At 61.0% G+C, this 57,671-nt stretch carries 49 protein-coding genes and 1 riboswitch (1 of these 50 running past the window's edge); of the genes, 31 read left to right on the plus strand and 18 right to left on the minus strand.

Annotated features, from left to right (window positions below; genetic code table 11):
- A partial coding sequence (locus PAF17_RS06115; protein WP_271888208.1) for a calcium-binding protein occupies positions 1–1,262 on the plus strand: 1,262 nt, incomplete at its 5' end.
- Positions 1,263–1,335: 73 nt separating this feature from the next.
- On the opposite strand, the gene carB is transcribed toward PAF17_RS06115, so the two are convergent.
- From carB to PAF17_RS06135, 4 genes are all read right to left on the minus strand, one after another.
- Positions 1,336–4,674, minus strand: a complete 3,339-nt coding sequence (gene carB, locus PAF17_RS06120; protein ID WP_271888209.1) for a carbamoyl-phosphate synthase large subunit — start codon at positions 4,672–4,674, stop codon at positions 1,336–1,338.
- A gap of 204 nt (positions 4,675–4,878) precedes the next feature.
- Complete coding sequence (locus PAF17_RS06125; protein WP_408636382.1) at positions 4,879–5,574, minus strand: thiamine ABC transporter ATP-binding protein; 696 nt, start codon at positions 5,572–5,574, stop codon at positions 4,879–4,881.
- Entirely contained in the window at positions 5,567–7,111 is a 1,545-nt protein-coding gene (locus tag PAF17_RS06130) for an ABC transporter permease family protein (protein ID WP_271888210.1), read from the minus strand. The genes PAF17_RS06125 and PAF17_RS06130 overlap by 8 nt, the downstream gene beginning before the upstream one ends.
- Entirely contained in the window at positions 7,087–8,073 is a 987-nt protein-coding gene (locus PAF17_RS06135; RefSeq protein WP_408636383.1) for a thiamine ABC transporter substrate-binding protein, read from the minus strand. The genes PAF17_RS06130 and PAF17_RS06135 overlap by 25 nt, the downstream gene beginning before the upstream one ends.
- A 34-nt stretch (positions 8,074–8,107) precedes the next feature.
- A riboswitch (TPP riboswitch) is annotated at positions 8,108–8,209 on the minus strand.
- A gap of 100 nt (positions 8,210–8,309) precedes the next feature.
- Here PAF17_RS06135 and mutS point away from each other — a divergent pair.
- The 8 genes from mutS (at position 8,310) to phoB (ending at position 18,363) form a co-directional block, all read left to right on the plus strand.
- A complete protein-coding gene (mutS, locus tag PAF17_RS06140; RefSeq protein WP_271888212.1) occupies positions 8,310–10,952 on the plus strand; it encodes a DNA mismatch repair protein MutS in 2,643 nt (880 codons plus the stop codon).
- Entirely contained in the window at positions 10,949–12,055 is a 1,107-nt protein-coding gene (gene aroC / locus PAF17_RS06145; RefSeq protein ID WP_271888213.1) for a chorismate synthase, read from the plus strand. The genes mutS and aroC overlap by 4 nt, the downstream gene beginning before the upstream one ends.
- Before the next feature lie 135 nt (positions 12,056–12,190).
- Entirely contained in the window at positions 12,191–13,231 is a 1,041-nt protein-coding gene (locus PAF17_RS06150; protein WP_271888214.1) for a PstS family phosphate ABC transporter substrate-binding protein, read from the plus strand.
- Positions 13,232–13,298: 67 nt separating this feature from the next.
- Complete coding sequence (gene pstC / locus PAF17_RS06155) at positions 13,299–14,756, plus strand: phosphate ABC transporter permease subunit PstC (protein WP_271888215.1); 1,458 nt, start codon at positions 13,299–13,301, stop codon at positions 14,754–14,756.
- Entirely contained in the window at positions 14,753–16,105 is a 1,353-nt protein-coding gene (gene pstA / locus PAF17_RS06160) for a phosphate ABC transporter permease PstA (RefSeq protein WP_271888216.1), read from the plus strand. The genes pstC and pstA overlap by 4 nt, the downstream gene beginning before the upstream one ends.
- 21 nt (positions 16,106–16,126) lie before the next feature.
- Entirely contained in the window at positions 16,127–16,924 is a 798-nt protein-coding gene (gene pstB / locus PAF17_RS06165; protein ID WP_271888217.1) for a phosphate ABC transporter ATP-binding protein PstB, read from the plus strand.
- 19 nt (positions 16,925–16,943) lie between these two features.
- A complete protein-coding gene (gene phoU / locus PAF17_RS06170) occupies positions 16,944–17,669 on the plus strand; it encodes a phosphate signaling complex protein PhoU (RefSeq protein ID WP_271888218.1) in 726 nt (241 codons plus the stop codon).
- 4 nt (positions 17,670–17,673) lie between these two features.
- On the plus strand, positions 17,674–18,363 hold the full coding sequence (gene phoB / locus PAF17_RS06175; RefSeq protein WP_271888219.1) for a phosphate regulon transcriptional regulator PhoB: 690 nt from the start codon (positions 17,674–17,676) through the stop codon (positions 18,361–18,363).
- 4 nt (positions 18,364–18,367) lie between these two features.
- Here the strand turns inward: phoB and PAF17_RS06180 are convergent, their stop codons facing one another.
- The 8 genes from PAF17_RS06180 to PAF17_RS06215 all read right to left on the minus strand — a co-directional run bounded on the left by PAF17_RS06180 (position 18,368) and on the right by PAF17_RS06215 (position 27,696).
- Complete coding sequence (locus tag PAF17_RS06180) at positions 18,368–19,246, minus strand: ribokinase (protein ID WP_271888220.1); 879 nt, start codon at positions 19,244–19,246, stop codon at positions 18,368–18,370.
- A gap of 112 nt (positions 19,247–19,358) precedes the next feature.
- A complete protein-coding gene (locus PAF17_RS20225) occupies positions 19,359–20,531 on the minus strand; it encodes a cytochrome c1 (protein ID WP_271888221.1) in 1,173 nt (390 codons plus the stop codon).
- A gap of 13 nt (positions 20,532–20,544) precedes the next feature.
- Positions 20,545–21,867: a cytochrome b gene (petB, locus tag PAF17_RS06190; protein ID WP_271888222.1), complete on the minus strand. Its 1,323-nt coding sequence runs from the start codon at positions 21,865–21,867 to the stop codon at positions 20,545–20,547.
- Between the two features lie 14 nt (positions 21,868–21,881).
- Positions 21,882–22,442, minus strand: coding sequence for a ubiquinol-cytochrome c reductase iron-sulfur subunit (gene petA, locus PAF17_RS06195; RefSeq protein ID WP_271888223.1), 561 nt, complete (start codon positions 22,440–22,442; stop codon positions 21,882–21,884).
- 224 nt (positions 22,443–22,666) lie between these two features.
- Complete coding sequence (gene radC, locus PAF17_RS06200) at positions 22,667–23,449, minus strand: RadC family protein (protein WP_271888224.1); 783 nt, start codon at positions 23,447–23,449, stop codon at positions 22,667–22,669.
- 54 nt (positions 23,450–23,503) lie between these two features.
- Positions 23,504–24,664: a molecular chaperone DnaJ gene (gene dnaJ, locus PAF17_RS06205; RefSeq protein ID WP_271888225.1), complete on the minus strand. Its 1,161-nt coding sequence runs from the start codon at positions 24,662–24,664 to the stop codon at positions 23,504–23,506.
- Between the two features lie 81 nt (positions 24,665–24,745).
- Entirely contained in the window at positions 24,746–26,665 is a 1,920-nt protein-coding gene (dnaK, locus tag PAF17_RS06210; protein ID WP_271888226.1) for a molecular chaperone DnaK, read from the minus strand.
- Positions 26,666–26,874: 209 nt separating this feature from the next.
- Entirely contained in the window at positions 26,875–27,696 is an 822-nt protein-coding gene (locus PAF17_RS06215; RefSeq protein WP_271888227.1) for an ABC transporter permease, read from the minus strand.
- Positions 27,697–27,868: 172 nt separating this feature from the next.
- On the opposite strand from PAF17_RS06215, the gene cysQ reads away from it, so the two are divergent.
- The 8 genes from cysQ (at position 27,869) to PAF17_RS06255 (ending at position 36,820) form a co-directional block, all read left to right on the plus strand.
- The gene (gene cysQ / locus PAF17_RS06220) at positions 27,869–28,666 is read left to right on the plus strand and encodes a 3'(2'),5'-bisphosphate nucleotidase CysQ (RefSeq protein ID WP_271888228.1); all 798 of its coding nucleotides are present in this window, start codon (positions 27,869–27,871) and stop codon (positions 28,664–28,666) included.
- Position 28,667: 1 nt separating this feature from the next.
- Positions 28,668–29,468, plus strand: a complete 801-nt coding sequence (gene kdsB / locus PAF17_RS06225) for a 3-deoxy-manno-octulosonate cytidylyltransferase (protein WP_271888229.1) — start codon at positions 28,668–28,670, stop codon at positions 29,466–29,468.
- Positions 29,469–29,667: 199 nt separating this feature from the next.
- Positions 29,668–30,564, plus strand: coding sequence for a UTP--glucose-1-phosphate uridylyltransferase (locus tag PAF17_RS06230; protein WP_271888230.1), 897 nt, complete (start codon positions 29,668–29,670; stop codon positions 30,562–30,564).
- Positions 30,564–31,550: a UDP-glucose 4-epimerase GalE gene (galE, locus tag PAF17_RS06235; RefSeq protein ID WP_271888231.1), complete on the plus strand. Its 987-nt coding sequence runs from the start codon at positions 30,564–30,566 to the stop codon at positions 31,548–31,550. The genes PAF17_RS06230 and galE overlap by 1 nt, the downstream gene beginning before the upstream one ends.
- Positions 31,547–32,611 (plus strand): glycosyltransferase family 2 protein, encoded by a 1,065-nt coding sequence (locus PAF17_RS06240; protein WP_271888232.1) that lies wholly within the window; start codon positions 31,547–31,549, stop codon positions 32,609–32,611. Before galE ends, PAF17_RS06240 begins: the two co-directional genes overlap by 4 nt.
- 101 nt (positions 32,612–32,712) lie before the next feature.
- Positions 32,713–33,729 carry a glycosyltransferase family 2 protein gene (locus tag PAF17_RS06245; RefSeq protein ID WP_271888233.1) on the plus strand — a complete coding sequence of 339 codons (1,017 nt, stop codon included), beginning with the start codon at positions 32,713–32,715 and terminating at the stop codon, positions 33,727–33,729.
- The gene (locus PAF17_RS06250) at positions 33,726–35,414 is read left to right on the plus strand and encodes a DUF5927 domain-containing protein (RefSeq protein ID WP_271888234.1); all 1,689 of its coding nucleotides are present in this window, start codon (positions 33,726–33,728) and stop codon (positions 35,412–35,414) included. Before PAF17_RS06245 ends, PAF17_RS06250 begins: the two co-directional genes overlap by 4 nt.
- Positions 35,411–36,820 carry a hypothetical protein gene (locus PAF17_RS06255; RefSeq protein WP_271888235.1) on the plus strand — a complete coding sequence of 470 codons (1,410 nt, stop codon included), beginning with the start codon at positions 35,411–35,413 and terminating at the stop codon, positions 36,818–36,820. The genes PAF17_RS06250 and PAF17_RS06255 overlap by 4 nt, the downstream gene beginning before the upstream one ends.
- A 22-nt stretch (positions 36,821–36,842) precedes the next feature.
- Here the strand turns inward: PAF17_RS06255 and PAF17_RS06260 are convergent, their stop codons facing one another.
- The gene (locus PAF17_RS06260) at positions 36,843–38,231 is read right to left on the minus strand and encodes a phosphohexomutase domain-containing protein (RefSeq protein WP_408636384.1); all 1,389 of its coding nucleotides are present in this window, start codon (positions 38,229–38,231) and stop codon (positions 36,843–36,845) included.
- A gap of 140 nt (positions 38,232–38,371) precedes the next feature.
- Here PAF17_RS06260 and PAF17_RS06265 point away from each other — a divergent pair, with 140 nt between their 5' ends.
- The 6 genes from PAF17_RS06265 (at position 38,372) to PAF17_RS06290 (ending at position 42,688) form a co-directional block, all read left to right on the plus strand.
- On the plus strand, positions 38,372–38,773 hold the full coding sequence (locus tag PAF17_RS06265; protein WP_271888236.1) for a ketosteroid isomerase-related protein: 402 nt from the start codon (positions 38,372–38,374) through the stop codon (positions 38,771–38,773).
- Positions 38,770–39,354 (plus strand): GNAT family N-acetyltransferase, encoded by a 585-nt coding sequence (locus PAF17_RS06270; protein WP_271888237.1) that lies wholly within the window; start codon positions 38,770–38,772, stop codon positions 39,352–39,354. Before PAF17_RS06265 ends, PAF17_RS06270 begins: the two co-directional genes overlap by 4 nt.
- Positions 39,351–40,229 carry a carbon-nitrogen hydrolase family protein gene (locus PAF17_RS06275; protein ID WP_271888238.1) on the plus strand — a complete coding sequence of 293 codons (879 nt, stop codon included), beginning with the start codon at positions 39,351–39,353 and terminating at the stop codon, positions 40,227–40,229. The genes PAF17_RS06270 and PAF17_RS06275 overlap by 4 nt, the downstream gene beginning before the upstream one ends.
- A 69-nt stretch (positions 40,230–40,298) precedes the next feature.
- Entirely contained in the window at positions 40,299–40,721 is a 423-nt protein-coding gene (gene arfB, locus PAF17_RS06280) for an alternative ribosome rescue aminoacyl-tRNA hydrolase ArfB (protein ID WP_271888239.1), read from the plus strand.
- A gap of 50 nt (positions 40,722–40,771) precedes the next feature.
- A complete protein-coding gene (locus PAF17_RS06285) occupies positions 40,772–41,218 on the plus strand; it encodes an NUDIX hydrolase (protein ID WP_271888240.1) in 447 nt (148 codons plus the stop codon).
- A 30-nt stretch (positions 41,219–41,248) separates the two neighbouring features.
- Positions 41,249–42,688: an inorganic phosphate transporter gene (locus PAF17_RS06290; RefSeq protein ID WP_271888241.1), complete on the plus strand. Its 1,440-nt coding sequence runs from the start codon at positions 41,249–41,251 to the stop codon at positions 42,686–42,688.
- Between the two features lie 2 nt (positions 42,689–42,690).
- Here PAF17_RS06290 and pncB read toward each other — a convergent pair whose 3' ends face one another.
- Positions 42,691–43,983, minus strand: coding sequence for a nicotinate phosphoribosyltransferase (gene pncB, locus PAF17_RS06295; RefSeq protein ID WP_271888242.1), 1,293 nt, complete (start codon positions 43,981–43,983; stop codon positions 42,691–42,693).
- 86 nt (positions 43,984–44,069) lie between these two features.
- Complete coding sequence (gene pncA / locus PAF17_RS06300) at positions 44,070–44,666, minus strand: bifunctional nicotinamidase/pyrazinamidase (protein WP_271888243.1); 597 nt, start codon at positions 44,664–44,666, stop codon at positions 44,070–44,072.
- Positions 44,667–44,787: 121 nt separating this feature from the next.
- Here pncA and trhO point away from each other — a divergent pair, with 121 nt between their 5' ends.
- The 8 genes from trhO (at position 44,788) to PAF17_RS06340 (ending at position 52,544) form a co-directional block, all read left to right on the plus strand.
- Positions 44,788–45,678, plus strand: a complete 891-nt coding sequence (gene trhO / locus PAF17_RS06305; RefSeq protein ID WP_271888244.1) for an oxygen-dependent tRNA uridine(34) hydroxylase TrhO — start codon at positions 44,788–44,790, stop codon at positions 45,676–45,678.
- Positions 45,679–45,697: 19 nt separating this feature from the next.
- Entirely contained in the window at positions 45,698–46,582 is an 885-nt protein-coding gene (locus PAF17_RS06310) for a VOC family protein (RefSeq protein ID WP_271888245.1), read from the plus strand.
- A gap of 2 nt (positions 46,583–46,584) precedes the next feature.
- The gene (locus tag PAF17_RS06315; RefSeq protein ID WP_271888246.1) at positions 46,585–47,721 is read left to right on the plus strand and encodes a M20 aminoacylase family protein; all 1,137 of its coding nucleotides are present in this window, start codon (positions 46,585–46,587) and stop codon (positions 47,719–47,721) included.
- Entirely contained in the window at positions 47,721–48,665 is a 945-nt protein-coding gene (locus PAF17_RS06320; RefSeq protein ID WP_271888247.1) for a LysR family transcriptional regulator, read from the plus strand. Before PAF17_RS06315 ends, PAF17_RS06320 begins: the two co-directional genes overlap by 1 nt.
- 64 nt (positions 48,666–48,729) lie before the next feature.
- Positions 48,730–49,614 (plus strand): NAD(P)-dependent oxidoreductase, encoded by an 885-nt coding sequence (locus PAF17_RS06325; protein ID WP_271888248.1) that lies wholly within the window; start codon positions 48,730–48,732, stop codon positions 49,612–49,614.
- A complete protein-coding gene (locus tag PAF17_RS06330; RefSeq protein ID WP_271888249.1) occupies positions 49,607–51,151 on the plus strand; it encodes an aldehyde dehydrogenase family protein in 1,545 nt (514 codons plus the stop codon). The genes PAF17_RS06325 and PAF17_RS06330 overlap by 8 nt, the downstream gene beginning before the upstream one ends.
- An 89-nt stretch (positions 51,152–51,240) precedes the next feature.
- A complete protein-coding gene (locus PAF17_RS06335) occupies positions 51,241–52,065 on the plus strand; it encodes a DUF3100 domain-containing protein (protein ID WP_271888250.1) in 825 nt (274 codons plus the stop codon).
- Positions 52,066–52,067: 2 nt separating this feature from the next.
- Entirely contained in the window at positions 52,068–52,544 is a 477-nt protein-coding gene (locus tag PAF17_RS06340) for a hypothetical protein (protein WP_271888251.1), read from the plus strand.
- Positions 52,545–52,568: 24 nt separating this feature from the next.
- On the opposite strand, the gene PAF17_RS06345 is transcribed toward PAF17_RS06340, so the two are convergent.
- The 3 genes in view from PAF17_RS06345 to PAF17_RS06355 are tightly spaced (at most 31 nt apart) and all read right to left on the minus strand, a layout consistent with a single transcriptional unit that may run on beyond the window.
- Positions 52,569–53,267, minus strand: coding sequence for a Crp/Fnr family transcriptional regulator (locus PAF17_RS06345; protein ID WP_271888252.1), 699 nt, complete (start codon positions 53,265–53,267; stop codon positions 52,569–52,571).
- 6 nt (positions 53,268–53,273) lie between these two features.
- Positions 53,274–56,297, minus strand: coding sequence for an ATP-binding protein (locus tag PAF17_RS06350; protein ID WP_271888253.1), 3,024 nt, complete (start codon positions 56,295–56,297; stop codon positions 53,274–53,276).
- 31 nt (positions 56,298–56,328) lie between these two features.
- Positions 56,329–57,671, minus strand: partial view of an NAD(P)-binding protein gene (locus PAF17_RS06355; protein ID WP_271888254.1) — the final stretch only. 1,603 nt of this gene lie beyond the right edge of the window; the window shows 1,343 of its 2,946 coding nt (coding positions 1,604–2,946); the start codon falls outside the window, past its right edge; its stop codon occupies positions 56,329–56,331.

Below are 57,671 nucleotides of genomic sequence, written 5' to 3' on the forward strand. Positions count from 1 at the left end.
ACGACACGATCCGGTCCAGCGGGACGGGTGTTTATGACGGCCAGAGCGGCAACGATTATGTCTATGCGGGTCTTGGCTCGGCGGAAACGCTGCGGGGTGGTTCCGGCACGGACTGGCTGAATACGACGTCGTTCAGCGGCAATTACAACGTCAACATGACGACCGGGGTGACGAATTACGCCGGGGAAAGCTTTACCCAGTTCGAGAACCTTCTTTCCGGTTCCGGCAATGACACGCTTACGGGGACATCCGGGGCGAACCGGATCTATGGCGGCGGCGGCAATGACCGGATCGACGGGCTTGGCGGCAACGACTATATCAATGGCGGCGCGGGCAATGATCACCTGACCGGCGGCGGAGGTCGCGATACGGTCTATGGTGGCTCTGGCCATGACACGATCCGGTCCAGCGGGACGGGTGTTTATGACGGCCAGAGCGGCAACGATTATGTCTATGCGGGTCTTGGCTCGGCGGAAACGCTGCGGGGTGGTTCCGGCACGGACTGGCTGAACACGACCACCTTCAATGGCGATTACGAAATCGACATGGAGACAGGCACGACCAACTATTCCGGTGAAAGCTTTACCCAGTTCGAGCATTTGCGCTCGGGGAATGGTGACGACAAGCTGATGGGAACTTCGTTCGGCAACGCCATCTATGGCGGCGATGGCGAAGATAGCATCTATGGTCGTACCGGGAATGATTTCCTGTATGGTCAGAATGACGATGACCGCGTTTACGGGCAGTCAGGGAACGACCGCGCCTACGGCAATTCAGGTGATGACCGCGTGTTCGGTGGCAGCGGGCATGACTTTGTGCATGGTGGAGCGGGCGATGATATCGTCAAGGGTAACTCGGGGAATGACACGCTGGTGGGCGGTCAGGGCGCCGATACGCTGACGGGTGGCGGCGGCGAGGACACGTTCCGCTTTTACAGCACGTCGGAATCTCCCTTTGGCAGTTCCGGGAACTATGATCGGATTACCGATTTCCAGGGGGCGGGTATCAATCTTGTTTCTGCAACCGAGGACCGGATTGATTTGTCTTCTATCGATGCGGACACCACTGCTGCAGGCAATCAGGCCTTTAGTTTTAGCGGTACCACCAATGGCGGTGCCGGTACGATCTGGATGCAGGATGTCGGCAGTGAAACATGGTTGCGTGTCAATACCGATGATGATTCCGCACCGGAGATGACGGTCCGAATATCGGATGGTTCAGATAGTGCCAATGATTACTGGGCCGGGGATTTCATTCTCTGATCATTCACGCAACAAGACGCAGGGCGCGGCCATGATCGGCCGCGCCCTGTTCCTGTGCTTGCGATGTTGGTGATCAGGCCTGCAATGAGCGGACGCCGACCTCGCCTTCTTCGCGGGATTTGATCGCGGCGACGGCTGCAATGCTGCCTGCGGCCGTGGTGAAATAGGGGATCTTGCCATACAGAGCGACAGCCCGGATTTCACGCGAATCCGCGATGGCCTGTGCGCCTTCGGTCGTGTTCAGAACCATGGCGATATCCTGGTTCTTGAGACGATCAACGATATTGGGGCGCCCTTCATAAACCTTGTTCACACGGCTGGCTTCAACGCCCTGGGCCGCCAGAAAATCTGCGGTGCCCGAGGTTGCGATTACCTTGAAGCCCATTTGGGTCAGATCTCGGGCGGCCTGGGCCAAGGCATCGGTCTTGTCCGCGTCCTTGACCGACAGGAACACCTGGCCTTCATGCGGCAGCACGCTTCCAGCGCCCATCTGCGCCTTCAGGAAGGCCCGCGGGAAATTGCGATCCCAACCCATGACTTCGCCGGTCGAGCGCATCTCGGGGCCAAGCAGCGTATCGACGCCGGGGAAGCGTGCGAAAGGCAGCACCGCCTCTTTGACCGAGAACCAGGGCGTGATCGGATCTGCCAGCGTCAGAGGATCGGCGAAAGGCAGGTCATCTTCGGGGCCAACGCCTTCGGGATAGGGATCGCGTGCCGGGAAGTTCGACATCGGCTCACCCGCCATCAGACGCGCGGCGATCGAGGCAATGGCGCTGTCGGTCGCCTTGGCCACGAAAGGCACGGTGCGCGACGCACGCGGGTTCACCTCAAGCACGAAGATCTCGCCGTCCTTCAGCGCGAACTGCACGTTCATCAGGCCGACGACGCGCAAACCGCGTGCCATCAACTCGGTCTGGCGCTTCAATTCGGTGATCGTTGCCTGATCCAGCGTATGGGGGGGCAGCGAACAGGCGCTGTCGCCGGAATGAACGCCGGCTTCTTCGATATGCTCCATGATGCCCGCGACATGGACATTCTCGCCATCGCAAAGTGCGTCAACGTCAACTTCGATCGCACCGGCCAGATAGCTGTCCAGAAGAACCGGGTTCTTGCCCGAAACCACCACGGCCTGCGTGATATAGCGCTTGAGATGGTCCATATCCCGCACGATTTCCATCGCGCGACCGCCCAGAACATAGGATGGGCGGATGACCAGTGGGAAGCCGATCCGTTCCGCAATGGCAATGGCTTCTTCGTCGCTATGGGCGATCCCGTTGATGGGCTGTTTCAGCTCCAACCGGTTCAGCAGATCCTGAAAACGTTCGCGGTCCTCGGCCAGATCGATGGCATCGGGCGTGGTGCCCAGGATCGGGATTCCCTCGGCTTCCAGATCATTCGCCAGTTTCAGCGGCGTCTGGCCACCGAATTGCACGATGACGCCATGCAGCGTGCCATTGTCGCGTTCGGTCCGCAGGATTTCCAGCACATGTTCAAGTGTCAGGGGTTCGAAATACAGCCGGTCCGAGGTGTCGTAATCGGTCGACACGGTTTCGGGGTTGCAGTTGACCATGATCGTTTCATAGCCCGCATCGGTCAGCGCGAAACAGGCGTGGCAGCAGCAGTAATCGAATTCGATCCCCTGACCGATCCGATTCGGGCCGCCACCAAGGATGACAACTTTCTTGGCATCCGTCGGGCGCGATTCGCATTCCACGTCGCCCATCGCTGCGGCTTCATAGGTGGAATACATATATGGGGTTTGCGCCTCGAACTCGGCGGCGCAGGTGTCGATGCGCTTGAAGACGGGACGCACATCGGCGGCCAGACGGTCGCGACGGATCTCGGATTCTTCGCGACCGGTCAGTTGCGCAAGCCGCGCATCCGTGAAGCCCATCATTTTCAGGCCGCGCAGCTGATCGGCATCCGTGGGCAGGCCGTTGTCGCGCACGCCGTTTTCAGCATCTACGATTTCGCGCAGGCGGGCAAGGAACCACGGATCAAAGCTTGTGACCCGCTGGATTTCATCATCGGTCATGCCAAAGCGCATTGCCTGGGCGATGATGCGCAGGCGGTCCGGTGTTTGCTGGGACAGCGCGGCAATCACGGCGGGCTTTCCCTGTTCAGCCGCCCCCTCGATGACGATTTCATCCAGACCCGACAGCCCGTTTTCCATCGAGCTCAGCGCCTTTTGCAGCGATTCGTGGAAGCTGCGGCCAATCGCCATGACTTCGCCCACCGATTTCATGGCCGTGGTCAGTTCGGGCTTGCTGCCGGGGAACTTCTCGAAGGCAAAGCGCGGGATCTTGGTGACGACATAGTCGATCGAAGGCTCGAAGCTGGCCGGCGTCACCTTGGTGATGTCATTGTCCAGCTCGTCCAGCGTATAGCCGACGGCCAGTTTCGCGGCGATCTTGGCAATCGGGAAGCCCGTGGCCTTCGACGCCAGTGCGGAACTACGCGAGACGCGCGGATTCATCTCGATCACGACCATCCGGCCGTCGGCGGGGTTGATCGCCCATTGCACGTTCGAGCCGCCGGTTTCGACGCCGATCTCGCGCAGCACGGCGATGCTGCCATTGCGCATGATCTGATATTCGCGGTCGGTCAGGGTCAGCGCCGGGGCAACAGTGATCGAATCGCCCGTATGCACCCCCATCGGATCCACGTTCTCGATCGAGCAGACGATGATGGCGTTGTCGGCGCGGTCGCGCACAACCTCCATCTCGTATTCCTTCCAGCCCAGCAGGCTTTCATCGATCAGCACCTGCGCAACGGGCGAGGCATCCAGCCCCGAACGCACGATACGTTCGTAATCGTCGCGATTATAGGCAACCCCGCCGCCGGTTCCGCCAAGGGTAAAGGCGGGGCGGATGATGGCCGGAAGGCCAATATCTTCCAGCGCATCCATCGCCTGCGCAACGCCTGCCGAAATGTCGTATTTGCCATTGGCCAGCTTTGGTGCGGCGACGATGGTCGCGCGCGGGTTTTCCAAACCGATGCGGTCCATCGCTTCGCGGAACAGCTTGCGGTCTTCTGCCATTTCGATGGCGGTGCGCTGTGCGCCGATCAGTTCAACCCCATAGCGGTTCAGCGCACCTGAATCCGCCAGCGCCAGCGCCGTGTTCAGGCCGGTCTGCCCGCCCATCGTCGGCAACAGCGCGTCGGGACGTTCCTTGGCGATGATCTTTTCGACGACTTCGGGGGTGATCGGCTCGATATAGGTGGCGTCTGCCATTTCCGGATCGGTCATGATCGTTGCCGGATTCGAGTTGACCAGAATGACCCGATAACCCTCTTCGCGAAGCGCCTTGCAGGCCTGTGCCCCCGAGTAATCGAACTCGCAAGCCTGCCCGATCACGATGGGCCCAGCCCCGATGATCAGGATAGATTTGATATCGGTACGCTTTGGCATGGAGGACTCCGGGGCTTTTTGGGGGCGGCGCAAAATCGATCGGGTTTATAATCATGACACGCGGCTGTGCAAGGGTCAGCGACCATCAAGGCGACAGAATGTCGGTTGCCGACCCGTTTCGCCGATGCGGATAGCGCGCCGGCATCCGGAAAATCGGCCGAAATGTCACGCGGTCGGGCGGCCCCAAGATCCGTCGCGCATCCATCATTGCCCAAGATAGGCCCGCAGGCCGGGTGGCGGCGATTCCAGCAGCTCGTTGGTCGGGGCAGGGGGATGCACCTTGCCGTCATCCACCAGGATGGTCCGATCGGCGAAGCTGCGCGCATCCGCCGGATCATGCGTGACCATAAGAACGGTGGCGTCGGTTCGGGTCGCGATATCACCCAGCAGTTTCAGCATCTCGGCCTTCAGCGCCGGACCAAGTGCGGCGAACGGTTCGTCAAGCAACAGGATGGGCCGTGCCCGCAACAGCACGCGTGCCAATGCGACACGGCTTTGTTGCCCACCCGACAATTCAGCCGGGCGGCGTGTGGACATGCCTTGCAGGCCCACTTGCGCGATCACATGTTCGACATCTTCGCGCTGCCGGCGGTTCAGTCGCAGATCCGGACGCAGACCCAGACCGATATTCTGGCCGATGGTCAGATGAGGAAACAGGTTCTGGTCCTGAAACAGGAAAGAAACCGGTCTCTGGCCGGGTGAAACGGCGGAAAGATCAGCGCCCTGCCAAGCCACGGATCCCGCATCGGGTGCAAGAAATCCGCCTATCACCGACAGCAATGTTGATTTTCCCGACCCCGAAGGACCGATCACGGCGATCCGGGCGCCGGGTTCGATCGACAGGTCGGCAGCAAATTGAAAGCCGTTGCGCATCAGGCGCAGTCCGCGCAGATCAAGCAAGGCGTCCTCCTCGGTCAAACAGCCAGAACAGGGCAAAGCTGATGGACATCAACAACACCGCGCAGGCAGACGCATCGGTCATGCGATAGGAATTCATCAGCTGATACAATTTCAGCGGCAAAGTCGGCTGGTCGGTGGCGAAAAGGGCAATCACCCCCAGATCGCCCATGGCCAATGCCGCGGCCAATCCGGTGGAAAACCCCAATGGCGCGGCAAGTCGGGGCAGGGTCAGCAGGCGCAAGCGCGCCAGCCCCGTCATGTTCAGCGAATCGGCCAGGCGTCCGTAATCGGCGCGAAGTGATCGGGCGGCGGGAATCAGCGCGCGCAGGCCAAAGGGCAGCGCCATGACAGCATTGATCAGGGCGGTGACCGGCAGGGCCAGATCATCGATCGCGACATGGGCCCGCAGCATGATGAAAAGCCCCGTTCCCAGAACCAGCGGCGACGCCACAAGGGGCAACATGCCCGCGGCCTCGAGCCAGCCATTGCTTGTTTTCGCGATTGTCAGCGCCAGCGCCAGGCATAGCGCCGCTGCAATCGACGCCGAGATCAACGCCATGCAGATCGAACGCAGTGTCGCGGCCCAGACCTCTGTTGGCAGGTCGGGAATGCGCGGCAAACCTTGAAGGATGACCGCGCCAATCGGGCACAACAGGAACAGCGCGGCCGCCAGAATGGCGACGGCATCCATTGCCCGCCGCCAGCCGCGCGGACCGACCGGACCATGCGCAAGATCCAGCCCGGTGCCAAAGGCGACCGCGGTCGCCATGCGCCGCGACAATACCAGCGCGCCAAGGCTGAGGGCGATTTGCACCAACCCCAGCGCCGCGGCCCGCCCAAGATCGAAATCAAAGCGAAACGCCTGGTATATTGCCAGTTCGACCGTGGTTGCCGCTGGTCCGCCGCCCAATGCCAAGGCGACCGTAAACGAGGTCAGGCAGACCAGAAATACCGCCAGCCAGATTCCGGGCAGGACGCCACGCAGCATCGGCCATTCCAGATGCCGGGCCGTATCGGCCGGGCCAAAACCAAGGCTGTCTGCCAGACGGAAACGTTCGACCGGAATCGATTGCCAGCCTTGCAGGATCAGTCGGATCGACAGGGGCAGGTTGAAAAAGACATGGGCCAGAACCACCCCTTGCCACCCATAGACCGAGAACTCGCCGATGCCGACGGCCCGCAATGCCTCGTTGATGGCACCGGTTCTGCCAAACACGGCAATCAGGCCCATGATCGCCACGATCACGGGCAGGATAAAGGGCGCCCCCAGCAATGTGACAAGCAGGGCGCGTCCGGGAAATCTGCGCCGCGCAAAGGCGCGCGCAACCGGAACCGCGAGGCCCGCCGATAGCGCGGCGGACAATGCGGCCTGCCAGATCGTAAACCAGACGGCGCGCCAATCCCAGGATTGCAGGGCCGAAAGGCCGCGCGCCTGCCAAGCCACGGCCGCCAATGTGCCAAGGATCAACGCCGCCAGCGCTGCCGCGACCGCGATCCCCGCGGCGTCGCGTCTTAGCGCGAGAACGCCCGAAGCCATTCATCCAACGCGGGTTTGCGCAGGTCTTCCGCCTGAGTTTCGTCATAGAACAGGGTGGTGTCCGGGCGCGGCAGGTCACGCATGACCCCGGGCCATTTCGCCTGTTCCAGCTTGGCGGGCATTGACCAGTTTGCCAGGGGGATCGAGGTCTGGAAATCTTCGGTCAGGATCCAGTCCATGAACTTCTGCGCCAGCTCTGGTTGATCGGAACCCGCCACCTGTGCGGCCAGTTCGGCCATGAAATAATGGCCCTCGGGGAAAATCGCGGCATGTTTGGTTTGGTCGTCCTCGGCGACGATATGATAGGCGGGCGAGGTGGTATAGGACAGAACCATATCGGCTTCGCCTTCGGTGAACATTCCATAGCTTTCCGACCAGCCCTTCGTGACGGTCAGCACCTTGGGCGCCAGCTTTTCCCAGGCCTCGGGGGTGTCATCGCCATAGATGGCCTTGACCCAAAGCAACAGCGCCAGCCCCGAAATCGACGAGCGCGGATCCTGAATCACGATTTTCAGATCCTCGGGGGCCGAGAGCAGCGCCTGGAAACTTTCGGGCGGGTTCTCCAGCCGGGTTTCGTCATAGATAAAGGCGGTTTCGCCCCAGTTATACGGCAGGAATATGTCATCACCCCATTCCACCGGCAGTGACAGGTCTGAAATATCCTGCCCGTGGGGTGCGAACAGCCCCGAAGCACGGGCGCGCGCGGTCACATCGGTATTCAGTCCGAAAACGATATCGGCATCGGTCTTGTCGCCCTCCATCAGAATGCGGGGCAGGATATCACCGGTGACAAATTTCAGGTCGCATTCGCAAAAGGCTTCGAACCCTTCTTCGATCTTCGGTCCCGGCCCCCATTCGCTGGCGATGTAATCGCCCGCATAGATGGTCAGCGTGGGTTTTTCCTGCGCGGCTGCCGATGTGGCGGTCAGCAAGGCAAGGGTGGTCAAGGAAAGTCTTGTCATCATCTGGCTTCCTCTCGAATTCGGGTTACGAAAGAAAGGGCAGCGAAACCTTCCCTCCGCCGGCGCTAACCGGATCAGGTTCAACGGGTCCGCAATCTGCGTCTCAGCCTTGTGACAGGCCCCCCGAGGCATGCAGGAAACATACCGCGCCTGATGAATGCTGCAAGGTGAAAGCGCGGTTTTCAATGGCCGCCCGGATCGCTAAAACCGCCCTCAACCGGAAACAAGGGACCCTCATGAGCGATCAGCCAACCCCAATGATGGCGCAGTATCTTGCGATCCGCGAGGCAAATCCAGGCGCCTTGCTGTTCTATCGCATGGGGGATTTCTACGAGATGTTCTTCGATGATGCGGTGCAGGCAGCGGCGGCGCTGGACATTGCGCTGACCAAGCGGGGGACGCATGCGGGGCAGCCGATCCCGATGTGCGGGGTGCCGGTTCATGCGGCCGAAGGCTATCTGCTGACATTGATCCGCAAGGGGTTTCGGGTCGCGATTGCCGAACAAATGGAAGACCCGGCCGAAGCCAAGAAGCGCGGATCGAAATCGGTCGTGGCGCGCGATGTGGTGCGGCTGGTGACACCGGGAACCCTGACCGAGGAAACGCTGCTAGAGGCGCGCCGCCACAATTATCTGGCGGCCTTTGCACGCATTCGCGATGATTCTGCCCTGGCCTGGGTCGATATTTCGACCGGGGCGTTTCAGGTCATGGAATGCCCGTTGTCGCGGCTGGCGCCCGAGCTTGCGCGGCTGGCCCCGCGTGAATTGCTGGTTCCTGAAGGCGCGGATCTTGATGATCTGGCCGTGGATGCCGGGGCGCAGCTGACCGATTTGCCTGCCGGCGCATTTGACAGTTCGGCGGGCGCTCGGCGTCTTTGTGCCTTGTATGGCGTGGAAACGCTGGATGGTTTCGGCAGTTTCGGTCGCGCGGAATTGTCGGCCATGGGGGCGATCGTCGATTATCTGGATATGACGCAAAAGGGAAAACTGCCCCTGATGCGTCCTCCGGTCCGCGAGCGGTCGGGGGGATCGATACAGATCGACGCCGCAACACGACGAAATCTTGAACTGACCCAGGCCCTGTCCGGTGGCCGCGACGGATCATTGCTGAGCGCGATCGATCGAACGGTCACGGCTGCGGGTGGGCGGCTGCTTGAGCGGCGTATCAGTGCGCCATCGCGTGATCTGGCCGAGATTCATGCCCGCCAGGACGCGGTGGCCCAGTTGGTCGACAACAGTCGGCTGGCCGCCGATCTTCGCGAGGCATTGGGTCGGGTGCCCGACATGGATCGCGCCTTGTCGCGTCTTGCGCTGGATCGGGGCGGGCCACGTGATCTGGCTGCCATTCGCGCGGGTCTGACGCAGGGCGCATGCATTGCCGAATTGCTTGAACCCGACGCGGCGCAGCTGTTGCGTGATGCGGCACAGGATCTGACCGGGCATGACAAGCTGATCGACCTGCTGGATGATGCCTTGATCGCCGAGCCGCCTTTGCTGGCGCGCGATGGTGGTTTTGTCGCCCCCGGCTTTGACGAGGAACTGGACCAGACCCGGCGCCTGCGCGACGAGGGCCGCGCCGTCATCGCCGGAATGCAGGGAAAGTATGCCGAACTGTCCGGCGTTGGCAGTCTGAAGATCAAGCACAACAATGTGCTGGGCTATTTCATCGAGACCACGGCGACCCATGCCGAAAAGATGCTGGCCCCACCGCTGAACGAGACCTTTATCCACCGTCAAACCACGGCCAACCAGATCCGTTTCACGACCGTCGAATTGTCCGAACTGGAAACCCGGATCCTCAATGCCCGCGACCGTGCGCTTGAAGGTGAACGGGAAATTTTCGGGCAGTTGCGGGCGGCGGTTCTGGCGCAGGCGGGGCCGATCGGGGCGGCAGCACGCGCGTTGGCAGAGATCGACCTGACTGCGGGTTTCGCCGATATTGCCACGGGCGAATCCTGGACTCGGCCACGTATCGACAACAGCCGCGCATTTCAGATCGAGGCCGGTCGCCACCCTGTCGTGGAACGCGCATTGAAGCGGAAATCGGAAAGCTTTGTCGCGAATGATTGCGATCTGACGGCCGGCGAAACTCCGGCCATCTGGTTGCTGACCGGTCCGAACATGGCCGGTAAATCGACCTTTCTGCGCCAGAATGCCCTGATCGCGGTTCTGGCCCAGGCGGGTTCCTTTGTGCCCGCCAGCCGCGCCCATATCGGTATGGTCAGCCAATTGTTCAGCCGTGTTGGCGCCGCTGACGACCTGGCACGCGGCCGCTCGACCTTTATGGTCGAAATGGTCGAAACTGCGGCAATTCTCAATCAGGCCGACGATCATGCCCTGGTCATTCTGGATGAAATCGGGCGGGGCACGGCGACATGGGATGGGTTGTCCATCGCTTGGGCCGTCATGGAACATATGCATGCCGTCAATCGTTGTCGTGCACTGTTTGCGACGCATTATCATGAAATGACTGCGCTGACCGCGCGTCTGGACGGGGTGGAAAACGCGACCGTGGCAGTGCGCGAATGGGAAGGTGACGTGATCTTCCTGCACGAGGTGCGCAAAGGCGCGGCGGACCGCAGCTATGGTGTTCAGGTCGCGCGACTTGCCGGTTTGCCCGCTGCGGTTGTCGAGCGCGCACGAGAAGTTCTGGATGCCCTTGAATCGGGCGAGCGCGAAGGCGCGGCGCGCCCTGCTGCACTGATCGACGACCTGCCGTTGTTCCGCAACGCGCCCGCCGCATCTGCGCCCGCGCCTGCCGGAACCCATGCCGGCCCTCTGGACGCGCGCCTGAAAGACGTGCATCCCGATTCCATGACCCCGCGCGAGGCGCTGGAACTGATATATGAACTCAAATCCCTGTCCGGAGACACCGCATGAGCTATAACACTTTCGGCCGCGAATTCCGGTTCACCACCTGGGGGGAAAGCCATGGTCCCGCACTTGGGGCGACCGTGGACGGAACGCCGCCGGGCGTTCCCGTGGACGAGGATTTCATCCAGCAGTTTCTGGATCGCCGCCGGCCCGGCACGTCAAAACACACCACCCAACGCAAGGAAGCGGACCGGGTGCGCATTCTTTCGGGTGTGTTCGAGGGCCGCAGCACCGGCACACCGATCCAGCTGATGATCGAGAACACCGATCAGCGGTCCAAGGATTACGGCGATATCGCGACAAGTTTCCGTCCCGGACATGCTGATATTACCTATCACCAGAAATACGGGCTGCGTGACTATCGCGGCGGCGGACGTTCGAGCGCGCGCGAAACTGCGGCGCGCGTCGCGGCAGGTGGGGTGGCGCAGGCCGTGCTGGCACATCTGCTGCCCACGCTTTCGATTACCGGCTATATGGTTCAGATGGGCGAGATGCGGCTGAACCGTGATCGCTTTGATGCGACCGCGATATCTGAGAACCCGTTCTTCCTGCCGGACAGCACGGCGGTATCGGCCTGGTCGGATTATCTGGATGGCATCCGCAAATCGCAAAACAGTGTTGGCGCCGCCGTCGAGGTTCTGATTGCGGGCTGCCCGCCCGGACTGGGCGCGCCGGTCTATGCCAAGCTGGATACCGATCTGGCTGCGGCGATGATGTCGATCAATGCTGTCAAAGGCGTCGAGATCGGCGAAGGAATGGCCGCCGCCGCGCTGACGGGCACCGCGAATGCGGATGAAATGCGCATGGGACCGGATGGGCCGATATTCCTGTCCAACCATGCTGGTGGGATTCTGGGCGGCATTTCGACCGGGCAGGACATTGCGGTTCGGTTTTCGGTCAAACCGACCAGCTCGATCACGACACCGCGCAAGACAATCAACCGAATGGGCGAGGAAATCGACCTGATCACCAAGGGGCGCCACGACCCCTGTGTCGGCATTCGCGCGGTGCCCGTTGCCGAGGCGATGGCGGCCTGTGTCGTTCTGGACCATTTGCTTATGGATCGCGCGCAAACCGGCGGAAAACGCGGTGCAATAGGTGAAATGTAACAACCATAAGGCGAAAAGCCTCGGTTTGCGGGGCTTCGTTACATAACCGTCACAATTCAGTCGCAAAGATGTCATGGATCGCGACTACCTCGGACGCAGCCCTTTTCAGGGAAATGACCGACTCAGGAGTGATCCATGAACACTGCGAAATTCACCGTATCGGCAATCGCCATGATTGCTGCTTCGGCCACCGCCGCCGCCGCACGCGACAACGTCCAGACCGCTGGCTCGTCCACCGTGCTGCCCTATGCCACCATCGTTGCGGAAGCATTCGGCGAAAACTTCGACTTCCCCACTCCGGTTGTCGAATCGGGCGGCTCGGGTGCCGGCCGCAAGAAGCTGTGCGAAGGCGTTGGCGAAAACACCATCGACGTCGCGAACTCGTCCAGCCGCATCAAGCAGTCGGACATCGATCTGTGCGCATCCAACGGCGTGACCGAGATCATGGAAGTCCGCATCGGCTATGACGGCATCGTCTTTGCCAGCGATATCGACGGCGCCGATTTCGCCTTTACCCCGGCTGATTGGTTCAACGCGCTGGCCAAGGACATCGTCGTCGATGGCGAAGTCAAAGCCAATGACAACGCCACCTGGGCCGACGTCAATGCCGACCTGCCCGCGCAGGAACTGCTGGCCTTCATCCCGGGCACCAAGCACGGCACACGTGAAGTGTTCGACGAAAAGGTGATCCTGGCGGGCTGTGAAGAATCGGGCGCCATGGAAGTGTTCGCCGAACAGAACGGCGGCGACGAAGACAAGGCCGAAGACATGTGCACCGCGCTGCGCACCGATGGCGTGTCGGTCGATATCGACGGCGATTATACCGAGACGCTGGCCCGGATCGACGCCAACAAGAACGCCATCGGCGTGTTCGGCCTGTCCTTCTATGAAAACAACATGGACAAGCTGAAAGTGGCGACCATGTCGGGTGTGACCCCCTCGACGGAATCGATCGCTTCGGGTGAATATCCTGTGTCGCGCCCGCTGTATTTCTACGTCAAGAATGCGCATCTGGACGTGATCCCCGGCCTGCAGGAATATATCGAATTCTTCGTGTCCGACGACATTGCCGGCCCGAACGGCCCGCTGGCTGACTATGGTCTGGTTTCCGACCCGGAACTGGCCGCGACCCAGGAAATGGTTGCCAACCGCACCCCGATGGGTCCGCTGGAATAATTTTCTCTGCAAAACGCGGGGGTGACGGTTCTGCTGTCACCCCGTCATTCTTTTTGACAGGTATCCAATGAATATTGGCCTTATCTTGTTGTTCGTGATCGGGCTTGGCGCGATCGGTTACGTTCTGGGGCGCCGCCGCGCGCTTGCCAGCGTATCGGGCGACCCTCGCAAACTGCATTCCCTGCCCAGCCAGTACGGGCAGTCGGTCTTTCTATACACCCTTGTGCCGGCACTTTTGTTGCTGGTTGTCTGGCTTGTAGCCGAACCCCGCCTGATCGACAGTCAGGTGCGCGGCATCGTGGCCGAAAGCGGCACCTCGGGCGCAGAGCTGGACCTGAAGATGGCCGATGTCGGCCGGATTTCGCAGGGTCTGGGTGAGTTGATTTCAAGCTCGGCCATCACCGAAGAACAACTGGCCAATATGCGCGCCGATGTGGATGATGTCCGCGGCCGGCTTGCCGAGATCGGCGTCGCGGTCGGGGCCGATATCGAGCCCGCCGTACTCGAAGCCGCAAAAAGAAGCCGCGATCTTTCCGGCAGCTCGGCACTTTTGCGCAGCCTTCTGGTGATCGCGGCCGCGCTGGCCGGAATGGCCTTCGCGCTTCGCCGGATCACCCCAGAATTCCGCGCCCGCAATGTGTCCGAGGCTGTGGTCAAGGCGTTGTTGATGGGATCGTCGCTGGTCGCCATTCTGACCACCGTCGGCATCGTCCTGTCGCTGGTGTTCGAAACCGTTCATTTCTTCCAGCTTTACGCGGCCAAGGATTTCTTCCTGTCGCTGACCTGGAACCCGCAATTCCGTGGCGGTTCTGATCTGGGCCTGTGGCCGTTGATCTGGGGCACGCTGTATATTTCCTTTATCGCGCTTTTGGTCGCCGTTCCGATCGGCCTTCTGGCCGCGATCTATCTGGCCGAATATGCCAGCAAGCGGGTGCGCAGCATTGCCAAGCCCCTGATCGAGATCCTGGCCGGTATTCCGACGATCGTTTACGGTCTTTTCGCGCTGATCACCGTCGGGCCGATGCTGCGCGACTACTTTGCCCAGCCGCTGGGGCTGGGAAATTCGTCGTCTTCGGTGATGACCGCCGGTCTGGTGATGGGCATCATGCTGATCCCATTTGTCAGCTCGCTTTCGGACGACATCATCAACTCGGTGCCGCAATCGCTGCGTGACGGATCCTATGGACTTGGCGCAACCAAATCGGAAAGCATCAAGCAGGTGATCCTGCCCGCCGCGCTGCCCGGGGTTGTCGGTGCCGTGCTTCTGGCTGCCAGCCGCGCCATTGGTGAAACGATGATCGTCGTCATGGGGGCAGGGGCTTCGGCCAAACTGTCACTGAACCCGTTCGAGGCCATGACGACCGTGACAGTGAAAATCGTCAGCCAACTGACCGGCGATACCGAATTCGCCAGCCCTGAAACCCTTGTCGCCTTCGCCCTTGGTCTGACGCTGTTCGTCTTTACCCTCGGGCTGAATGTGCTGGCACTCTATATCGTCCGCAAATATCGGGAGCAGTACGAATGACCGACGCGACCGCAAACCACGCCCCTGAAGCCAGAACGCGCAGCTCGTTGCTGGAACAGGACGAGCGTACCCGCCGCCGCAATGCTTCGGAAAAACGCTTCCGGACCTATGGCGCCGTCGCCATCTGCCTGGCCATCGCCGCGCTGGTGATGCTGCTGACCTCGGTTCTGGGCAATGGCACCTCGGCCTTTTTCCAGACCTATGCCAAGATCGAGGTCACGCTGGACCCCGAGGTGCTGGACCCCAAAGGCAACCGCGACCCGGCCGAGATGTCGAAGGTTACCACGATCGGCTATGGCAACCTGATGAAAAAGGCCTTTCCGGCCTCGCTTCAGGCTGCCGGTGTTTCGACCGAAGGGATCGACGACAAGGAAGTCGGGGCCATGCTTTCAAAGGAAGCCCCGGCGCAGCTGCGCAACCGCGTGCTGGCCAATCCCGACATGCTGGGCGAGACGATCCAGTTCTGGGCGCTGGCCAATGGTCGCATCGACGGCTATCTGAAAGGTCGCGTGTCGATGGCTTCGGCCGAACGCGACGGCAATGTCAGCCCCGAACAGCTTCAGCTGGCCGACCGCATGCGCGCTTCCGATATGCTGGAAAAGCGTTTCAACTGGGATTTCATCACCTTCCCCGATGCCTCGGAATTGCGGCCCGAAGCTGCCGGTCTGGGCGTGGCAATCGTCGGTTCGGCTTACATGATGCTGATCGTCCTGTTCCTTGCGCTGCCCATCGGCGTGGCCGCCAGCATCTATCTTGAGGAATTTGCCCCGCAGAACCGTCTGACCGACCTGATCGAGGTCAACATCTCGAACCTTGCCGCGGTGCCGTCGATCGTTTTCGGTATCCTCGGTCTTGCGGTATTCATCAACTATGCGGGCCTTCCGGCCTCGGCGCCGATCGTGGGTGGTCTGGTGCTGACGCTGATGACTCTGCCGACCATCATCATCTCGACCCGTGCGGCGTTGAAGGCGGTTCCGCCGTCGATCCGCGATGCGGCGCTTGGCGTGGGTGCATCAAAGATGCAGTCGGTGTTTCACCACGTATTGCCATTGGCCTTGCCCGGCATCCTGACCGGCACCATTCTGGGACTGGCTCAGGCCCTGGGTGAAACCGCACCGCTTCTGCTGATCGGTATGGTCGCTTTTGTGCGCGACTATCCCAGCTGGCCGGTCGACGGCTTCTTCGAGCCGGCATCCGCATTGCCGGTGCAGGTCTATAACTTCACGACGCGCGGCGACCCGGCATTCGTCGAGCGTGCCTCGGGGGCGATCATCGTTCTGTTGATCTTCCTGCTTTGCATGAACCTGTTGGCGATCTATCTGCGCCGCAAGTTCGAGCGGCGTTGGTAAAGCGACCGGAAGGAGGTCACTATGTACGACATGAATCGAGTGGAGAGCGCCGTGACGCAAGACGAAATCAAGATCTCGGCACATAATGTGCAGGTCTATTATGGTGAAAAACAGGCCATCAAGGACGTCAATGTCGAGATCCTGGACAAGACCGTGACCGCGTTCATCGGTCCGTCCGGCTGTGGGAAATCGACCTTTCTGCGCTGTATCAACCGGATGAATGACACCATTCCGGTCGCGCGGATCGAAGGCGAGATCCGTCTGGATGGCGAAGACATCTATGATCGTCGTGTTGACCCGGTGCAATTGCGCGCCCGCGTCGGCATGGTGTTCCAAAAGCCGAACCCGTTCCCAAAGTCGATATTCGACAATGTTGCCTACGGACCCCGGATCCACGGTCTGGCCCGCAATCGCGCCGAGTTGGACGAGATTGTCGAAAAATCTTTGCGTGGCGCCGCGCTGTGGAACGAGGTCAAGGATCGGCTGCAAGAACCGGGCACCGGGCTGTCGGGTGGGCAGCAGCAACGCCTGTGCATTGCGCGGGCCGTGGCCACCGCACCGGAAGTCCTGTTGATGGACGAGCCCTGTTCGGCGCTGGATCCGATCGCGACCGGTCAGGTCGAAGAACTGATCGAACAGCTTCGCGCGGATTTCTCAGTTGTGATCGTCACGCACTCGATGCAGCAGGCAGCGCGGGTCAGTCAGAAGACCGCCTTTTTCCATCTGGGCAATCTGGTGGAATATGGCGAAACGGACGATATCTTTACCAAACCGAAGGATTCGCGGACCGAGGCATATATCTCGGGCCGGATCGGTTGACGATCAGGAGGCAGGCAAAATGAACCGCGACAAGCATATCTCTTCGGCATTCGACCGTGATCTGGAAACCATCCAGGCGCTGGTCGTCAAGATGGGCGGCATGGTCGAGGCCGCAATCAACGACGCTGCGACCGCCCTGGAAAACCGGGACGAGGAACTTGCCGAACAGGTTCGGCACCGCGACAAGGCCATTGATCTGCTGGAGGCGCAGATCAACGAAGATGCGGCCCGCCTGATCGCATTGCGCGCCCCCACCGCAACTGATTTGCGGATGGTACTGGCGGTCATCAAGATCGGTGCATCACTGGAACGTTGTGGCGATTATGCCAAGAATATCGGCAAACGGACCGATGTTCTGGCGGATATGCCCGTCATCGAGGGATCGGGTCTGGCGCTGCGCCGCATGAGCGCAGCCGTCAACCGCATGCTCCAGGATTCACTGGACAGCTATATCCGCCGAGATGCCGAACTGGCCGACGATGTGCGTATGCGCGATCTTGAGGTCGATCAGATGTATAATGCGCTGTTCCGCGAATTCCTGACCCATATGATGGAAGATCCGCGCAACATCACGGCCTGCATGCATCTGCACTTCATTGCCAAGAATATCGAGCGTATGGGCGATCACGCGACATCGATCGCCGAGCAAGTGATCTATCTTGTTACGGGAGAACTTCCGGATGAACCTCGTCCAAAGTCCAACAACGTTCCGAGCGATGACGGAGCGGCCCTGGCGGGAGACTAAGTCGATGGCACGCCAAAGCCCCTGTGTTCTGGTCGTCGAAGACGAAGGCGCGCAACGGGAAGTGCTGCAATATAACCTCGAATCCGAAGGGTTCGAGGTTGTGGTTGCCGATAACGGCGAAGACGCATTGCTTCTTGTGCAGGAGGAACAGCCGGACCTGATGGTTCTGGACTGGATGTTGCCCAAGGTCAGCGGGATCGAGGTTTGCCGTCAGGTAAAGGCCGATCCGGCGACGCGCAGCATTCCCATCATCATGCTGTCGGCGCGCGGCGAGGAAACCGACCGTGTGCGGGGGCTGGAAACGGGTGCCGATGACTATGTCGTCAAACCCTATTCCGTTGTCGAGCTGATGGCGCGCCTGCGCACGCAGTTGCGCCGCACGCGCCCTGCCAGCATGGGCGAGCGGCTGAGTTTTGGCGACATCATTCTTGATGCCGCCGAACATCGCGTCTTCCGGGGCGGCCAGCCGCTTCATCTTGGGCCGACCGAGTTCAGATTGCTGTCCACGCTGATGGAAAAGCCGGGTCGGGTCTGGTCGCGCGAACAGTTGCTGGATCGCGTCTGGGGGCGCGACATCTATGTCGACACGCGCACAATTGACGTGCATGTCGGGCGGCTGCGCAAGGCGCTGATGCAGAATGGCGGTGACAATCCTGTGCGCACCGTGCGGGGCACCGGATACGCCCTGGGCTGATGATCTAGCGCAGATTGGCGTGCAGGAATGCCTGAACCTCATCATATGAGGGGATGGCATCACCTGCGCCCGGTCGCGTCACCTTGAGCGCGGCTGCCGCAGACGCCAGTTCCAGGGCCGTGGCGACGGTGTCTCCACGATCCAGTCCCGCCGCGAAATACCCTGCAAATGTGTCGCCAGCGCCGGTTGTGTCGACGGGCTCAACCGCGAATGCGCTTTGCCGGGTTACCTGGCCGGTTTCCATGTCGCGATATTCCGCCCCTTCGGCGCCGCGGGTGATCAGCAGACCGTCGACGGGAATATCGCCCGGCATCGCCTTGAACAGTTGCTCTGCCTCGCCGGCGTTCATCGCAAGTACCGAGACATAAGGCAGGATCTCATGCACCGCTTGCAGGTCGAACGGTGCTGCGGAATAGATCACCCTTGCGCCGCGTTCGCGGGCTGTGCGCGCGGCCTCGACCTGATGGCTGGTCTCATTCTGCAACAGCAGGGTGTCGCCTTTGCCCAAGCCCGAAAGCGCCTTGGCGAGTGTGCCTGAATCAAGCTGACGATTCGCGCCAGGATGAATCACGATCGAGTTCTCACCGGTGCTGTCCAGCAGAATGATGGCGTGGCCCGTGACCTGATCGGCGTGGCGTTGCAGCAGATGTGTCTGGACACCATAGCTGGTCAGACGATCGACGACCCAGTTATCGGCGCCCGACATCCCCCCAAGATGCAGCGTCGCGGCACCGGCCCGCGCCGCGGCAATCGACTGGTTGGCACCTTTGCCGCCCAATCCGACGGAATAGGTCGTGGCCGCAAGCGTTTCGCCGGGGCGAGGCAGGTGGTTCAGCCGGTAAACATGATCGATATTGATCGAGCCCAGATTCCAGATAGCCATCTCGATGTCCTTCATTGGATGCCCGGCGACAGGCCGTCAGAGCGATAAACCAGATACGAAAAAAGCGCGCCCCGCAAGGCGCGCTTTCTGATCATTTCGGCAGAGGCTGCCCTCAGGCGTGCTTCTTGCCTTTGTGGGGAGCCCAGATCCGCTTGTTGGTCAGATACAACAGAGCGCTGAGCACGATCAGGAACAGGACCGAGACAAGGCCAACCATCTTGCGGTCCATCATCTTCGGTTCTGCCGTCCACATCAGGAAGGCTGACACGTCGCGGGCCATCTGGTCGACCGTGGCCGGGGTGCCGTCCTCGTAGGTGACCAGATCGTCGGAAAGCGGCGACGGCATCGAGATATAGCCGGTCGAGAAGGCGGTATTTTCATAGAAGATACTGCCGGCCTGCTCCATTTCCTCGCCGGTATAGCTGGTCAGGATGGCGTGGATATATTCCGGCCCACCGATACCGTTGACCAATTGGCTGATGCCGGTTCCGTAGGGGCCGTGAAACCCTGCACGTGCCTTGGCCATCAACGACAGATCCGGTCCCATGCCATCGCCGGTCACGGTCGGGAAATGATCCGTTGGAAGACGCGTGCGGTCTTCGCCGGTTTCCGCATCGGTGATCTCGGACAGGTTTGCCGCATAGGCCCGCACCTGATCCTCGGGCAGGCCGGGGCCGCCGTCATCATGCAGGGTGCGAATCGGCACGAATTTCATGCCGTGGCAGGCCGAACAAACCTCGGTATAGACCTGAAGGCCGCGCTGTAGCTGGAACTGGTCATATTTGCCGAACGGGCCTTCGAAGCTGAACGAGATATCCTCGATATGTACGGCGCCATGGCCGCCGCCATGATCGCCTTCTTCGCCGTGGTCTTCGTCGCCATGGCCTTCCTCGGCAGCATGGTCATCACCATGAGCTTCTTCGGCGGGCGCTTCCTCGACAACTGCATCTTCTGCAGGTGCCGCCGCTTCCGCCTCAGCAGCAGGTTCCTCTTCCGCTGCCGGCTCTTGCGATGCGGCCTCGGCAGGTTCTTCCGCTTCTGGGGCGTCCGCCTCGGCTGCCTCGCTTGTGGCCTCCTCTGCGGCAGGTGTTTCTTCCGCTTCGGGGGCTGCGCTGTCCTCGGCCGGGGCCTCGTTCACGTCCGCGGATGTATCCTCGGCCGTGGTTTGCGCCTCGGCTGCCTGCTCGGTCGGGGCCGGGCTGGTGGCCTCCTGCGCCCAGGCAAAGCCCGACGCAGAGAGGGTCAGGGCCGCAACAGCCGTGAGCGTCTTGGTTCTCAGGGTCATTGTATGGCTCTCCTTACTCGGCCGATTGCGCCTTGGCGCCATAGTGATCGTTGAAGTCCTCTTCGATGGTCGCGGGCATCGGTGCGGGTTTTTCGATCACACCCAGCAGCGGCAGGATCACCAGGAAATAGGCGAACCAATAGGCCGATCCGGCCAGCGCGATATAGGGATAGATCCCCTCGGCAGGCATGGCGCCAACCCACATCAGGACGACAAAATCTACAGCCAGAAGTGCAAACCACCATTTGAACTGCGGACGGAAACGGCCCGAGCGCACGCGGCTGGTGTCCAGCCAGGGTACCAGAGCCATGACCAGGATTGCGCCGAACATGGCCAGAACACCAAAGAACTTGGCGTCGATGATGCCGAAGGACAGGAAGTTGACCAGCTGCACCAGCCAGACATCGGCAGTGAAGGCCCGCAGGATTGCATAGAAGGGCAGGAAGTACCATTCCGGCACGATATGCGCAGGCGTGGCCAGCGGGTTCGCCTCGATATAGTTGTCCGGGTGGCCCAGATAGTTCGGCATGAAACCGACGATGGCGAAGAACACCACCATGATCACGGCCAGCGCGAACAGGTCTTTCATTACGAAATAGGGCCAGAAAGGCAGGGTGTCTTTCTCGGCCTCTTCCTTGCTGGTGCGTCGCACCTCGACACCGGTCGGGTTGTTGTTTCCGGTGGTGTGGAAGGCCCAGATATGCACGACAACCAGTGCCGCGATGATGAAGGGCAGCAAATAGTGCAACGAGAAGAAACGGTTCAGCGTGGCATTGTCGACCGCAGGCCCGCCAAGCAGCCAGGTCTGGATCGGTTCACCAAGCCCCGGGATGGCACCGAACAGGCCGGTGATCACGGTCGCGCCCCAGAAGGACATCTGACCCCAGGGAAGAACATAGCCCATGAACGCGGTCGCCATCATGGCCAGATAGATCAACATGCCGATGATCCAGGTCACCTCGCGCGGGGCCTTGTAGCTGCCGTAATAAAGACCGCGGAAGATGTGCAGATACACGGCCAGGAAGAACAGCGAAGCGCCATTGGCGTGCAGATAGCGCAGCATATAGCCGCCATTCACGTCGCGCATGATATGTTCGACGCTGGCGAAGGCCAGATCGACATGCGGCGTGTAATGCATCACCAGAACGATGCCGGTAATGATCTGCAACGCAAGGCAGAAGGTCAGGACGATGCCCCAGATCCACATCCAGTTCAGGTTCTTGGGCGTGGGGATCATCAATGTGTCATAAAGCAGACCGACCACCGGCAAACGGCGGTGCAGCCAGCGTTCGGGGCCCGATTTGGGCTCGTAATGGTCGTGCGGAATACCGGCCATATGCAGTGCCCTCCTCAGCCCAGCTTGATGGTGGTGTCGTTGACGAATTCAGCGACGGGAATTAGCAAATTCTTCGGTGCCGGGCCTTTGCGGATGCGGCCGGCGCTGTCATAATGCGAGCCGTGGCAGGGGCAGAACCAGCCATCGAAATCGCCCGCGCCGTCCCCGATCGGAACACAGCCCAGGTGGGTGCAGACGCCGATCATGACCAGCCATTCACCGGCTTCGTCAAGGGTGCGGTTCTCGTCAAGTGCCGGCTCGCCGGGCTTGTTTTCGTTCTCGGCACCCTGATCGATCAGCTGGTTCAGCTGAACGGCGCGGCCTTCTTCGATCTCGGTTTCGGTACGGCGGCGGATAAAGACCGGTTTTCCCAGCCATTTCACGGTCAGCTGTGTGCCGACATCAACGCCACTGACATCGACCTGGATCGAAGACAATGCCTGAACATCAGCCGAGGGGTTCATCTGATTCACAAGCGTCCAGGCGGCGGCTCCGGCGGCCACTGTGCCTGCGCCCGCCGTGGCATAATAGAGGAAATCCCTCCGGGTGCCTACGTGGTCATCTGCGTGGGACACGGGTCATACTCCAATTCGGGCCGGAAGCCCGGCCGATACGACATTCCGGGCCGCAAGTTGATTGCAGCCTTCGCGTCGCGGTTCTAGCGTTCAAATATCTGTCAGTCCAGACGATAACCCCGTGCGTGGCGACACATCTCATCCCATCTGTTGGAAAATTGTCGCGACAGGCTTGATGAACATGCCCGAAGGGCGCGGTCACGGGCCCATTCGTCGCGCTGCATTCACAGCAACCCCTGAGAGCGAAAGCTGAGTTCACGGGATTTCCCGATGATCAGGTGGTCGTGAATGGTGATTCCCATGCAATCCGCGGCTTGTGCGATCCGTGCCGTCATCGAGATATCTGCTTCGGACGGGGTGGGGTCGCCCGAGGGGTGGTTATGCACCAGGATCAGAGCGGAGGCGTTCAGTTCGAGCGCGCGCCGGATAATCTCTCGGGGGTAGACGGGCACGTGGTCGACCGTGCCCTGGCCTTGTTCGTCATCGGCGATCAGCACGTTCTTGCGATCAAGAAACAGGACGCGGAACTGTTCGGTTTCCCGGTGCGCCATGGTCGTGTGGCAATAGTCCAGCAGGGCCTGCCATCCCGACAGGACGGGCCGGTTGATGACCTTGGCGCGGGCAAGGCGCTGTGCCGCAGATTCGACGATCTTCAGCTCGGTGATGACGGCGGGGCCGACGCCTGCAACATCGGACAGGCGGGCCGGAGGCGCGGACAGCACGCGATTGAAATCGCCGAAACGCTCGATCAAAGCACGCGCCAGCGGTTTCACATCCTGTCGCGGTATGGCGCGAAACAACACCAGCTCCAGCAATTCGTAATCCGGCATCGAAGCGGCGCCGCCATTCATGAAACGCTCGCGCAGACGGGCCCGGTGATCGGACAGATAGGATGGCGGATGTTTTTGCCTGCCCTGTGTCGGCACGGCTGCAAGGCCGGAGACATCATCCGGGGCGGGCGTGAACAATGGAAGGGGCATTTCCCCGAAGGCACGTTTCTGGTCCATGCCGTGAATGTGGCGCGCCAACCATGAAGAACAGGTTAACGCGCCGCATTTTGTTTAGCGGGTCATGTCGTCCCAGAAGCCTTTGACCTTGTTGAAAAAGTTGTCTGATTGCGGGCTGTTGTCGGCCTTTTCGGCCTCGAATTCGCGCAGCAACTCTTTCTGGCGGGCGGTCAGGTTCACCGGTGTTTCGACGACCAGTTCGATCAGCATGTCGCCCATATCGCCCTGTGCGCCGGCGCCGTGGCGCAGGGGCGGCATGCCCTTTCCGCGCAGGCGCATCTGGCGACCCGACTGGCTGCCGGCGGGAACCTTGACGCGGGTGCGCCCGCCATCAATGGTCGGAACCTCAACCTCGCCGCCAAGCGCGGCCGACGCCATGCTGACAGGCACCTGACAGGCAAGGGTCTTGCCCTCGCGCAGAAAGATGTCGTGGTCCTTGACCTCGACGAATATATAAAGATCACCTGCGGGGCCACCGCGCAGGCCGGCCTCACCTTCCCCGGCAAGACGGATGCGGGTGCCGGTTTCGACGCCGGCCGGGATATTGACCGACAATGTCCGTTCGCGTTCGATGCGACCAGCGCCGTGGCAGGCCTTGCAGGGATTCTTGACGATCTGACCCTGACCGCCACAGGTGGGGCAGGTGCGCTCGACCGTGAAAAAGCCTTGCTGCGCGCGAACCTTGCCCATGCCGCCACATGTCGGGCAGCTGGCGGGCTGGGTCGCGCCTTCGGCGCCAGTGCCGTCGCATTCATCGCATGCGACCGAGCCGGGCACCGTGATCGATTTCTGCAAGCCGCGATAGGCGTCTTCCAGGGAAACATGCAGGTTGTAGCGCAGATCCTGACCGCGTTGCGCGCGAGAGCGTCCGCCGCCGCCGCGCCGCCCGCCCATCATGTCGCCGAACAGATCTTCGAAGACATCGGCAAATGCGGAACCGAAATCACCCGGATGTCCGCCCGCACCGCCACGTGCGCCCATGCCGCCATTCTCGAATGCAGCGTGGCCGAATCGGTCATAGGCGGCTTTTTTCTGTCCGTCCTTCAGGCAGTCATAGGCTTCGTTGGCTTCCTTGAAGCGCGATTCGGCCTGTGAATCGTCCTTGTTGCGATCAGGGTGCAGCTCTTTCGCCTTTTTGCGAAAGGCTTTCTTGATTTCTTCTGCAGAGGCCCCGCGCGAGACGCCCAGAACCTCGTAATAGCATCGCTTGGCCATCATCGTTCCTGTTCACTTGCCCCAATGAAATGGCCGGCCCGCGATGTGCTGCGGACCGGCCCGATAGGGGTGCGGCCCGGATCAGCCGCGGTTCTTGTCGTCGCCGAGATCTTCGAAATCGGCATCCACGATGTCGTCATCGACATCACGCGGCGAATCGTCGCCCCCGTCGTCGGCAGCCTCTTCCGAGCCCTGCTGCGCCTTGTAGATTGCCTCGCCCAGCTTCATGGACGCGTCCATGACGTTCTGGATGCCGGATTTGATCTTGCCGGCATCTTCGGATTTCAGCGCCTCTTCAAGCGCGCCGATTGCCAGTTCGATGGCCTCGACGGTCGAACTGTCGACCTTGTCACCGTGATCTTCCAGCGATTTCCGGGTGCTGTGGATCAGGCTTTCGGCCTGGTTCGTGGCTTCGACCAGTTCGCGACGGTCCTTGTCGGCCTCGGCATTGGCTTCGGCGTCCTTCACCATCCGGTCGATATCTTCGTCCGACAGGCCGCCCGAGGCCTGGATGGTGATGTTCTGTTCCTTGCCGGTGCCCTTGTCCTTGGCCGAAACCGAGACGATGCCGTTGGCGTCGATGTCGAAGGTCACCTCGATCTGGGGCATGCCGCGCGGTGCAGGCGGGATGTCTTCCAGGTTGAACTGACCCAGCATCTTGTTGTCGGCGGCCATCTCACGCTCGCCCTGGAAGACCCGGATCGTCACGGCGTTCTGGTTGTCTTCGGCGGTCGAGAAGATCTGCGACTTCTTGGTCGGGATCGTGGTGTTGCGGTCGATCAGGCGGGTGAACACGCCACCCAGCGTCTCGATGCCCAGGGACAGCGGGGTCACGTCCAGCAGAACGACGTCCTTGACGTCACCCTGCAGAACGCCGGCCTGAATGGCGGCGCCCAGTGCCACGACTTCGTCCGGGTTCACGCCCTTATGCGGCTCCTTGCCGAAAAAATCGGTCACTTCCGCAATGACTTTCGGCATGCGGGTCATGCCGCCGACCAGAACGACCTCGTCGATCTCGCCCTTGCTGACGCCGGCGTCCTTCAGGGCCTCTTGAACCGGCTTCATGGTGCGCTTGATCAGGTCGTTGACCAGGCTTTCCAGCTTGGCGCGGGTCAGTTTCATGACCATGTGCAGCGGCGTGCCCGAATCCTTGTCCATCGAAATGAACGGCTGGTTGATTTCGGTCTGGCTGCTGCTGGACAGTTCGATCTTGGCTTTTTCTGCGGCCTCTTTCAGGCGCTGAAGGGCCATCTTGTCCTTGGTCAGATCGACGCCGTGCTCTTTCTTGAACTCTTCGGCGAGGAAGTTGACGATGCGCATGTCGAAGTCTTCGCCGCCAAGGAACGTGTCCCCATTGGTCGATTTCACTTCGAACAGGCCGTCATCGATTTCCAAAATGGTGATGTCGAAGGTTCCGCCACCAAGGTCATAAACCGCGATGGTCTTGGTTTCCTTCTTGTCCAGACCATAGGCCAGGGCGGCTGCGGTCGGCTCGTTGATGATGCGCAGGACTTCGAGGCCCGCGATCTTGCCGGCGTCTTTCGTGGCCTGACGCTGTGCGTCGTTGAAATAGGCCGGGACGGTGATGACGGCCTGCGTCACGTCTTCGCCCAGATAGGATTCGGCGGTTTCCTTCATTTTCTGAAGGATCATCGCGCTGACCTGTGCGGGCGAATATTTTTCGCCCTTCACTTCGACCCAGGCGTCGCCATTGCCACCATCGACGATGGAATAGGGAACCAGTTTCTTGTCTTTTTCGACGGCTTCGTCATTGGTGCGGCGGCCGATCAGGCGCTTGACGGCAAAGACGGTGTTGCTTGGATTCGTGACGGCCTGGCGTTTGGCGGCCTGTCCGACCAGACGCTCGCCATCGGTGAAGCCGACGATCGAGGGCGTGGTGCGCGCGCCTTCACTGTTTTCGATGACCTTCGGCTGGCTGCCATCCATGATGGCGACGCAGCTGTTGGTGGTGCCGAGGTCGATCCCGATAACTTTGGACATAGATGTAACCTTTCTTGCGGCGATAAGTTGGACCTTGGGTCCGTTACGGCCCCCGCAGTCCGATCCCGTTAATGATATCTGTGCCCGGACGCAGCCGGACGCTTCGTGGGTGTATATAGGGATGGTTTTCGGACCCGCAAGCGCCCCTTGGGGGCAAATTTGGCCGCATTTCGGGGTTCATCGCGTGATTCTTGCCTGGGGCCGTGACGTCAGTGCCCTGCGGACCAGCTGAGCGATTCGTGCTTGCGTGTCGAGAAATTGATCAGCAGCCCGACCATCATCGCCCCCAGTGAAAACCAGATCGCATAATAGGGGTCGGTCTTCTGGGGCGTGTAATTCGTGAACAGAAATCCGCGCATCTGGTCAATGATGTGAAACAGCGGATTCCAGATGAACCAGGGCAGCATGAAATTGGGCAGCACATTGGCGACGAACATCTTGCCCGAGGCGAACATGTTGATACGTTGATAGGCGGTCGCCATCAGGGCAGAGGCCTTTGGCGCCCAGGGCCGGATTCCAAGAAAGACCAGCCCGACGCAAACACCTGAAAACCAGGCTTCCAGATACATCGCCAATGCGCCGACGGGCTGGGATATCGTGATCGGCCCGAACAGCACATGATACAGCCCCAATATCGCGAGGCAGCTGATCGTTTGCCGATACAGGACCGCAATCGCGGCGGCCGCGATCAGCACGGCCGGGTTCAACGGCTCATGCTTGATCAGGCCGCCCGAGATCGAATGGCTGCCCGATACCGCGCTGACCGTTTTGACATGGGTCATGAACATGAAGATGCCCGACATGATATAGAGGATGAAATCCCCCCTGATCGGCGATTGCCTGACCCCGAGAACCATGAAGATCACCAGGAATGCCGCCATGAAGATCATGGTTTGCGCGATCGTGATCAGCAGGCCGATGACCGCATTCCGGTGGTCGGTGCGCAGGTTGTAGACCGCCTGATGATAGATCAGTGTCAGTGTCTTGCCTGCGGCTTCGAAGATATTGCGGCTATGTCGTTGGTTGAACACGTGGGCGGTTCCGTTTGCCGTGACTGTTACACAAAACCGTCGGTCGGGCGCGACGCATGGTCCTGTTTGCCGACCAGAGCTTGCCCAAGCCGCTTGGCATGAGCATAAGAGGACTTGGCCGGTCGGACAATCGCCAGTCCGTCGCAGGGTGAATGATGGGAAGGAATATTACATGCAATTTGATCGACTGACCGCCGAAATGCGCCGCCTAGCGCTGCTGGCCGGTGAGAGGATCATGGAGATCTATGCCGCCGAGGATTTCGACGTGCGCGCAAAATCCGATGCTTCCCCCGTGACCGAGGCCGACGAAGCCGCCGATGCCATCATCTCGGCCGGCCTGCGCGAAGCGTTCCCCGACATTCCGTTGGTGACCGAGGAGCAATCCGCCACCCACGATCAGGCGATTTCGACCTTTCTCATCGTGGATCCGCTGGATGGAACCAAGGAATTCATCAAGCGCCGCGGCGATTTTACCGTGAACATTGCCTATGTCGAAAACGGCGTGCCGGTGCGCGGCGTGGTTTATGCACCCGCCAAGCAGCGACTTTTCTATACCACCGCTGATGGCCGTTCGGTCGAGGAAAAGGCCCCGTTCGGTGAACAGCCGGGTGAAACCATGCCCGTGGGTGTCAATCCGATGCCCGACAATCGCGGGCTGATGGTCGTGGCATCCAAATCGCACCGCGATGCGGCAACGGATGAATATATCGCCAAATACGGCGTGCGCGACATGACCAGCGCCGGATCGTCGCTGAAATTCTGCCTGGTCGCCACCGGCGAGGCGGATCTGTATCCGCGTCTGGGCCGCACGATGGAATGGGATACCGCTGCAGGTGATGCCGTTCTGCGCGGCGCCGGGGGCGAGGTGGTGCGCTTTGACGATCACAGCCCCCTCGGCTATGGCAAGCCCGGTTTCGAGAACCCGTTTTTCATCGCCTTCGCCCCGGGCGTCCTGTTGGTAAAGAACTAATATGTCTGTCGTTATCATCATCCCCGCCCGCCATGCCTCCAGCCGCTACCCGGGTAAGCCGCTTGTGGATCTGAAAGGCGCGTCCGGAGAGCCGCGCAGCCTGATCCGTCGCAGCTGGGATGCCGCCGTCGCCGTGACAGGCGTTGATCGTGTCGTCGTGGCGACCGATGACGAACGTATCCGCGATCATGCCAGCGGCTTCGGGGCCGAGGTCGTGATGACCTCGACGGAATGCCGCAATGGCACCGAGCGTTGTGCCGAGGCAATAGCGAATTTGGGGATCTCGCCCGAGATCGTCGTCAATCTGCAAGGTGACGCCCCCCTGACGCCGGCCTGGTTCGTCGAAGATCTGATTGCCGGTCTGCGCGCCGATTCACAGGCCGGTGTGGCCACGCCGGTTTTGCGCTGTTCGGGAAAGATGCGTGCCGATCTGATCGCCGACCGGATGGCAGGGCGCGTTGGTGGCACGACTGCGGTTTTCGGCGCCGAGAATCAGGCGCTCTATTTTTCCAAGGAGGTCGTGCCTTATGCGGCGGGCGATTTCGGGGATGATCAGGACAGTCCGGTGTTCCACCATGTCGGTGTCTATGCCTATAGGCCCGAAGCGCTTGCCTCATATAACGAATGGGGTGAAGGGCCACTGGAACGGCTGGAAGGGCTGGAACAGCTGCGGTTCCTTGAGCGGGGTCAACGGATCCTGTGTGTGCAGGTCGAATCGCGGGGGCGCCAGTTCTGGGAACTAAACAACCCCGAGGACGTTCCTCGGCTTGAGACGATGATGAAAGAGATGGGAATCGACTGACGGGCCGCCCCGTGGCCCCGATTTTCCGGGGTTCGGCGAAGTTATGCCTTGAATTGAAGGTATCAGATTGGCGTCTGTGCGTCCGATCATGTAGTTTTGCGGTGCGCGGATGAAATATGCCGCGCCAAGGTTTTTGTTGTAAGGTAGGGTGCGGATACCCCGCCCTTGATAGTTTGAAGTCGAGCAAAGGTGCTGTGCTATGAGTCGTAAGGTAACAAAGGCCATTTTCCCTGTGGCCGGTCTGGGAACGCGTTTTCTGCCTGCGACAAAGAGTATTCCGAAAGAGATCATGACGCTGGTTGATCGCCCGTTGATCCAATATGCGATCGACGAGGCCCGGGCAGCGGGGATCAAGGAATTCATCTTCGTCACGTCGCGCGGCAAGGGCGCATTGGAAGACTATTTCGACCACGCGCATGAGCTGGAAACCAGCCTCAAGAAATCGGGCAAGACGGCTCTGCTGGACATTCTGCGCGAAACCAACATGGAATCGGGTGCCATCGCCTATATCCGCCAGCACAAGGCCCTTGGGTTGGGGCATGCGGTCTGGTGCGCACGCCGACTGCTGTCCGAGGATGAGCCTTTTGCGGTGATCCTGACCGATGACGTCATCAAGGGCGAGCCACCTTGCCTGCAACAGATGATCGAAGCCTATGGCGAAACGGGCGGCAGCATGGTTGCCACGATGGAGGTTCCGCCCGAAAAGGCGCAGTCCTATGGTGTTCTGGATGTCAGCGAGGACATGGGGGCGATCGTCAAGGCGCGCGGCATGGTCGAGAAGCCTGCGCTCGGAACGGCGCCGTCGAATTTGGCCGTGATCGGGCGTTATATCCTGGCGCCGACCGTCATGAAGAACCTGAACAAGCTGAAGGCGGGGTCGGGCGGCGAAATTCAGCTGACGGACGCTATTGCCGATGAAATTCAGGCTGGGCGCGGCGTCTATGGGCTGCGCTTCCGCGGGCAGCGCTTCGATTGCGGTTCGAAGGCCGGCTTCTTGCAGGCGACCGTGGCCTTTGGGTTGGAACGGGACGAGCTGCGCGAAGAATTTGCCGAGTATCTCAATGATGTCGTCGCGCTGAACCGGGCCGCCGAGTAATGTCTGACACAGTATTGGTGACCGGCGGAGCCGGTTATATCGGGTCGCATGCGTGCAAGGCCCTGTCGCGGGCTGGATATGTTCCGGTCACATTGGACAACCTGTCGACCGGCTGGCGCGATGCGGTGAAATTCGGTCCTCTGGTCGAGGCAGACCTGCTCGATCGCGCCGCGCTGGATCGGGCATTCGCCGAATATCAGCCCATGGCCGTGATGCATTTTGCCGCGCTGAGCCAGGTGGGTGAAGCCATGGCCGAGCCGGGAAAATACTGGCGCAACAATGTCTCGGGGTCACTGAACCTGATCGAGTCCGCTATTGCCGCAGGGTGCGGGAACTTTGTATTCAGCTCGACCTGTGCGACCTATGGTGATCGCGATGGCGAGGTGCTGAACGAAGATACGGCGCAGGCGCCGCTGAACGCCTATGGCGCCAGCAAGCGTGCGATCGAGGATATGCTGGTCGATTTCAGCGCCTCGCATAGGTTGCGTCACGTCATCTTTCGCTATTTCAATGTTGCGGGGGCCGATCCCGATGCAGAGGTCGGTGAATTTCATCAGCCCGAGACCCATCTTATTCCACTGATTCTGGACGCGGTTGACGGCAAACGCGCGGCGCTGACGATACACGGGACCGATTATCCGACGCCTGACGGAACTTGTATCCGCGATTACGTCCATGTGGCCGACCTGGTAGATGCCCATATCCGGGGGTTGGAATGGCTGCGCGAGGACAAGGGCGATCGTGTCTTTTGCCTTGGCACCGGTGAAGGTTTCTCGGTGCGCGAAGTTGTGGATGCAACGCGTCATGTGACCAACCGCCCGGTTCCCATGCATGACGGCCCGCGCCGCGGGGGGGATGCGGTCAAACTGGTTTGCGGCAGCAAGCGCGCAAGGGATGAGCTGGGCTGGTCGCCTTCGCGGTCCTCGATGCAGCAGATGATCGGTGACGCCTGGCGTTGGCATCAGAACGGGTCTTACGCGCGTTGACGGGGTTGGCCGCCAGCATTGGCGGCCGCCTTCGGCGTGGCTGGTCGGCATATCGGTTGCGCTGGAAGCGGAGAGAGCTGCTGTGGCGCGCGATACGCGCCCGCAAGAACCTGACGCCTGTTGCTGACCGCACCGCGAAAATCGGACCGGATGGTGTTCTGGTTTTTGTCACCCTGCGCAATGAACTGGGCCGGTTGCCAGAGTTTCTGACCCATTATCGCCGGCTTGGGGTGTCGCATTTTCTTGTGGTCGACAATGACAGCGATGATGGCACAACTGCCTTGTTGCGTGCGCAACCCGATGTTTCGTTATGGCGCGCCGCCGGTTCCTATCGCGATTCCCGCTTTGGCATGGATTGGCTGGGGGCGCTGTTGATGCGTTACGGTCACGGGCATTGGTGCGTGACCGTCGACGCCGATGAATTGCTGGTCTATCCCGATTGCGACGGCCATGATCTGCGGGAACTGACCACGTTCCTTGGCCGGCGGAACATTCCTGCGATCGGGGGCTTGATGCTGGATCTGTATCCGCGCGGACCTCTTGGCCGCGCCGATGCGCCCAATGGTGCGCCGCTTGCCGATCGGCTTCCCTTTTTTGACGAAGGGCCATATCGGTGCCGCGTACAGCAGCCAAGGCGCAATCGCTGGGTGCAGGGAGGTGCGCGCGAACGATGCTTCTTCGCGGATCGGCCTGAACGTTCGCCGACGTTGAACAAGCTGCCATTGGTGCTTTGGAACCGTCGCTATGCCTATGTGAATTCGACCCATTCGATGCTGCCACCATCCTTGAACGACCTGTATGACGGACCGGCGGATGAACGGTTGTCCTGCGTCTTGTTGCATAGCAAGTTCCTGCCCGAAATCGTCGCGAAATCACGCGAGGAACTGGACCGGCGACAACATTTCAACGACCCTGATCTATATACGGATTACCACCGGCGCCTCGCCCTGGCGCCGACGCTATGGCATGCCGGATCCTGCCGCTATGAAGGCACCGCGCAGCTTGAGGCTTTGGGTCTGATGCATTCGGGTGACTGGTCGCGGCGCGAACAACGTGGTTGAACCACAATTCACGCGTGAAATATCTTGCGGAAGATGGTCCGAGCCTGCATGTCGGCAAGGATGAATGCGAAAGTGACAAGTTTGAAGTGATCAGGCGTCCTATGAAACCTGCTCTGCCCGATCGATTTCGCCGCCGTGCGCAACGCCAATGGCTGATTGGCCGCGCCATCAGGCGGCGCGGTGTCCTGCGCGAGGTTTCGAACCGGACTGGCGATATCAGATCGGGCGATATTCTGGCCTTTGTCACGCAAAGAAACGAACGTATCCGACTGCCGTATTTCCTTGATTACTATCGTGATCTCGGAGTGTCGCATTTCTTGTTTGTTGACAATGACAGCAATGATGGCAGCGCGGATTTTCTGCGCCAGCAGCGGGACGTATCATGCTGGACGACCAGGGCCAGCTACAAGAAAGCGCGATTCGGGATGGACTGGATCAACTGGCTGTTGATGCGCTATGGCCGAAATCACTGGTGCCTGACCGTCGATCCGGACGAGTTTCTTGTTTATCCCCATTGCGACAGCCGTTCATTGCCGGCCCTGACCAACTGGCTGGACAATTCCGGGCGGCGGTCCTTTTCCGCGATGTTGTTGGATATGTATCCGCGCGGCGCATTGGATGAACAGATCTACCAGGAGGGGCAGGATCCATTGAGCATCGCGTGCTGGTTCGATCCGGCGAATTACGCGATTTCCAAGAACCACTACTATGGGAATCTCTGGATTCAGGGCGGGCCTCGCACGCGGGCGTTCTTTTCGCATGATCCGTTGCGCGGTCCCGCGCTGAACAAGATTCCACTGGTCAAATGGCATTGGCGCTATGCCTATGTCAGTTCGACTCATATGTTGCTGCCGATGTCGCTCAATCAGGTTTATGACGAGGATGGCGGCGAAATGGCCTCGGGCTGTTTGCTCCATGCCAAGTTCCTGTCCACATTCGCCGAGAAATCGACCGAAGAGCTGGATCGACGGCAGCATTACGCCAATAGCCAGGAATATCGGGCCTATAGCGCGGGTCTGCAAAGCGGCAGCACGCTTTGGTGCCGTGAATCGCGCGCGTATCAGGATTGGCGGCAACTGGAAGATATTGGCCTGATTTCGCGGGGAAATTGGGCATGAGCGGCAATATCATGCTGGGGGTCGTTCTGTTGTGCCATGCCGACCTGGACATGGCCGCAAGGATGGCGCGGATCTGGGCCGAGGGTGGTGCACGGGTTGCGATCCATGTCGATGCCAAGGCCGGTGCCGATGACTTCGCCACGATGCAGGCCGCGCTTTGCGATCTGGAGAACGTGGTGTTCACGGCCCGGCATCGTTGCGACTGGGGGCGTTTTAGCCTGGTCAGGGCCACTCAGGATGCGGCCGAAACGTTGTTGCACCGGTTTCCCGACCTGACGCATGTCTATCTTGCCTCGGGGTCGTGCCTGCCGCTGCGCCCGGTGCAGGAACTGACCGGATTTCTTGGTCTTGCGCCAGACCGTGACCATATCGAAAGCGTCAGCGCCTACGAGGTTGGCTGGACCGTCGGGGGGCTGAACGATGAACGGTTCTCGTTGTGGTTTCCCTTTGACTGGCGCAAGCAACGCTGGTTGTTCGACCGCTGCGTCGAATTTCAGCGCCGTCGCGGCCTGCGAAGGAAATTGCCCAAGGGGATCGCTCCGCATTTGGGGTCGCAATGGTGGTGCCTGACCGCCGAAACCTTGCGTGCCATTCTGAACGATCCGCGGCGGCAGGAATTCGACCGCTATTTCAGGCTGACCTGGATACCGGATGAGAGCTATTTTCAAACGCTGGCACGGCGACATTCCGCACGGATCGACAGCAGATCGCTGACGCTTGCGAAATTCGATCACAAGGGGCGACCCTTTCAACTGTATGACGATCACACGCGGATGTTGCAGGAATCGCGTTGCTTTGTGGCCCGTAAGGTGTGGCCGGGGGCAACGGGGCTTCTGGGTCATTTCCCGGTGACGCCGACAGAAGCGCTGGATCTGTCGGCGCCACGACCGGCGCGTATCCTGCGCGCCATCAACAAGACTGTCAGCCGCCGAACAAGGGGGCGGCCGGGGCTGTATATGCAAAGCAGGTATCCGCGCAAGGATTCCGAGAACGGCAAGACCTCTGGCCCCTATGCGCTGTTTCAGGGGTTCAGCGACATTTTTCCAGAATTTGAAACATGGCTGGGCCAGCATTTGTCGGCTGATGTGCATGGTCATCTGCTGGGGCCTGAACGCGCCGAGTTCGCGGGCAGGCCCAAGATCGGCCCGGGGGCAATTCCCGATGGCGTTGCCCTGCGCGATCGCGATGCACAGGGTTTTCTGACCTCGCTGATCCGTATTTCCCCGCGCATGCAGGTGTTTCAGTTCAGCCCGCGCGATAATCAGGTTCTGAACTGGTTCATGGCCACGGACCCTAATGCGCATCTGTTCGTCGTGACCGGCGCCTGGATGCTGCCATTGCTGCATTCGGAGATGCCGTTTGACGATGTGCGCCGTGCGGCCGTCTGGCTGCAGCGCGCAGAACTGGAACAGATCGAGGTGCTGAATTCGGTCTGGGTCAAGGCGCGGGTCCAGCTGCATGAATTGTCGGATTTCCTGGCCCGTCCGCAGGCTATCCTGAACGAAGCTGTGCAACAGCTTGAACCACGCGCCCCAGCCCTGACCGGTCTGCCGCAAATGCGCGACATGTCCGGCCTGGCCGATCTGTTGCAGCGTTTGCAGAATTCGGGGTTGGTGCCGCGCCTGACCGGCGATGACCTGTTGTTGTCGCCCCCCTCGGACACGCAGAGGACCGCAGCAGAATGACACAGAAATTTCGCAGCTTCGTGATCTTCGCCGAGATGCGGACCGGTTCCAACCTGCTTGAGGCGACCCTGAACGGTCTGCGGAAGGTCACCTGTTTCGGCGAAGCCTTCAACCCGTTCATGATGGGGTGGCCGGACAAGGACGAATTGCAGGGCATCACGCGGGCCGAACGCGAAGAAGATCCCCACCGTCTGTTGAACAAGCTGTTTGACAAACCCGGGCATCTGCCGGGGTTCCGCTATTTTCACGATCACGATCCGCGCGTTCTGGATGCGATCATCGACAATCGTGACTGTGCCAAGATCGTGCTGACGCGCAATCCTCTGGAAAGCTATATCTCGACGCGGCTTGCACGGGAAACCAACCAGTGGAAGCTGAACGAAACCGAGACGGCAATTCCCGCCGCCACGACGTATGACCCGGCCGAGTTCCGCCAGAGCCTGGACGAGATCGAGGCGTTCCAGCTGTCCATTCTTGGCCGTTTACAAGCCAGCGGCCAGACGGCGTTCTGGCTGGGATATGAAGATCTGCGCGATAGTGCCGTCATGACGGGGCTGCTGCACTGGATGGGGCGAACTGATATTGAACAGGTCCAGCCCGCCAATGATCAGGTGCCCCAGAACCCGCGCGAACTGGCCGAAAAGGTCACGAATTTCGACGAGATGCAGGCAGATCTGCACCGGCTCGATCCGTTTGCGTTGCGCAAGGTTCCCAATTTCGAGCCCCGGCGTGGTCCGTCAGTGCCAAGTTTCATGACCACCGAGGCCGGGCGAGGGTTGGTTTTCATGCCGGTTCAGGGCGGCCCGTCGGAAATGGTGCAGGGATGGCTGACGGCATTGGGTGGTGTCGGCGGTCAGTATACCCAGAACAGCCTGCGGCAATGGAAACGCGCCCACCCGGAACATCGCAGCTTCTGCGTGCTGCGCCATCCCCTGTTGCGCGCTTGGGATGGCTTTTTGCACCTGATGATGAACGCCAAACCCGAGTTGCGCCAGCTGATGCGTGATGTGCATCGTGTGCCTTTGCCTGCCGATGAGGCGCTGTCCGACCTGACCGAAAGTGATGCAGAATCGCTGTTTGGTGATTTTCTCGGGTTCTTGAGGCGCAATCTGAACGGTCAGACCACGCTGCCAACGCATCCCAACTGGGCAACGCAATCACAGGTGGTTGCGGGTTTCGCGCGGTTTTCGCAGCCTGACATCCTGATCCGGGAAACGCGGATCAGGACGGATCTCGAATTTTTGTGCCATCAGGCCGGGATTGACGAGCCGCGCCTGGACCGATTGTCACAAGAAACCGGCCCAGAGTTCCTGGCGGACAAGAAACTGGCCGCTGCGGCGCGGGCGGCATATCTGCGCGACTATATTGCCTTTGGCTTTCCCGAAGGGATTTCGCCCGCAGCCTGATCCCGGGTTGCGGGCGCGAAGGTCATGCGCCCAGCAACGCGGCCAGTTCGGCCTGTTTGCGCGCAACCAGATCGGCATCGCCCTCGGCTTCCAGGTTCAGGCGCACCACCGGTTCCGTGTTGGATTTGCGCAGGTTGAACCGCCAATTGCCAAAGCTTAGCGAGACGCCGTCAAGATCGTCGCGACCGCTTGCCTGCCCTTCATAGGCGGCGATAAGGCGCGCGATCGCGGCATCCGGGTCGGCGATCTGGTAATTGGTTTCGCCCGATGACGGATAAAGCCGCATGCGTTCGGACAGCAATTCGGCCAATGTCTTGCCCTTGCGAGATAGCAGTTCCACCATCAGCAGCCAAGGCACCATGCCGCTGTCGCAGTAATAGAAATCGCGGAAATAATGATGCGCCGACATTTCGCCGCCATAGATCGCGCCGACATCGCGCATCTTGCGTTTGATGAAGGCGTGGCCGGTCTTGCTGACGACGGCTTCCCCGCCCGAGCTTTCGATCATTGCACGTGTGTTCATCACGACGCGGGGATCGTGCACGATTTTTTCGCCCGGTGATTTTTCCAGGAATGCGGCCCCCAGCAATCCGACGATATATTCGCCCGGAATGAAGCGGCCATCTTCGTCGAAAAAGAAGCAGCGGTCGAAATCACCATCCCAGGCGACGCCCAGATCGGCATTCTCTGCCTTGACCATGTCCACCGTGGGGGGCTGGTTCTCTGGCAGCAATGGGTTGGGGATGCCGTTGGGAAAGCTGGAATCGACATTGTGATGCATGCGCACGAATGTCAGTGGCGCGCCGCGGCGCTGCAATTCCTCGGCGATGGCGTCAAAGGTTGGTCCGGCGGTTCCGTTCCCGGCATTGACCAGGATTTTCATCGGCTTGAGCGCGGCGACATCGACGAAATCGACCATGGCCCTGGCATAATCCGCGCGGGCATGGCTGAAATCGGTGACGCGCCCTTTCTGGGCCGGGGTGAACTCGCCCGATGTGGCCAGTTCGACAATGGGCGGCAATTCACTTGCCGGGTCCAGGGGTGCCGAACCCTGTCCGACAATCTTCATGCCGTTGTAATTGATCGGATTGTGCGAGGCGGTCACTTCGATACCGCCATCGGTGTCCTGAAATCCGGTGTGGAAATAGACCTCTTCGGTGCCGGCAAGGCCAAGGTCCAGGACATCCGCACCAGCATCGGTCAGCCCGTTGATCAGTGCCGTGGCAAGTTCCGGTGATGATTCGCGGCTGTCGCGGCCGACCACAACGCGCTTTGCATTGCGGGCCTGGGCAAAGGCTCGTCCGATCCGGTAGGCCACATCGGGATCCAGGTTCTTGCCCAGCTCTCCTCTGACATCATACGCCTTGAAACAGGTGATCTCACGCCGGCCAAGGCTGTTCACGTTTGTCATGGCCACAAAACCTCTCTACGCAACTGATGAAGAACCGCTAGCAGTTTGGTGTCAGAATTCAAGCTTGCACTGGTCCTTACGGCTGAGGTGACGCAAAGGATTTTACGCGCTAGAGCACGGTTGAACACAAGGGGGCAGGCATGGACACCGCGCAGCTGATCAACACCTATTTCAAGGCATTCAACGCCGGCGATACCGATGACATGCTGGACTTGCTGCATGATGATATCGAGCATCATGTGAACGAGGGGCAGATTCGCAAGGGCAAAGACCTGTTCGCCAGCTTTAATGCGCATATGACGCGCTGCTATCGCGAAGAGCTGACCGATATGGTGATCTTCGTCAATGATGGTGGCGATCGCGCGGCTGCCGAATTCGTGGTGAACGGTACCTATCTTGAAACGGATGAAGGTTTGCCTGCGGCACAGGGCCAGACCTATCGTCTGCCTGCCGGATCGTTCTTTTCGATACGTGACGGCAAGATCGCGCGTGTCACGACCTATTACAATCTTTCCGACTGGATGGCGCAGGTCACGGGATGACGGTTCACACCAAGGTTCTGACAGGCCCGGAACTGGCCGCTGCAATGGATGACGTGGCGCGGCTGCGGATTGCGGTGTTTCGCGACTGGCCCTACCTTTATGATGGTGACGCCGAATATGAGCGTGACTATCTAAGGGCCTATCAGTCACCGGGTGCGGTTGTGGTGGCGGCCTGCGACGGGGACCGGATCGTGGGGGCTGCGACCGGTGCGCCGATGGCGGATCATGCCGCTGATTTCGCCGAGGCATTTGCCAGCCGACCCGAGCCGCTGTCCAGCATCTTCTACTGCGCGGAATCGATCCTGTTGCCACAATATCGAGGGGCTGGCGTCGGGCATGCGTTCTTTGATGCGCGTGAAGAACATGCGCGTGGGCTGGGTATGCGGTTTTGCGCTTTTTGCAGCGTGATCCGCCCGGACGATCATCCCGCCAGGCCATCGGATTATCGGCCGCTGGACGGTTTCTGGCGTAAACGTGGTTATGCGCCTTTGCCGGGGGTGCAAGCCGGTTTCGCCTGGAAAGATGTCGGTCAGCCCGAAGAAACCGAAAAGCATCTGCAATTCTGGATCCGAGAGCTATGAAGATTGCGGCAGCCGCCTATCCCTTTGACTGGTTTGACGATTTCTCGCAATACGAGGCCAAGATCCGGCATTGGGTCGCCGCGGCGGACGGGGCAGATCTGATGGTCTTTCCCGAATATGGCGCGATGGAGCTTGCATCGCTTGGCGGCCGGGACGTCGCCGGAGATTTGCAACTGAGCCTGTCCGAAGTCGCACGGCATGCCGATCGGGTTGCGCAGCTGCATTGCGACCTGTCGCGGGAACATGATTGCGTCATCCTTGCGGCATCGGGGCCGCATTTTGCGGCTGAACGCCCGGTGAACCGCGCTGCGCTATATGCATCGGGGCAATTGCTGGGGGTTCAGGACAAACACGTCATGACCCGTTTCGAGCGCGAAGATTGGGATGTCATTGGGGGCGAAGGGCTGCGTCTTATTGACACACCGGTCGGACGGGTCGGTATCCTGATCTGCTATGACAGCGAATTTCCCCTGCTTGGTCGGGTTCTGGCCGAGGCGGGCGTGGAAATCCTGCTGGTGCCCAGCTGCACGGATACGGTTGCGGGATTTCATCGTGTTCGCATCGGGGCGATGGCAAGGGCGCTGGAAGGGCAATGTCTCGTCGTGCAGGCGCCGACCGTTGGTGATTGCGCATGGAATCCGGCCATTGATGAAAACCATGGCCGGGCGGCGATCTATGGCCCGCCCGACGGTTTCTGGCCCGAGGATGGCATCGTGGCGCAAGGGGACATGGATCAGCCGGGCTGGGTGATGGCCGAGGTCGACATAGCCCGCGTTGCGCAAAGCCGCCGCGACGGCGCGGTCCTGCCATTCGCCCATTGGCCCGAGACGACCTCGGCCCGGATTATCCAGGCGCATTGCGTTACCGAACTGTAGCAAAAATTTACTACGGCTGGGTTTGTTGACCCTGAACATTCGTGTAACTACGCTCGGATTTTAGCGCCTATGTTACACATTAATGATCATATCAAAATCGAAGAGTGGGAACTTTCCGAGCATTTCACTCGTTCACAAGGCCCGGGAGGGCAAAATGTGAACAAGGTCGAAACGGCTGTCGAATTGCGATTCGAGGCCGGTCGGTCGCCCCATTTGCCCGATCCGGTCAAGGCGCGGCTGCGCAAGTTGGCCGGGCGGAGGTGGACGGCTGATGATGCGGTTCTGATCCTGAGTCAGGAAACGCGCAGCCAGGCGCGCAATCGAGAGATGGCGCGTGAACGGCTGGCTGATCTGATTCGCCGTGCAGCGGTGGCGCCAAAGAAAAGAAAGGCGACAAGGCCGACATTGGGCAGCCAGAAAAGGCGCCTCAAGGCCAAGACGGTTCGAGGGCAGGTCAAGGCCCTGCGTGGGAGGGTAAGTAACGAAGAATGAATGCGATTCGCACTTCTCTTCGGATGTTGTTGGGAAAGCGGCCGCCTGCAATGCAGGTCGCGGCCGTGTGTCTGGACGGGAAAACCGGAAAGGTTCTGTTGATCAGCAGCAGGGGCACCGGACGCTGGGTCGTGCCCAAGGGCTGGCCCATGGAAGGGCGCACGCTTCATGGCGCCGCCGCGCAGGAAGCCTGGGAAGAGGCCGGGATCAAGGGCCATATCGGGAATGTGGAACTTGGCCGGTACCGCTATGACAAGGATCAGGATAGCGGCTTTGCCTTTCCCGTCGAGGTGCGTGTGTTCCTGTTGGAGGTCGAGAAGGTCGCCGATAGCTATCCCGAGGTGCAGGAAAGAACACGCGAATGGTTTCAGCCCCTTCAGGCCGCCGAACTGGTCGACGAGGAAGGGCTGCGTGACATCTTGCGAAATCTGGCAGATCTGCCTAACGGGGCAGGGGCATCGGTCCCCTGCGGCGACAATCGCACGAAAGGCGATTGATGCCGGTGTTGTTTGACGCCATCAAGCAGGATGACCAAAGGATTGCGTAGCTATCACACGCTGGACAAGGACCTTGGGCGGATCACGCATGCTGAGGCGGCGCAGAGATATGCGTTCCGCCCGGTATGGTGGTTGGGGCTTGGCAGCCTGGCGCTGGTGCTCGGCATTTTTCTGTCGGTGGGTATCGCGGGGACGCATGCATCCACGATCGGACTTGGGGCGGGGCTGATTGTTGCCGGTTGGCTTGGGCTGGCCATCGGATCGAATGATGTCGCGAACTCTTTGGGGCCTGCGGTGGGGGCCGGGGCGATTGGCTTGTTGCCGGGTTTGATCATGGTGGCCATCGCCGAGATCGGCGGCGCCAGTCTGGCCGGCGGTGCGGTGACGACCCGGCTGGCCAGTGGGTTGTTCGATTTCGAAGGACTGACCACCGGTCCAGCAGCGCCGATCGCGATGCTGTCGGCGCTGATCGCCACGGCGATCTGGATCACGGCCGCAACAGGGATCGGTCTGCCGGTCAGTACCTCGCATTCCATGGTCGGCGGAATCGCCGGGGCGGGGGTGACGGCATTCGGGTTGTATTCCGTAGACTGGCAAGCACTGGGGTTGATTGCCTCGGTCTGGATCGTGGCCCCCCTGATTTCGGCGACGGTCGCGGGGGCCCTGCTGGTTTACCTGCGAAGCCGGATCATCGACGCCAAGGATCGTCAAGAGGCTGCGCGTTTCTATATACCGCTGGTCGGGGCGGCGATGTGCGGGTTGTTCGCAACCTATGTCGCCATTCTGGTCGAGCAACGGATCGGGGGGCGGTTGGCCTTGCCGGTCGGGATCGGCTCGACCCTTCTGGGTTTCGTGGTCATGCGCCGGTTTCTGGAAGCCGAGCTGGCCGCGTCGGGTGGCAAGGCCAGCGTCAAGCGCATTTTCCGTCCGGCCCTGTTGGTTGCGGTCATCATGATGGGTTTTGCGCATGGGGCGAATGATGTCGGCAATATCGCCGGTCCATTGACAGTGATGCTGTCGGGGCCGGCATTGGCGCAGACTGGTACGGTGCCACTGTTCGTTCTGGCGGCGGCCGGTGCCGCGATTGCCCTTGGCACGCTGCTGTTCGGGCGCCGGTTGGTCGTGATGGTTGGTAGTGGCATTACCCGGCTGAATGCAGGCCGGGCGTTTTGCGTGTCGCTGGCGACGGCGCTGGTCGTTCTGACATCATCCTCGCTGGGGCTGCCGGTTTCCACCACCCATGTCGCGGTTGGCGGTATTTTCGGGGTCGGGTTCGCGCGGGAATGGATGGACCGACGCAAGAACAAGCGCCGCGCCCCCTTGCCGGCCGAGGAAACCCGCAGGCGATTGCTGATCCGGCGCAGCCATGTCGCCACGATCTCGGTTGCCTGGGTGATTACCGTGCCGCTGACCGCCCTGTTGGGGGCGGGGCTATGTCTCGTTTTTCTGGCCTTCTCCGGGTTGGATTAAGCTCAGACGACGACCGGACGCGTGGTCTGGTTCTGCACCGCGAAAACACGCCGGTAACGTTCGATTTCTTCCTGAGGGCCGGTGGCCTTGGCCGGATTGTCTGACAGTTTCACGGTCGGCTTGCCATTCGCGGCGACCGCCTTGCAGACAAGGCTGAACGGCGCCAGGCCGTTGTCGGGCACGAGGCCGCGAAAATCGTTCGTCAGCAATGTGCCCCAGCCAAAGCTGACCTTGACCCTGTCATGAAATGCCTGATGCAGCTCGGCGATCTTGTCCACATCCAGCCCGTCGGAAAAGATGACCAACTTGTTGCGCGGATCCTCGCCACGATCTTTCCACCACTGGATCGCGGTTTCCGCCCCTTCGGCGGGGTCGCCGCTGTCGATGCGAATGCCGGTCCAGCCCGCCAGCCAATCCGGGGCACGTTGCAGGAAGCCCTTGGTGCCGTAGGTGTCGGGCAGGATGATGCGCAGATTGCCTTCGTGTTCTTCATGCCAATCGGCCAGGACATCATAGGGGGCCTGTAGCAAGGCGGCGTCATCAGGGGCCAGCGCGGCATAGACCATGGGCAGTTCATGGGCATTGGTGCCGATCGCCTCGATGTCGCGCCGCATGGCGACAAGGCAGTTCGAAGTGCCGGTAAAGCGCGATCCCAATCCTTCCATCATGGCCTGGACCGCCCAATCCTGCCAGAGAAAGCTGTGCCGACGCCGCGTGCCGAAATCGGCGATCCGCAGATCGGGCAGTTTGCGCAGGGTCTGAATCTTGTCCCACAGGCGCGACATTGCCTGCGCATACAGAACCTGAAGTTCGAACCGTCCCATATCTTTCAGCACGGCGCGCGAGCGCAGTTCCATCAGAACGGCCAGGGCCGGAACCTCCCACAGCATGACCTCGGGCCATTTACCCTCAAATGTCAGCTCATATTGTCCATCACGCTTTTCAAGGTGATAGTCAGGCAGCCGCAGGCCTTCCAGGAATTCCATGAAATCATGGCGGAACATCTGGCGTTTGCCATAGAACATGTTGCCGCGCAGCCAGGTGCTTTCCCCGCGGGTCAGTGACAGGTTGCGCACATGGTCCAGTTGTTCACGCAGTTCGCCTTCATCGATCAACTCGGCAAGGCGGATGCTCTTGGTGCGATTGATCAGGCTGAAGGTGACATTCGTGTCGCGCCGATTGCGAAAAACCGACTGGCACATCAGCAGCTTGTAGAAGTCGGTGTCGATCAGGGATCGCACGATCGGATCGATCTTCCACTTGTGATTGTAAACGCGCGTGGCAATGTCGACCATGTCGCGACCTCCTGAAGACAGCTTCTTTTGGTGCCCCGAAATCACATCTGCGTGCAAGCCCGTGCGACAAAATTGGGAAAAAAGGTTCAGATCAGGGCGACGCCGGCGTCTTGCATGGCGCGCCTTGCCGCCTCGCGGCTGCCGTCCAGATCTATCGCGCGGGTTGCCGCCTCGTGGACCGATGCCGAAAACCCCAGTTTGGCGGCGTCTATCGCGCTCCAACTGACGCAAAAGTCATGGGCCAGCCCGACAAAGCACAGCTCCGTCAGCCCCCGTTCGCGCAAATACCCCGCCAGTCCCGTCGGGGTAGCGTGATCGTTTTCAAAGAATGCAGAGTAGCTGTCGATCTGCGGGCGAAACCCCTTGCGCAGCACCAGATCGGCCCGCGACAGGTCCAGATCGGGGTGGAACCGCGCGCCGTCCGAACCGATCACACAGTGGCGCGGCCACAAGATCTGTGGGCCATATGGCATGTCGATGGTCGAAAACGGATTGGTGCCGGGATGGTTGTCGGCAAAGCTGCTATGTTCCGCCGGGTGCCAGTCCTGGGTCAGAATGACGGCCTCATAATCCGGCATCAATGCGTTGATCGGATGGACGATCTGGTCCCCTCCGGCGACGGCCAGCGCGCCCTTGGGGCAAAAATCATTCTGCATGTCGATGACGATCAGTGCCTTGGCCATGTTCCGCTCCGTTTGGTTGCTGTTCCATCGGTAAGAAGCAGGCCGCGCCGCGTCAATGATGACGCCTTCGCGATGCGGGTTGCCCTTGCCTAACCGGGGGTGGCTGGCATATGCCCCGCCCATGCTGACAGTTGCCGCACTCTATCACTTTACCCGATTCCCGGACCCGCAATCGCTGCAAGGGCCATTGGCGAAGATCGCCTGTGCCCAGGGCGTTCGAGGGACGCTGCTATTGGCGCATGAGGGGATCAACGGCACCATCGCGGGCACGCGTCAGGGGATCGATGCCGTTCTGGCCCATATCCGGTCATTGCCGGGATGCGCCGATCTTGCGTGGAAGGAAAGCAACGCTGGGACGATGCCTTTCGGGCGTATGAAGGTGCGCATCAAGCGCGAAATCGTGACGATGGGTCAGCCCGATGTCGATCCGAATGCCGCGGTCGGGCGTTATGTCGAACCGTCTGACTGGAATGAACTGATCTCGGCGCCTGATGTCGCGGTTATCGATACGCGCAATGATTATGAGGTCGGTATCGGCACGTTCGAAGGTGCCATCGATCCCGGCACCCGGTCCTTTCGCGATTTTCCGGCGTGGTGGGCGCAACACGCCCATCGGTTTCACAACAAGAAGATCGCGATGTTCTGCACCGGCGGGATCCGTTGCGAGAAATCGACCAATTTCCTGATGTCGCAAGGGGTCGAAGAGGTGTTTCACCTGAAAGGCGGCATCCTCAAATATCTTGAAGATGTGCCAGAACAGGACAGCAAATGGCAGGGCGAGTGTTTTGTCTTTGACCAGCGTGTCAGCCTGGGTCACGGGTTGAAACAGGGCAGCTATGGCATGTGCCATGCCTGCCGCCGCCCGCTGGCGGATCAGGACCGTGAGCGCCCCGAATTCGAAGAAGGCGTTTGCTGTCATCACTGCGTGGACGAATACGATCAATCTGACCGCGAACGTTTCCGCGAAAGGCAGCGTCAGTTCGATCTGGCGGCTCGGCGCGAACAGGACTGAGGCACGGACGGGATCGATCATGACGAATGTTCTGGGTATCGATCATCCACTGATTGCCGTTCGCGACATGGATCAGGCCCGTCGCAACTATGAGGCGCTGGGCTTCGCATTTCGCCCCCGATCACAGCACCCCTGGGGCACATCGACGTCGCTTGCCGTCTTTCGCCGGCAATTGCTGGAGCTGGTCAGTATTGGCGATGACGGCTTGCTGGATGCCCATGGTGCCGGCCAGTTTCGTTTCGGTCGCCACGTGGCCGGACATCTGGCGCAGCGCGAAGGGATCGCCCTGACCGCGCTATACAGCGATGATGCCGCATCGGACGCCAATGACGTGCAATCCCGAGGCGGACATTGCGACGGCTTGATCCGCTTTGGTCGCGATGTCTTGACGCGGGATGGCAAGAAGGATCGCACCGCCACGACGCTGGCCGTGTTTCGTCGCGAAGGTCTGGATCGTCTGGCGATGTTCGCCTGTCAGCAGCATCGCCGCGATCTGATCGAACATGTGGATTGGATGCAGCATCCCAACGGTGTTTATCGAATTGCATCGGGCACGATCATGGCGCCACAGAACCGGATTGCAGAGGTGTGCGACTGGCTGCGGGTCGTGCATGGCACCTTGGCAGAACCGATGCCATGGGGGTATCGCGTCCCGACAGGAAATGGTTGCTGGCACGTGACCGATTACGCCGGGGCTGTCCGGCTGTTGGGGGTCGTTCCGCCAGAGCTTGGGGCCGGTGGGGGGCCGGCGATCCTGTCGATCGATTTCGCCTGCCGGGATCTGGGACGGGTCAGGCCGTTTCTGGAGACCGGAGGTTTCACGTTTCACGCCGTCGAAAACCGGTTGGTGTTGACCCGGACCCCGCGTCTCGGTGGTGTTATGCCAATATTTCAGGAAGGATGACCATGTTTGACAGCGACCATATTGCCCTTGCCGTCGAGTGGCGCCGCGATTTGCACCGCCACCCCGAGCTGGGCTTTCAGGAAACCCGGACCTCGGCGATGATCGCGGGGTTGCTTTCGGACTGGGGCTGGCAGGTGCATCGGGGATTGGGCGGCACCGGCGTGGTGGCCACGATGGGGCAGGGCGGACCCAGCATCGGCCTGCGGGCGGATATCGATGCCTTGCCCATCGAAGAGGCGACCGGCCTTGACTATGCCTCGGTTCACGCAGGCAAGATGCACGCCTGTGGGCATGACGGACATACCGCGATGTTGTTGCTGGCCGCACGACATATCGCTGCCGAAGGGGTGCGAAACGGCACGGTCCGGCTGATCTTTCAGCCTGCCGAGGAAAATGACGGCGGTGCGCGGGTGATGATCGAGGACGGCCTGTTTCGCGAATTTCCGTGCGATACCGTTTACGGTATCCACAACTGGCCGGGTTTGGCGCCGGGTCGGTTGGCGGCGCGGGATGCCGAAATGATGGCCGCTTTTGCGGTTTTCGAGATCGGTCTCGAAGGCAAGGGCGGTCATGCCGCCATGCCCGAACAAAGCGACGGGGTTGTCGCTGCGGCGGCGCGTATTGCGGCGGCTGCCCAGGAATTGCCTGCGCGCCGGCTGTCGCCACTGGATCCGGGTGTTGTGTCCGTTACGCAGATCCATACGGGGTCGGCATGGAATGTTTGTCCCGATCAGGCCACCATTCGCGGAACCGCACGTTGGTTCAGCGCCGCGGCAGGTGACATTCTGGAAACCCGATTGACCGATCTGGCACGGGGCGTTGCCGCCTCGCAGGGGTGTCGTGCGACCATTGATTACCAACGTCGCTATCCAGCCACGATCAACAGCGCGGCCGAGGCCGGTCTGGCGCGTCAGGTCGGGCGAGACATGGGACTGGATGTTCCGGACCTTCCGCCAAGCATGGCCTCGGAGGATTTTGCCTTCATGCTGAATGAAACCCCGGGGGCCTATATCTGGCTGGGTGCGGCGCGGGATGGCGAAAACCCCGGGCTGCATTCCGCGCATTTCGATTTCAATGATGCGATTCTGCCTGTTGGCGCGGAATTCTGGGTGCGGCTGGTGCAGCGGGCGCTCGGCTGATGCAGGGGCTGGACGGGCGCGTTCTGCGCGACTTTCTGGTCGTCGTACAGGAAGGTTCGATCCGGCGCGCGGCTGATCGGCTGAACATTGCGCCCTCGGCAGTCAGCCGCAAACTGGCCGATGCCGAGCGGCAACTGGGGGTGACGCTGGTCACGCGCAGCTCGCAAGGTGTCGTGTTGACCGAGGCAGGGCGCTTGTTGCGTGAACACGCGCTTCATATGCAGGACGAGCAGACGTTCCTTCTGGATCAGCTTGGCCGGTTCAGGGAATCGGGCGGACAGATCGTTCGGGTCGCCTTGGGCGAAGGATTTGCCGCGGATCTGATGCAAAACGGGCTGGCGCCATTGGGGCAGGCCCATCCGCAAATGCAGTTCCGCGCCGATCTGGCCGGTACCGAGGAAATCCAGCGGCGCGTGATCGAGGGCGAGGCCGATATCGGGATTGCCTATGATCCGATGACGAGTTCGGCCACCAGATCGCTGGCAATCATGCGCCAGCCGCTTTGTGCGGTGGTGCCGGTCGGTTCGCCTTTGGCAGGCAGGGACCGGATTTCCCTGGCCGGGGTGTTGGCGCATCCGGTTGCCATGCTGGATGGCCGTCATGCGATCCGCAATCTGGTGGGGCGTGCGGCCAGCGATCACGGACTGGCATTGCGGCCGCAGGTCGAAACCTCGTCCATTGCGGCGTTGCTGCGATATGTCGGCGCGGGAATGGGCGCGACCTTCCTGCCGCGTTTTTCGGCCTCGATTCAGGCGGCGCGGGGCGAGGTGGTCATTGTCGATCTGGACGAGGAATCGTTGCAACATGTCAGCGCGCATCTCTTCGTGCGTGCGCGGCGCCGATTGCCCGGATCGGTGGGCGTGACAGCCGAGTTCCTGGCGCGGCATATGGCGGCGTTTCATGATCTTGCGTTGCTGAAATCGCAACGCAATGTGCCGCAATAATCACCTATTCAAGAACGCTCGACTCGACCAAGCTTGATGAAATTTGCGAAAGAGCGAGGGTGGCATGACGCTGACAGTCGGGGTCATAGGATTGGGGGCGATGGGCGCGGGCATGGCGCGAACCCTGTCGGGTGGCGGTTTTTCGGTGCAGGCCTTTGACCTGGCCGAAGAGGCCCGCGCGCATATGGCGCAACATGGTGTCACCATCGCCGAGAACGCATCAGCGGTCGTGGCCGCCTGTGACGTGATCGTTCTGTCACTGCCTTTGGCGCGTCATGTGCAGGACATAATCGATGATGCTTTTGCTGCCGGTGCGCTGGCTGACGCGGGGAAGACGGTCATCGACACTTCGACCTCCGAAGCCGATATCAGCAGGCAATTGGCCGCGCGCCTGTCGGCGGCGGGGCATGGCTTTCTTGATGCGCCAGTCAGCGGCGGGCCGCAGGGTGCCGCCACGGGTAGCTTGTCGATGATGATCGGGGGGGACGCGGCGGCGGTCGCGGCCGCGCAGCCGGTTCTGGATGCGCTGGCAAGCAAGGTGATCCATGTCGGCGCAAGCGGTGCGGGCAATATTGCCAAGCTGGTCAACAATATGCTGGTGGCTTGCCATATGCTGACAACGGCCGAGGCCATGCGCCTGTCCGAGGCCGCGGGCCTGCCCGCCGAGGATGCGCTGCGCGTGATCAACAGCGCCACCGGCCGCAGCGCCATAAGCGAAGTGCACTTCCCGACCTGGGTGCTGAACAACAGCCTGAACAGTGGCTTTTCGGCCGGTTTGATGCGCAAGGATATGCGGCTGGCGCTGGAACTTGCGCAGCAGGCGGGTTGTGATCTGCCGGTTGCCCGGATGGTTGCGCAGCTGTGGTCACAGGACCGGTCCGGGCTGAGCGACAATGATGATTTCATGCAGATCGCCGATCTGCGCAACAAGGCGAAACTCGATGGCTGACGACCTGAAACATGCACCCAACAGCACGGCTGAAATTGCGCGATTGCTTGGCGAATTGCTGGGCCATGACAAGGTGGCCAGCTGGGTGGCGGGCACGCCCATGGCGGGCGATGGCGAATTGCTGGACCTGACTGATCCGGCCACCGGTCGCGCAATGGCAGAGTTTCGCGATGCCGGCGCGGATGTTGTCAATGCCGCTGCCGATGCCGCAACGGCGGCTCAGCGTGTCTGGGCGGCCAAGACCGCATCCGAGCGTGGCCGCATCATGTATGAGATCGCCCGCCAGTTGCGCATCCATGCCGCGCCCCTGGCGCGGCTTGAGGCGGTTTCGGCAGGTCGCCCGATCCGCGATGCGGCGGGCGAACCGGCGCGTATGGCGGAGATGTTCGAATATTATGCCGGATGGTGTGACAAGATCACCGGGGATGTCATCCCGGTGCCAAGCAGCCATCTGAACTATACCCGCCATGAACCTATCGGCGTGGTGGCCCAGATCACGCCCTGGAACGCCCCCTTGTTCACCTGTTGCTGGCAGGTGGCGCCCGCCATTGCCGCAGGAAACGCGGTGATGCTGAAGCCTTCGGAACTGACGCCATTGTCGTCATTGGTTGTTGCCTCGCTGTGCGAACGTGCGGGTGCGCCCGTGGGGCTGGTCAATGTGATTGCAGGGCGCGGTGCGACGGCGGGGCAGGCAATGATCGACCATCCCGCCACCGGGTTGGTGGTCTTTGTCGGGTCCGCGCAGGGCGGCGCGGCCGTCGCGGCGACCGCGGCACGCCGGATGATCCCCAGCATTCTTGAGCTGGGTGGGAAATCCGCGAATATCGTCTTTGATGACGCCGATATCGATCGCGCGATTGTCGGCGCGCAGGCGGCGATCTTTGCTGCCTGCGGCCAAAGCTGCGTGGCTGGATCCCGGCTTCTGGTGCAGCGCAGCGTCCATGACCGGTTGCTGGAACAGCTGGCTGCGGCCAGCGCGCGGATTCCGGTCGGGCTGCCGCTTGACGGCGAAACCCAGATCGGTCCGGTCAACAATGCTCGCCAATGGGACAAGATCGACGACATGGTTCATCACGCCGTCAAGGCCGGCGCCGATCTTGTCACCGGCGGTGCCTGCCCCGCACATCTGTCCGACAGCGGGGGGTATTTCTATGCGCCCACGATTCTTGGCAATGTGTCCCAAGACATGCTGATTGCCCGCGAAGAGGTGTTCGGCCCCGTGCTGTCGGTCATTCCCTTCGAGGATGAGGACGAGGCCGTCGCACTGGCCAATGCCACGCCCTATGGTCTGGCCGGGGCGGTCTGGACGCGGGATGTCGGGCGGGCCCATCGGTTGGCCGAACAGGTCAGGGCCGGGACCTTCTGGATCAACAGCTACAAGACCATCAATGTCATGTCGCCCTTTGGCGGGTTCGGGCAATCCGGCTATGGCCGTTCCTCTGGCCGCGAGGCGCTGGCGGCCTATACCACCACCAAATCCGTCTGGGTCGAAACGGCAAGGGATCCGGTGATTGCATTCGGCTATGCACCGGGTTGAGCTTTTTGCCCGCGACGCGGATAAGGCCCATCCGTTTCGCGCATGCTTCTGCAGCCAATAACGGGCCGGTAACAACAGAGAGGTCAAACATGGACAGCGCGAAGGATATCCTTCTGGATTGGCGTTTGCATGCAAGCGTGCTGATCATCACCATCATTTCCGAGCTGATCGGGGTCATCAAGGTGCCGATCGGCATCGGGTCTATCCTGCTGCTTCCGCTGCTATATGCCTTTGTGCTGGGATTGCTGATCAACCCCAATGTGGTGCGCAAGGCTGGTGCCTGGATCGGCCAGCGCGAGGTTCGCGCGGCCTCGCCCCTGATTGTCATTGCGATCATGCCCTTCATTGCGAAATTCGGCACGATCATCGGCCCGTCGATGCAGCAGATCATCGATGCCGGTCCCGCCCTGATCCTGCAGGAACTGGGCAATCTGGGCACCATCGTGCTTGCCTTCCCGGTCGCCGTGCTTGTGCTGGGCATGGGGCGCGAGGCGATCGGCGCAAGTTTTTCGGTCGCGCGCGAACCCAATATCGCCATCATCGCGGACAAATATGGCCTGAAATCGGCTGAAGGTGCCGGGGTGATGGGCGTTTACGTCATCGGCACGCTGTTTGGCACCTTCATCTTCGCGATCCTTGCGTCACTTTTGGCGACCAGTGGCATGTTCAGCATCGAGGCTCTGGCCATGGCCTGTGGTATCGGGTCGGGGTCGATGATGGCGGCCTGTTCCGGTGCCTTGGCCCATGCCATGCCCGAGATGGAGGACACGATCCTGGCGCTGGCGGGGGCCAGCAATGTGCTGACCTATGCGACGGGGCTTTATCTGTGCATCTTCGTTGCGCTGCCCGTGACCGAAAAACTGTATGACCTGCTGGGCCGCAAGACCGCCGCAACCCCTGATATGGGAGAATGATCATGAGCGATTCCGATATTCCCGTCGATCACGAGGCAGAGTTCAAACCTGATCTGGCGCAGAACGCCGCCATGCTTGCGGTGGTGTGCCTGATCGGTCTGGTCGGCAATACCGTTGCAACCGATGCGACGCTGATGCAAGGCGTTATCGGGTTTCTGGTGCTGTTCGTGATTTCAATGGTCGGCCTTCTGCTGACATTGACGGTGCCGTTCAAATTGCCGTCGGTGGCGTGGATCTCGTTGGTCGGCATTGCCATGACATTGCCCTGGACGCCAGGCAGCGCATGGGTTCTGGACAAGGTTTCCCATGTCAATTTCCTGACGCTGGCAACCCCCTGCCTGGCCTATGCCGGGATCGCCATCGCGCGGCGCGAAATCGAGATCGCGCGCAGTTCGGGATGGAAGATCTTTATCGTCGCTGTCCTGGTCATGAGCGGCACCTATGTCGGTTCGGCTTTCGTCGCCGACCTGTTCCTGTAATCGCCTTTGGTCCCGGCCGTGTCGTCAACTGATGCCAGTTGCGGCCGGGACTGACGGATCGGCCAGGCTGCCGGGGTCCAGCAAACGGATGCGGCACCGCCCCGTTTCGATCACGCCGCTTCGGCGCATTTGCGACAGAACGCGGCTGACAATCTCGCGGTTCGCGCCGATGCTGGCCGCGATTTCGGCATGGGTCGGCATATCGTCCAGCACCGCCCCCGGGTGCAGTTTGCCCCGATCAAATGCCATCGAGACCAGATAGGACCTGACGCGTTGCTCGACCGTCTGGGTGACAAATTGCAGGTTGCGCCGGGTCAGCTGCCGGATGCGATCGCTGAGCGACAACAGCAGCCGGTTGCGAATGTCGGGCACCGCATCGATCAGGCGCAGGAAAGAGCTGCGTTCCAGCACAAGCACCTGCGATTCCTCGCGCGCGACAATGGCAAGGGATCGCGGTCCGCCATCAATTGCCGCCAATTCGCCAAAGTGATCCCCGATCTGAAAGCGGGTAAAGATGATCTCGCGCCCGTCCTCGGTCCAATGGATTGCCATCAGCGCGCCCGAGATCAGGAAATAGACATCGCAAACCCGGTCGCTTTCCTGAAACAATGTCTCCCACGCAGTCAGGTTCAGAACCCGGCTGCGAATGTCCAGCCGCGTCAGGTCGCGGGGCGACAGGCCATCCAGCAAGGGCAGGTCATATGTCAGAAGGGAAGGGGTCATCGGGCGTCAACTGGCCGGGGCTGTCATTTGCAGCCCCCGCAATATTGCCAAGTCATCGGATCCGCCTGCGAACTGCGCGTGAGAGAACTGCGCCTGTGCGATCTGCAGGGCACCGGTATCGCCGCCGGCAAGATCGGCCATGTCCCAGGACGCCCGCAATTGCCACAGATGGGCACCTTGTTCCTGGGCCAGCGCGATGGCTTTTTGCAATGTGGTCATGGCCAGATCGGTATCGCCTAGGCGGGCGGCGATTCCGGCATGCAGGCGCAATGTCTCGGCCTGCCAGCACAGCAACCGCGATTGCGCCCCTTCGGAAACCGCGCGGGCCGATAGCGCCAAGGCTTCGGTCAAGTGGCCGGCCCGCGCCTGCGCGGCGGCGAAATGGGCGGTGAAATAGGGCAGGCCGATCAGCGCCCCGATGGTGCGCAATTGGCCCAGCAGCTGCTCGAACCGGGCGCGCCCGGCATCCGTTTCGCTTTGACGCGGATCAATGACGTGCTGCCAGCAAAGACCGATCAGCGACCAGAAACCGGCGCCCTGTTCCGCGGCCACGGCAATGCCGCGATCAAGGCGCGCCAAGGCTTCGTCACGTCGCCCGGCCGCATCAAGGGGCACGCTGCCCCAGATCAATGCATAGGGCTGCATCACGGGAATGCTCAGGGCTTGCTGATGGCGGTCGGTTTCCGCGATCAGGTCGGACAGAGCATCAATATCCCCGCAAAAGACCCGTCCGGGCAGTTCGAACATCTGCGCTGCGGCAAAGATGTCCATGCCGTAATCGGCCATCATCGGCGCGTCGCGTTCGATCCGGTAAAGGCGCCGGATTTCTGCGACATGGGCAAGTTGATCCCGGAAATTTCCGGCATAGAAACACCCGCAATTCGCAGCGGCCTCGGCGGCAAGACGCAGCTGGATCCGGTCGGGCGCCTGCCGGTTTTCGGCGATCTCCGCCGCTTCGATCAGAAAGCCGCAAAGCTCGTCCGCACCCTTGCGATCTCCGGCGATAATGGCATGGGAATAGCTGCCGAACAGGGCCGGGCCGTTGCCGCTGCCCGACCGGGATTGCGCCGCACGATGCAGCACTTCGGAAAATGCTGCGCGCACAGGCTGGGCCGCATATCCCTGCGATTGCATCAGAATGGAACCCAATGCGGTATATGCGGCGATCTCTAGCTGGTTGCGCCCCGGACGTTCGCCGGCTTCGCCGCATATGGTAATTGCGTTGCGGGCATGGTCTTCGGCATCGCTGAGGGCACCGCGCAGCAATGCCTGCCTGCTGGCGGCAAGAAAGCTGCGCGCCGCAGGCAGAAACAGCTTGGCCTGCTTTTGGTGATTGGCCAGCAGCGCAGGGGTCGCTTCGGCCATTTCGGCGCAACTGCCCTGCAACAGTTCCGCCACGCGGGCATGCAGCGCCTCGCGCGTGCCGCGCAGCAACTGCCGGTATGCGGCGCGATGCAGCATGGCATGGCTGAAGGTCCAGCGATCGGGGCCGATGGCACGGACAAGATCGGCTTGCCGTGCCTGTTGCAGCATTTGCGCGACATCCTTGGCGGGCGCGGCAAGGGCGGTGAGCAGACGTTGCGAAAAGCTGCGACCCAGCACCGAAGCCTGCAAAAGGACAAAGCGCGCCGGGCCGGCCGCATCGATCCGTTCGGTCAGCAGATCGCTGAGCGTTGCGGGCAGGTCGCCGGCCGCAGGGTTGTTGCGCAGCGTATGTTTGACAAGCTGTTCCAGAAACAACGGGTTGCCGTCTGCATGACGGATGAGCCGCGCGCGATCCTGTGGATCCTGCAGCGCCGGCCCGAAAGTTTGCAGATAGGTTTCGGCCTCGTCCTGGGCAAAGGGGGCGACCTCCAGCGTTTCGATCGCAAGACCTTGCAGGTTTTGCGCGATTCTTGGGGTTTCGCGGCTGGTCAGCAGCAGGCGATGCCGGTGATGATCAAGCTTGCCGATCAGATGGCGCAACGCCCCAAAGCTGGCGCTGTCCATCCAGTGCAGGTCTTCAAACAGCAACACCCCGTCGGGCACGACCATCATGATTGCCTGTGACAGGCTGGCCTCGATTTTATCGCGCAGCGCGTTATTGGCAAAACGCGACAGCAGGGCATTGCCTTGCGGCAGTTCCAGCACCAACGCCAGACACAAGAGGTTATCGGCATCCATGCCGCCAAAACGGGTCTGCAATGCCGCGAAATCTGCCTGAGCATCGGGCAGCAGGCTTCGCAGCCAGTGGCGAAAGGGGCCATAGCCTTCGCCGGTGTTCAACGCATCGGCCGGAAAGACCGCAAATCTGCGCCCCGCCCGAAGATAGGCGTTGGCCAGCGTCGTCTTGCCTATTCCTGCAGGGCCACGCAGCAGGCACGGGCGACCCTTGCAGGCATCGATCGCCGCACGTTCCCGCGCCCGGCCAATCAGTTCGCGCGCCCCCTGATCCAGCCGTTGCGTGGGTAGCGGCACCGCCTTGTCCAGCACCTGATAAACCGTCATGGGCGCAAAGCCCTTGAGTTGCGTATCCGGCATGGCCTGCAACCCGATCGCGCCGCGCAGGGCATCGCGCGTTTCAGGCGCGATCAACACCGTCGCCGGGGGGGTGGCAGCTTGCAGGCGTTGGGCCAGCGTTGTGACCATTCCGGTCATGCGTGGGCGGCTGTTTCCGGCGCGGGCGGGACCACGGGTTGCCACCTCGCCCGTGGCGACGCCTGCGCGCATCGAAACGGATTTTCCATCGGGAAAGACGAAACCGGGCAGGGTGACGATCTGCAACGCGGATTCCACGGCGCGGCGGGCGACATGTTCATCGGCCCGCGACAATCCAAAGACCGCGACGATCCCGTCCCCCAGAAATTCGGTGATCTCGCCGCCTGCGGCTTCGACGATTTCCTGGGCTTCGCCGTAAAAACTGTCCAGCCAGTCCTGCAGGTCTTCGGCGTCGGCTTGGCTGGCGAAATAGCTGAAACCGACGACATCGGCGAATAGCGCAGTCACCTGACGGCGCTCGCCCTGTCGCAATATCCCAGATTTTCCATCCACGTTCGCCCGTTCCTCCCCCACGACCGGCCTGTCAGGGCTGGCCGGCCCGCTTTGCCTCTAGCACCGCCAGACGGCGGCTGTCGAATGGATTTGATAATGTCCAATTTGTCCAGATTCGAAAGGCTCCGGGCAGACCATGACTGCGTGTGGCGAATGACGCGGCGTCATGCATGGCAAGCGGCCGGGCTTGCATCCTGCCCTGTGGCAAGCGGGCAAGCGCGGGATCCGCAATGTCGATCTGCGCGGAAACGGGGGCGACGCGCGCGGATGTCAGGTTGAAGTCAAAGGCCGAATAACGCCAGCCGCCAAACGCTCCTTCACTGACCACGACCTGCTGGCACAATGCCTCGACGGCGGCGCATTCGGGCGATTGCATCAGGGGCCGGGCAAAGCCGGGCTGCTGATAGCGGCCAGACCAGATCGCCGTGCCGTCCGGTGCCGCCACCTCGTAAGAGGACTGGCCCATCTGCAATTGCCCCATTCGTTTGTTGAACCCATACATCCAGACACCCGCAAGCTGGGGCGCGCGGCTGTTGAGATAAAGGTTCGGCAGATAGCTGAAGATACCGGGCTGGCCCTCGATTCCGACCCAGTTGATGGCGATGATGGCTTCGTAATAGTTGCGATAGCCAAGCAAGCGCGGCAGCGCCGACAGGCGCACGCCGATTTGCTGATTGGCCAGCAGGGCGACCGGATGGGTGCCTGCCGGTGTCAGTCCCTGCGGCAGCAAATACATGCCGTCGGGCAAGACGGCCTGCAGGGCCTCTGCGTCTATGGCATGAAAGCTGAAAAAGCCGTCAATCGCACCGGTTCCGTAAAACGGTGTCAACGGCCATGGGGCGGTCTGGGCATAGGGGCTGGCAAGGCGCGCGTCGTCTCCGGGGCCGGAATCGGGGGCCAGATCTCCTTCACCGACGATCCTGATGTCATCGCCCGTCAGGCCGCGGGCAGCCATCAGGCCCGATATGGTCGCGGCCTCGACACAGCCGGCATTGATTGCGCAACGCGTCCAGTCACCCGCCAGATAAAGGTTCTCGAAACCCGATCCATCCGGTTCCAGGCGGTATTGAACGCTGCCCGGAACAGACAGGACGTAACGTTCCGAGCCAAAAAAATTCTCGCGGAAATACTGGGCGTTGAAACGGGCATCGTCATCGCCGTTTTCGATGTCGTGCAGGATCCCGGCGTCAAACCCGCCATTCTTGCTGGCCCCGGGCCACATGCGGGTCAGATCCTGATTGGCCCAGGCGCGGCTGCGTTCGACCATGCTGCCGGCGTCGACATCGGCGTCATGACAAGGGCTGCAAAAATATGCGATCGCGCTTGGTCCGGGGGTGGGCCATGTTTCGCGAACCAGAAGATCGCTCATGTCGG

Origin of the sequence: Paracoccus onchidii, from assembly GCF_028294535.1 — a bacterium.
Taxonomy (GTDB): Bacteria; Pseudomonadota; Alphaproteobacteria; order Rhodobacterales; family Rhodobacteraceae; genus Paracoccus; species Paracoccus onchidii.

Coding starts and splice junctions, on each gene's coding strand:
- PAF17_RS06340 (WP_271888251.1), top strand. CDS start 52,068: ATGAGCGATTCCGATATTCCCGTCGATCACGAGGCAGAGTTCAAACCT.
- PAF17_RS06320 (WP_271888247.1), top strand. CDS start 47,721: ATGCAGGGGCTGGACGGGCGCGTTCTGCGCGACTTTCTGGTCGTCGTA.
- PAF17_RS20225 (WP_271888221.1), bottom strand. CDS start 20,531: ATGACCCTGAGAACCAAGACGCTCACGGCTGTTGCGGCCCTGACCCTC.
- PAF17_RS06290 (WP_271888241.1), top strand. CDS start 41,249: ATGACCAAAGGATTGCGTAGCTATCACACGCTGGACAAGGACCTTGGG.
- dnaK (WP_271888226.1), bottom strand. CDS start 26,665: ATGTCCAAAGTTATCGGGATCGACCTCGGCACCACCAACAGCTGCGTC.
- PAF17_RS06260 (WP_408636384.1), bottom strand. CDS start 38,231: ATGACAAACGTGAACAGCCTTGGCCGGCGTGAGATCACCTGTTTCAAG.
- pstA (WP_271888216.1), top strand. CDS start 14,753: ATGACCGACGCGACCGCAAACCACGCCCCTGAAGCCAGAACGCGCAGC.
- PAF17_RS06310 (WP_271888245.1), top strand. CDS start 45,698: ATGACGAATGTTCTGGGTATCGATCATCCACTGATTGCCGTTCGCGAC.
- PAF17_RS06130 (WP_271888210.1), bottom strand. CDS start 7,111: ATGGCTTCGGGCGTTCTCGCGCTAAGACGCGACGCCGCGGGGATCGCG.
- aroC (WP_271888213.1), top strand. CDS start 10,949: ATGAGCTATAACACTTTCGGCCGCGAATTCCGGTTCACCACCTGGGGG.
- trhO (WP_271888244.1), top strand. CDS start 44,788: ATGCTGACAGTTGCCGCACTCTATCACTTTACCCGATTCCCGGACCCG.
- PAF17_RS06150 (WP_271888214.1), top strand. CDS start 12,191: ATGAACACTGCGAAATTCACCGTATCGGCAATCGCCATGATTGCTGCT.
- kdsB (WP_271888229.1), top strand. CDS start 28,668: ATGTCTGTCGTTATCATCATCCCCGCCCGCCATGCCTCCAGCCGCTAC.
- PAF17_RS06135 (WP_408636383.1), bottom strand. CDS start 8,073: ATGACAAGACTTTCCTTGACCACCCTTGCCTTGCTGACCGCCACATCG.
- pstB (WP_271888217.1), top strand. CDS start 16,127: ATGTACGACATGAATCGAGTGGAGAGCGCCGTGACGCAAGACGAAATC.
- PAF17_RS06250 (WP_271888234.1), top strand. CDS start 33,726: ATGAGCGGCAATATCATGCTGGGGGTCGTTCTGTTGTGCCATGCCGAC.
- PAF17_RS06255 (WP_271888235.1), top strand. CDS start 35,411: ATGACACAGAAATTTCGCAGCTTCGTGATCTTCGCCGAGATGCGGACC.
- pncB (WP_271888242.1), bottom strand. CDS start 43,983: ATGGTCGACATTGCCACGCGCGTTTACAATCACAAGTGGAAGATCGAT.
- pncA (WP_271888243.1), bottom strand. CDS start 44,666: ATGGCCAAGGCACTGATCGTCATCGACATGCAGAATGATTTTTGCCCC.
- PAF17_RS06335 (WP_271888250.1), top strand. CDS start 51,241: ATGGACAGCGCGAAGGATATCCTTCTGGATTGGCGTTTGCATGCAAGC.
- mutS (WP_271888212.1), top strand. CDS start 8,310: ATGAGCGATCAGCCAACCCCAATGATGGCGCAGTATCTTGCGATCCGC.
- carB (WP_271888209.1), bottom strand. CDS start 4,674: ATGCCAAAGCGTACCGATATCAAATCTATCCTGATCATCGGGGCTGGG.
- PAF17_RS06285 (WP_271888240.1), top strand. CDS start 40,772: ATGCAGGTCGCGGCCGTGTGTCTGGACGGGAAAACCGGAAAGGTTCTG.
- PAF17_RS06245 (WP_271888233.1), top strand. CDS start 32,713: ATGAAACCTGCTCTGCCCGATCGATTTCGCCGCCGTGCGCAACGCCAA.
- PAF17_RS06275 (WP_271888238.1), top strand. CDS start 39,351: ATGAAGATTGCGGCAGCCGCCTATCCCTTTGACTGGTTTGACGATTTC.
- galE (WP_271888231.1), top strand. CDS start 30,564: ATGTCTGACACAGTATTGGTGACCGGCGGAGCCGGTTATATCGGGTCG.
- PAF17_RS06315 (WP_271888246.1), top strand. CDS start 46,585: ATGTTTGACAGCGACCATATTGCCCTTGCCGTCGAGTGGCGCCGCGAT.
- phoB (WP_271888219.1), top strand. CDS start 17,674: ATGGCACGCCAAAGCCCCTGTGTTCTGGTCGTCGAAGACGAAGGCGCG.
- phoU (WP_271888218.1), top strand. CDS start 16,944: ATGAACCGCGACAAGCATATCTCTTCGGCATTCGACCGTGATCTGGAA.
- PAF17_RS06330 (WP_271888249.1), top strand. CDS start 49,607: ATGGCTGACGACCTGAAACATGCACCCAACAGCACGGCTGAAATTGCG.
- pstC (WP_271888215.1), top strand. CDS start 13,299: ATGAATATTGGCCTTATCTTGTTGTTCGTGATCGGGCTTGGCGCGATC.
- arfB (WP_271888239.1), top strand. CDS start 40,299: ATGTTACACATTAATGATCATATCAAAATCGAAGAGTGGGAACTTTCC.
- PAF17_RS06180 (WP_271888220.1), bottom strand. CDS start 19,246: ATGGCTATCTGGAATCTGGGCTCGATCAATATCGATCATGTTTACCGG.
- dnaJ (WP_271888225.1), bottom strand. CDS start 24,664: ATGGCCAAGCGATGCTATTACGAGGTTCTGGGCGTCTCGCGCGGGGCC.
- PAF17_RS06230 (WP_271888230.1), top strand. CDS start 29,668: ATGAGTCGTAAGGTAACAAAGGCCATTTTCCCTGTGGCCGGTCTGGGA.
- PAF17_RS06345 (WP_271888252.1), bottom strand. CDS start 53,267: ATGACCCCTTCCCTTCTGACATATGACCTGCCCTTGCTGGATGGCCTG.
- petB (WP_271888222.1), bottom strand. CDS start 21,867: ATGGCCGGTATTCCGCACGACCATTACGAGCCCAAATCGGGCCCCGAA.
- radC (WP_271888224.1), bottom strand. CDS start 23,449: ATGGACCAGAAACGTGCCTTCGGGGAAATGCCCCTTCCATTGTTCACG.
- cysQ (WP_271888228.1), top strand. CDS start 27,869: ATGCAATTTGATCGACTGACCGCCGAAATGCGCCGCCTAGCGCTGCTG.
- PAF17_RS06270 (WP_271888237.1), top strand. CDS start 38,770: ATGACGGTTCACACCAAGGTTCTGACAGGCCCGGAACTGGCCGCTGCA.
- PAF17_RS06265 (WP_271888236.1), top strand. CDS start 38,372: ATGGACACCGCGCAGCTGATCAACACCTATTTCAAGGCATTCAACGCC.
- PAF17_RS06325 (WP_271888248.1), top strand. CDS start 48,730: ATGACGCTGACAGTCGGGGTCATAGGATTGGGGGCGATGGGCGCGGGC.